This window comes from Cohnella sp. AR92 (genome assembly GCF_003990975.1).
In the GTDB taxonomy this organism is placed as follows: Bacteria; Bacillota; Bacilli; order Paenibacillales; family Paenibacillaceae; genus Cohnella.
The window spans coordinates 344553-401128 of the sequence record NZ_RZJR01000003.1 but is presented as its reverse complement, the minus strand read 5'-3'; the positions used below and the strand labels follow the sequence as shown (position 1 = coordinate 401128).

The 56576-nt window shown below is 56.8% G+C and carries 60 protein-coding genes and 1 pseudogene (1 of these 61 only partly in view); 2 read left to right on the top strand and 59 right to left on the bottom strand.

What is annotated here, in order from left to right:
• From ELR57_RS06765 to ELR57_RS06640, 26 genes are all read right to left on the bottom strand, one after another.
• Positions 1-570 carry the 5' portion of a dipicolinate synthase subunit B gene (locus tag ELR57_RS06765; RefSeq protein ID WP_126958255.1) on the bottom strand. 27 nt of this gene lie to the left of the window's left edge, so 570 of the gene's 597 nt are visible here — the first part of the coding sequence; the start codon lies at positions 568-570; its stop codon lies beyond the left edge, outside the window.
• Positions 567-1466 carry a dipicolinate synthase subunit DpsA gene (gene dpsA, locus ELR57_RS06760; protein ID WP_126958254.1) on the bottom strand — a complete coding sequence of 300 codons (900 nt, stop codon included), beginning with the start codon at positions 1464-1466 and terminating at the stop codon, positions 567-569. Before dpsA ends, ELR57_RS06765 begins: the two co-directional genes overlap by 4 nt.
• Positions 1467-1630: 164 nt before the next feature.
• Positions 1631-2338, bottom strand: a complete 708-nt coding sequence (locus ELR57_RS06755; protein ID WP_370452221.1) for a DnaD domain-containing protein — start codon at positions 2336-2338, stop codon at positions 1631-1633.
• A 39-nt stretch (positions 2339-2377) separates the two neighbouring features.
• Positions 2378-3586 (bottom strand): acetate kinase, encoded by a 1209-nt coding sequence (locus tag ELR57_RS06750; RefSeq protein ID WP_126958252.1) that lies wholly within the window; start codon positions 3584-3586, stop codon positions 2378-2380.
• Positions 3583-4455, bottom strand: coding sequence for a 3-hydroxyacyl-CoA dehydrogenase family protein (locus tag ELR57_RS06745; protein WP_126958251.1), 873 nt, complete (start codon positions 4453-4455; stop codon positions 3583-3585). Before ELR57_RS06745 ends, ELR57_RS06750 begins: the two co-directional genes overlap by 4 nt.
• A 111-nt stretch (positions 4456-4566) precedes the next feature.
• Positions 4567-5727 carry a histidinol-phosphate transaminase gene (gene hisC / locus ELR57_RS06740; protein WP_126958317.1) on the bottom strand — a complete coding sequence of 387 codons (1161 nt, stop codon included), beginning with the start codon at positions 5725-5727 and terminating at the stop codon, positions 4567-4569.
• A gap of 488 nt (positions 5728-6215) precedes the next feature.
• A complete protein-coding gene (locus ELR57_RS06735) occupies positions 6216-7445 on the bottom strand; it encodes a hypothetical protein (RefSeq protein WP_126958250.1) in 1230 nt (409 codons plus the stop codon).
• Between the two features lie 3 nt (positions 7446-7448).
• Positions 7449-7994, bottom strand: coding sequence for an RNA polymerase sigma factor (locus ELR57_RS06730; RefSeq protein ID WP_238162422.1), 546 nt, complete (start codon positions 7992-7994; stop codon positions 7449-7451).
• 265 nt (positions 7995-8259) lie between these two features.
• Positions 8260-9750, bottom strand: a complete 1491-nt coding sequence (locus ELR57_RS06725) for an AAA family ATPase (protein ID WP_126958249.1) — start codon at positions 9748-9750, stop codon at positions 8260-8262.
• Positions 9743-10276, bottom strand: a complete 534-nt coding sequence (locus ELR57_RS06720) for a hypothetical protein (protein ID WP_126958248.1) — start codon at positions 10274-10276, stop codon at positions 9743-9745. Before ELR57_RS06720 ends, ELR57_RS06725 begins: the two co-directional genes overlap by 8 nt.
• Before the next feature lie 205 nt (positions 10277-10481).
• A complete protein-coding gene (locus ELR57_RS06715) occupies positions 10482-11015 on the bottom strand; it encodes a cell wall elongation regulator TseB-like domain-containing protein (protein WP_126958247.1) in 534 nt (177 codons plus the stop codon).
• Entirely contained in the window at positions 11012-12316 is a 1305-nt protein-coding gene (locus ELR57_RS06710) for an amidohydrolase (RefSeq protein ID WP_126958246.1), read from the bottom strand. Before ELR57_RS06710 ends, ELR57_RS06715 begins: the two co-directional genes overlap by 4 nt.
• Before the next feature lie 28 nt (positions 12317-12344).
• Positions 12345-12989, bottom strand: coding sequence for a redox-sensing transcriptional repressor Rex (locus ELR57_RS06705; protein WP_126958245.1), 645 nt, complete (start codon positions 12987-12989; stop codon positions 12345-12347).
• Positions 12986-15904: an ATP-dependent DNA helicase DinG gene (gene dinG, locus ELR57_RS06700; protein WP_126958244.1), complete on the bottom strand. Its 2919-nt coding sequence runs from the start codon at positions 15902-15904 to the stop codon at positions 12986-12988. The genes ELR57_RS06705 and dinG overlap by 4 nt, the downstream gene beginning before the upstream one ends.
• A 66-nt stretch (positions 15905-15970) precedes the next feature.
• Positions 15971-16612, bottom strand: coding sequence for a hypothetical protein (locus tag ELR57_RS06695; protein WP_126958243.1), 642 nt, complete (start codon positions 16610-16612; stop codon positions 15971-15973).
• A 66-nt stretch (positions 16613-16678) separates the two neighbouring features.
• Complete coding sequence (gene panD / locus ELR57_RS06690) at positions 16679-17062, bottom strand: aspartate 1-decarboxylase (protein WP_126958242.1); 384 nt, start codon at positions 17060-17062, stop codon at positions 16679-16681.
• A gap of 15 nt (positions 17063-17077) precedes the next feature.
• On the bottom strand, positions 17078-17968 hold the full coding sequence (gene panC, locus ELR57_RS06685) for a pantoate--beta-alanine ligase (RefSeq protein ID WP_126958241.1): 891 nt from the start codon (positions 17966-17968) through the stop codon (positions 17078-17080).
• Positions 17965-18831 carry a 3-methyl-2-oxobutanoate hydroxymethyltransferase gene (panB, locus tag ELR57_RS06680; RefSeq protein ID WP_126958240.1) on the bottom strand — a complete coding sequence of 289 codons (867 nt, stop codon included), beginning with the start codon at positions 18829-18831 and terminating at the stop codon, positions 17965-17967. Before panB ends, panC begins: the two co-directional genes overlap by 4 nt.
• A gap of 359 nt (positions 18832-19190) precedes the next feature.
• Positions 19191-20192, bottom strand: coding sequence for a biotin--[acetyl-CoA-carboxylase] ligase (locus ELR57_RS06675; RefSeq protein WP_126958239.1), 1002 nt, complete (start codon positions 20190-20192; stop codon positions 19191-19193).
• A 46-nt stretch (positions 20193-20238) separates the two neighbouring features.
• Complete coding sequence (locus ELR57_RS06670) at positions 20239-21543, bottom strand: CCA tRNA nucleotidyltransferase (protein ID WP_126958238.1); 1305 nt, start codon at positions 21541-21543, stop codon at positions 20239-20241.
• A 27-nt stretch (positions 21544-21570) separates the two neighbouring features.
• Positions 21571-22734, bottom strand: a complete 1164-nt coding sequence (gene bshA, locus ELR57_RS06665; protein ID WP_126958237.1) for an N-acetyl-alpha-D-glucosaminyl L-malate synthase BshA — start codon at positions 22732-22734, stop codon at positions 21571-21573.
• Between the two features lie 70 nt (positions 22735-22804).
• Entirely contained in the window at positions 22805-23506 is a 702-nt protein-coding gene (gene bshB1 / locus ELR57_RS06660) for a bacillithiol biosynthesis deacetylase BshB1 (protein WP_126958236.1), read from the bottom strand.
• A complete protein-coding gene (locus ELR57_RS06655) occupies positions 23503-23925 on the bottom strand; it encodes a methylglyoxal synthase (protein ID WP_126958235.1) in 423 nt (140 codons plus the stop codon). The genes bshB1 and ELR57_RS06655 overlap by 4 nt, the downstream gene beginning before the upstream one ends.
• Before the next feature lie 29 nt (positions 23926-23954).
• Complete coding sequence (dapB, locus tag ELR57_RS06650; RefSeq protein WP_126958234.1) at positions 23955-24758, bottom strand: 4-hydroxy-tetrahydrodipicolinate reductase; 804 nt, start codon at positions 24756-24758, stop codon at positions 23955-23957.
• 5 nt (positions 24759-24763) lie between these two features.
• Entirely contained in the window at positions 24764-25312 is a 549-nt protein-coding gene (locus ELR57_RS06645; RefSeq protein WP_158629948.1) for a tetratricopeptide repeat protein, read from the bottom strand.
• A 46-nt stretch (positions 25313-25358) separates the two neighbouring features.
• Entirely contained in the window at positions 25359-25727 is a 369-nt protein-coding gene (locus ELR57_RS06640; RefSeq protein WP_126958232.1) for a nucleotide pyrophosphohydrolase, read from the bottom strand.
• 166 nt (positions 25728-25893) lie between these two features.
• Between ELR57_RS06640 and ELR57_RS06635 the strand changes: the two genes are divergently transcribed.
• Positions 25894-26763, top strand: a complete 870-nt coding sequence (locus ELR57_RS06635; RefSeq protein WP_126958231.1) for a YitT family protein — start codon at positions 25894-25896, stop codon at positions 26761-26763.
• Positions 26764-26781: 18 nt separating this feature from the next.
• Here the strand turns inward: ELR57_RS06635 and ELR57_RS06630 are convergent, their stop codons facing one another.
• The 13 genes and pseudogenes from ELR57_RS06630 to ELR57_RS06570 all read right to left on the bottom strand — a co-directional run bounded on the left by ELR57_RS06630 (position 26782) and on the right by ELR57_RS06570 (position 36097).
• The gene (locus ELR57_RS06630; RefSeq protein ID WP_126958230.1) at positions 26782-27702 is read right to left on the bottom strand and encodes a sporulation protein YpjB; all 921 of its coding nucleotides are present in this window, start codon (positions 27700-27702) and stop codon (positions 26782-26784) included.
• Positions 27703-27745: 43 nt separating this feature from the next.
• Positions 27746-28414, bottom strand: a complete 669-nt coding sequence (locus ELR57_RS06625; RefSeq protein WP_126958229.1) for a DUF1405 domain-containing protein — start codon at positions 28412-28414, stop codon at positions 27746-27748.
• A gap of 77 nt (positions 28415-28491) precedes the next feature.
• A complete protein-coding gene (locus ELR57_RS06620; RefSeq protein ID WP_126958228.1) occupies positions 28492-29364 on the bottom strand; it encodes a menaquinol-cytochrome c reductase cytochrome b/c subunit in 873 nt (290 codons plus the stop codon).
• 22 nt (positions 29365-29386) lie between these two features.
• Positions 29387-30058, bottom strand: coding sequence for a menaquinol-cytochrome c reductase cytochrome b subunit (gene qcrB, locus ELR57_RS06615; RefSeq protein WP_126958227.1), 672 nt, complete (start codon positions 30056-30058; stop codon positions 29387-29389).
• 20 nt (positions 30059-30078) lie between these two features.
• Positions 30079-30612 carry a Rieske (2Fe-2S) protein gene (locus ELR57_RS06610; RefSeq protein WP_126958226.1) on the bottom strand — a complete coding sequence of 178 codons (534 nt, stop codon included), beginning with the start codon at positions 30610-30612 and terminating at the stop codon, positions 30079-30081.
• 253 nt (positions 30613-30865) lie between these two features.
• Positions 30866-31297: a DUF2487 family protein gene (locus ELR57_RS06605; protein WP_158629947.1), complete on the bottom strand. Its 432-nt coding sequence runs from the start codon at positions 31295-31297 to the stop codon at positions 30866-30868.
• A gap of 253 nt (positions 31298-31550) precedes the next feature.
• Entirely contained in the window at positions 31551-31727 is a 177-nt protein-coding gene (locus ELR57_RS06600; protein WP_126958224.1) for an IDEAL domain-containing protein, read from the bottom strand.
• A pseudogene (locus tag ELR57_RS06595) lies at positions 31705-31932 on the bottom strand (hypothetical protein); the annotation flags it as partial. The gene ELR57_RS06600 and the pseudogene ELR57_RS06595, both read right to left, overlap by 23 nt.
• A gap of 9 nt (positions 31933-31941) precedes the next feature.
• The gene (locus tag ELR57_RS06590; protein WP_126958223.1) at positions 31942-33129 is read right to left on the bottom strand and encodes a hypothetical protein; all 1188 of its coding nucleotides are present in this window, start codon (positions 33127-33129) and stop codon (positions 31942-31944) included.
• 144 nt (positions 33130-33273) lie between these two features.
• Positions 33274-33867 carry a histidine phosphatase family protein gene (locus ELR57_RS06585; RefSeq protein ID WP_126958222.1) on the bottom strand — a complete coding sequence of 198 codons (594 nt, stop codon included), beginning with the start codon at positions 33865-33867 and terminating at the stop codon, positions 33274-33276.
• Positions 33864-34472 carry an anti-sigma factor family protein gene (locus tag ELR57_RS06580; protein ID WP_126958221.1) on the bottom strand — a complete coding sequence of 203 codons (609 nt, stop codon included), beginning with the start codon at positions 34470-34472 and terminating at the stop codon, positions 33864-33866. The genes ELR57_RS06585 and ELR57_RS06580 overlap by 4 nt, the downstream gene beginning before the upstream one ends.
• Complete coding sequence (locus ELR57_RS06575; RefSeq protein WP_126958220.1) at positions 34469-35065, bottom strand: RNA polymerase sigma factor; 597 nt, start codon at positions 35063-35065, stop codon at positions 34469-34471. Before ELR57_RS06575 ends, ELR57_RS06580 begins: the two co-directional genes overlap by 4 nt.
• A 324-nt stretch (positions 35066-35389) precedes the next feature.
• A complete protein-coding gene (locus tag ELR57_RS06570) occupies positions 35390-36097 on the bottom strand; it encodes a DNA alkylation repair protein (protein ID WP_126958219.1) in 708 nt (235 codons plus the stop codon).
• Between the two features lie 1131 nt (positions 36098-37228).
• Between ELR57_RS06570 and ELR57_RS06565 the strand changes: the two genes are divergently transcribed.
• Positions 37229-38068, top strand: a complete 840-nt coding sequence (locus ELR57_RS06565) for a PHP domain-containing protein (RefSeq protein ID WP_126958218.1) — start codon at positions 37229-37231, stop codon at positions 38066-38068.
• 197 nt (positions 38069-38265) lie between these two features.
• Here the strand turns inward: ELR57_RS06565 and ELR57_RS06560 are convergent, their stop codons facing one another.
• From ELR57_RS06560 to ELR57_RS06470, 20 genes are all read right to left on the bottom strand, one after another.
• Complete coding sequence (locus ELR57_RS06560; RefSeq protein ID WP_238162421.1) at positions 38266-39408, bottom strand: prephenate dehydrogenase; 1143 nt, start codon at positions 39406-39408, stop codon at positions 38266-38268.
• A 3-nt stretch (positions 39409-39411) separates the two neighbouring features.
• On the bottom strand, positions 39412-40509 hold the full coding sequence (gene hisC, locus ELR57_RS06555; RefSeq protein WP_126958217.1) for a histidinol-phosphate transaminase: 1098 nt from the start codon (positions 40507-40509) through the stop codon (positions 39412-39414).
• 150 nt (positions 40510-40659) lie between these two features.
• The gene (gene trpA, locus ELR57_RS06550; protein ID WP_126958216.1) at positions 40660-41502 is read right to left on the bottom strand and encodes a tryptophan synthase subunit alpha; all 843 of its coding nucleotides are present in this window, start codon (positions 41500-41502) and stop codon (positions 40660-40662) included.
• Entirely contained in the window at positions 41499-42701 is a 1203-nt protein-coding gene (gene trpB / locus ELR57_RS06545) for a tryptophan synthase subunit beta (RefSeq protein WP_126958215.1), read from the bottom strand. The genes trpA and trpB overlap by 4 nt, the downstream gene beginning before the upstream one ends.
• Entirely contained in the window at positions 42698-43378 is a 681-nt protein-coding gene (locus tag ELR57_RS06540; RefSeq protein WP_126958214.1) for a phosphoribosylanthranilate isomerase, read from the bottom strand. Before ELR57_RS06540 ends, trpB begins: the two co-directional genes overlap by 4 nt.
• Positions 43375-44193 carry an indole-3-glycerol phosphate synthase TrpC gene (gene trpC / locus ELR57_RS06535; protein WP_126958213.1) on the bottom strand — a complete coding sequence of 273 codons (819 nt, stop codon included), beginning with the start codon at positions 44191-44193 and terminating at the stop codon, positions 43375-43377. The genes ELR57_RS06540 and trpC overlap by 4 nt, the downstream gene beginning before the upstream one ends.
• A complete protein-coding gene (gene trpD / locus ELR57_RS06530; protein ID WP_126958314.1) occupies positions 44183-45211 on the bottom strand; it encodes an anthranilate phosphoribosyltransferase in 1029 nt (342 codons plus the stop codon). The genes trpC and trpD overlap by 11 nt, the downstream gene beginning before the upstream one ends.
• A gap of 40 nt (positions 45212-45251) precedes the next feature.
• On the bottom strand, positions 45252-46820 hold the full coding sequence (gene trpE / locus ELR57_RS06525) for an anthranilate synthase component I (RefSeq protein WP_126958212.1): 1569 nt from the start codon (positions 46818-46820) through the stop codon (positions 45252-45254).
• A 392-nt stretch (positions 46821-47212) separates the two neighbouring features.
• On the bottom strand, positions 47213-47584 hold the full coding sequence (gene aroH / locus ELR57_RS06520; protein WP_126958211.1) for a chorismate mutase: 372 nt from the start codon (positions 47582-47584) through the stop codon (positions 47213-47215).
• Complete coding sequence (gene aroB / locus ELR57_RS06515) at positions 47581-48702, bottom strand: 3-dehydroquinate synthase (protein WP_126958210.1); 1122 nt, start codon at positions 48700-48702, stop codon at positions 47581-47583. Before aroB ends, aroH begins: the two co-directional genes overlap by 4 nt.
• Positions 48702-49871, bottom strand: coding sequence for a chorismate synthase (aroC, locus tag ELR57_RS06510; protein ID WP_126958209.1), 1170 nt, complete (start codon positions 49869-49871; stop codon positions 48702-48704). Before aroC ends, aroB begins: the two co-directional genes overlap by 1 nt.
• 106 nt (positions 49872-49977) lie before the next feature.
• Entirely contained in the window at positions 49978-50139 is a 162-nt protein-coding gene (locus ELR57_RS28055; RefSeq protein ID WP_192896525.1) for a hypothetical protein, read from the bottom strand.
• A gap of 54 nt (positions 50140-50193) precedes the next feature.
• Positions 50194-51012, bottom strand: coding sequence for a CheR family methyltransferase (locus ELR57_RS06505; protein WP_126958208.1), 819 nt, complete (start codon positions 51010-51012; stop codon positions 50194-50196).
• Positions 51013-51051: 39 nt separating this feature from the next.
• The gene (gene ndk, locus ELR57_RS06500; RefSeq protein WP_126958207.1) at positions 51052-51495 is read right to left on the bottom strand and encodes a nucleoside-diphosphate kinase; all 444 of its coding nucleotides are present in this window, start codon (positions 51493-51495) and stop codon (positions 51052-51054) included.
• Between the two features lie 45 nt (positions 51496-51540).
• Complete coding sequence (locus ELR57_RS06495) at positions 51541-52518, bottom strand: polyprenyl synthetase family protein (protein ID WP_126958206.1); 978 nt, start codon at positions 52516-52518, stop codon at positions 51541-51543.
• Positions 52519-52550: 32 nt separating this feature from the next.
• Positions 52551-53405: a menaquinone biosynthesis protein gene (locus tag ELR57_RS06490; protein ID WP_126958205.1), complete on the bottom strand. Its 855-nt coding sequence runs from the start codon at positions 53403-53405 to the stop codon at positions 52551-52553.
• The gene (locus tag ELR57_RS06485) at positions 53402-54031 is read right to left on the bottom strand and encodes a UbiX family flavin prenyltransferase (RefSeq protein WP_126958204.1); all 630 of its coding nucleotides are present in this window, start codon (positions 54029-54031) and stop codon (positions 53402-53404) included. Before ELR57_RS06485 ends, ELR57_RS06490 begins: the two co-directional genes overlap by 4 nt.
• Positions 54022-54897: a UbiA-like polyprenyltransferase gene (locus ELR57_RS06480; protein ID WP_126958203.1), complete on the bottom strand. Its 876-nt coding sequence runs from the start codon at positions 54895-54897 to the stop codon at positions 54022-54024. The genes ELR57_RS06485 and ELR57_RS06480 overlap by 10 nt, the downstream gene beginning before the upstream one ends.
• Positions 54894-55616, bottom strand: coding sequence for a demethylmenaquinone methyltransferase (locus ELR57_RS06475; protein WP_370452220.1), 723 nt, complete (start codon positions 55614-55616; stop codon positions 54894-54896). The genes ELR57_RS06480 and ELR57_RS06475 overlap by 4 nt, the downstream gene beginning before the upstream one ends.
• A gap of 6 nt (positions 55617-55622) precedes the next feature.
• Complete coding sequence (locus ELR57_RS06470) at positions 55623-56501, bottom strand: heptaprenyl diphosphate synthase component 1 (protein WP_126958202.1); 879 nt, start codon at positions 56499-56501, stop codon at positions 55623-55625.
• Between the last annotated feature and the right edge of the window lie 75 nt (positions 56502-56576).

Here is a 56576-nt window from a genome sequence, read left to right as displayed (position 1 = left end):
CATGGGCTGAAGCTGCTTGCCCTGAAGGGCCGATTCGCAGGCTTCCATGACCAAGTCCATTCTAGCAACGAGCGAATTCGGCTTCGCTTGCGGATTGTCCTGGCCGAACGGCACAAAATAAATGTTCTTGGCCACGAGCAGCTTCGCGATGTTCGCCGCGTTAAGGCCAAGCCCGTCATTCGTGGAGATAGCGAGCACGATCGGACGTCCATTGCGCATCTGCGCCTTGGCCGCCATCAGGACCGGGCTGTCGGTGATCGCGTTCGCGAGGCGGCTCGTCGTGTTGCCGGTGCAAGGCGCGATGGCCAGCACATCCAGCTTCTTCGACGGCCCCAGCGGTTCCGCGTCGACGATCGTGGAGATCAGTTCGTTCCCCGTGATCCGTCGCAGCTCGGATTGCCAATGCTCTGAAGTTCCGAAGCGCGTGTCCGTCATCATGATCGTACTGCTGACGATCGGGACGACGTTCGCGCCTGCATCCGTGAATCTCTGAATCTGCGGCAGCACTTCCTCTAACGTGCAATGGGAGCCGGTGAGCGCATAGCCAACGGTGATTCCCTGCCAATTCATGGTTCATTCCCCCGTAGTCGCAGATCTTCCAGCAGAATCTGGATAAGACCGTTCGCGATAATGCGACCTGCCGTCTTCGGAGCGACGATTCCCGGTAGTCCGGGAGCGAGTATGGCCTTGATTCCGCGCTTCTCCGCGAAGCGAAAATCAGTGCCGCCCGGCTTCGAAGCCAGATCGATTATTACCGCGCGCAGGGGGAGTCCCGCGATCACTTGTGCTGTGACTATCATATTAGGTATCGTATTAAAAAGCAAGTCGATATTCCCCGCCTGACGCGCCAAATCAGCCATGTAGAAAGGCTCGAAGCCCATCTCGAACGCCCTTGCGTAAGACTCCGCCCGGCGCACTCCCGCCTTCACCCGAGCCCCCATTGCCTGAAGGGTTCTTGCCATCGTGAGCCCTGTTCTTCCGAGTCCTAGGACCATGCAGGTGGATCCGTGAATCGTAATATCGGTATGTTGAATGGCCATCATCAAAGCGCCTTCCGCCGTCGGGATCGAGTTGTAGATGGCCACGTCGTCCCGTTCGAACAGTTCGACCAGGCCGAGATGGTGGCCTGCGCACAGCTTCTTCAAGTACGTCTTGGCCATTCCGCAGTAGATCCGGCAGGTCGCGGGCAGCGCGCTGACGATATTCTCGGTCAGCTTCATCTCCTTGTCGGTGAATATAGCCGAGATCGTGCCGTCGTCCTCCGTCCCTACCGGCGGCAGCACTAGCGCATCCGCTTGACGAAGCGCGCTCTCCGTCCATTCGGCCTTCGTGACTCCCGGGAACGGAGTGTCCAAACGATCGAACCCGATGATCGTAACCGTCGCATCAAGCTCCGTCAGCCGGCGAATCACTTCCAACTGCCGGGCATCGCCTCCCGCGAGCACCACGTTCACTCCTGTAAGCATGACGTCCCCCCTTCCTCCAAGCAGCCTGTGTCGCAGCACATAGCTATCTTATGCGTGCGCCTATCGTCGGGTGCGAAGTGAGCAAGGTCCGCCTGCAAGAAGAACCGCATGCCGCTCCGGAAGGAGAAGCATGCGGTTCTATGGTTCGTCTCGTTGCGGCTTCCTCAGCGGCCGGTGCGGAACTTCTGCGCATGCGCCCTGGCGTCGTCAACGCTGTTGACGCGGTTGCGGCTCCATTCCAGCAGGATCCGGTCGATATAACGGAAGTGCAGCTTGCCCGCGAAGACCGATTCCTTCAGGGCGAACAGGATCAGCTCGTTCGGATAGCCGTCGTTGTCAAGCCAGCCGTTGATCGTCTCGCACTCCATCGGAGTAAGCGGCCTGCCGAATTCCTGTTCGAAGACGCCGAACAGATTCGGCTCGGCGGCTTGGGAAGCGGCCGAAGGGATCGACAGCCCCGAGGCTCTCTCGGCTTCCTCCTCGGACGAGCCTTGCCCGCCGAGAGGAACTTCGCCGGAAGCCAGCAGCGCCGCGATCTTCTGGAACAAGCCGTTCAGATTGTATTTCTCCGCGTGGACGCCGCTGCCGGGATCCACGACTTCGTCGATGGTGACGAAGCCGTTCTTGACCAGCTTCTGCATCGCTTGCCCGATCGCGTCCGGAGTCGCGCCGAGACGGACCTGCAATTGCTCCATCGTCGGGAATTCGTTCTGTTCGAGCTGACGGTAAGCCATTAGCTGAATGAGCATCATGCATTCGGTATCCGTCAGCTTTAAGGACCGATAGCTTCGGAGCAGCGCATAAGGGAGGCTGACGGCCCCGTCCGAATAAGCGGCCGCCAAGCCTTGCGCCAACGCGTTGCGATCGTTCAATAGGCTCATCTCCGTTCCATAGTCGATTGCGCAATCCTTCTATTGAGCAGGCTCTTGGATCAGCCGGAACGTATCCCGGGCAATGAGCAGCTCCTCGTTCGTCGGAACGACGAGAACGTCCACCATCGATCCGTCCTTCGTGATGAGGCGCGTCTCGCCGGAGCGAACCGCATTGCGTTCATCGTCCAGCTCGACGCCCAGGAACGTCAAGCCCTCGCACACGCGCTTGCGGAGCGGCGCGGAATTCTCCCCGACGCCCGCCGTGAACAGAATGGCATCGATGCCGTTCATGGCTGCCGCATAAGCTCCGATATACTTGCGGATCCGGTAGGTGTACATGTCGAACGCCAGCGCGGCCGATTCGTTGCCTTCCTCCATCGCCTGAACGATCTCGCGCATATCGCTGCTGATGCCCGAGATCGCCATTAGACCGCTGTGCTTGTTCAGCATGGAATTGACTTCGTTCAGGGTCAAGTCTTCTTTGTTGATCGTATACGGCACGATAGCCGGGTCCAGGTCGCCGCTGCGCGTGCCCATCATGAGGCCTTCGAGCGGAGTCATGCCCATGCTCGTGTCGAAGGACTTGCCGCCGAGGATCGCGGTGCAGCTCGCCCCGTTGCCGATATGGCAGCTGACGATCTTGAGCTCGGAGAGCGGCTTGTTCAGGAATTGCGCCGCCTTCTTGCTCACGTAATCGTGGGAAGTTCCGTGGAAGCCGTATCGGCGAATCTTGTGCTTCTTATACAGGACCATCGGAATGGCGTACAAATAAGATGACTTCGGCATCGTCTGATGGAAAGCCGTATCGAATACGACCGCCTGGGGAACGTCCGGAAGGTTCGCTTCCACGGCCAGAATCCCCATCATGTGAGCCGGATTGTGCAGCGGAGCCAGATCGAACAGCCGTTTGATCTCCAGCTTGACGTTCTCGTCGATCAGGACGGATTCATGGAACGACTCCCCGCCGTGCACGATGCGATGCCCGACCGCCTGGATCTCGTCAATGGCCTTCAGCACGCCGAACTTGCGATGCGTCAGCATATCCAGCACTTTGCGAACGGCGGTCGTGTGCTCGAGTATCTCGCTGACCTCGCGCACCTCGGGACGCCCTTCGACCTCGTGGGTCAGAATCGAGGAGTCCATGCCGATCCGCTCCACGCGGCCGCTGGCGAGTACCGATTCGTCATCCATGTCGTAGAGCTGATATTTGAGGGAGGAGCTTCCCGCATTGATGACCAGAATGTTCATGAGATGCGTCCCCCGTCCTTATCGTATTGGAAAAATCCCTCTCCCGTCTTCAGCCCCAAGTGACCCGCACGCACTTTCTTTTTGAGCAGAATCGACGGTCTATACTTAAGCTCCCCGTATTCCCGGAACATTCGCTCCAAGGCGGCCAGCACCGAATCGAGTCCGAAGCGGTCCGCCATCTCCAGCGGGCCGTTCTCGAATTGATAGCCGATGCGCATCGAAGCGTCGATATCGTCCGGAGATGCCACGCCTTCCTCCAGAAGATGAAGCGCCTCGTTGATGAGCAGGCAGATCAGCCGCGTCGTCACGAAGCCGGGCGATTCGTAGACCATGACGCCTTTCTTGTTCAGAATGTTCTCGACAAACTCCTTCGTCTGGCGGAATGTCTCATCGGACGTCTGCAGGCCGCGGATAATCTCCACCAGGTCGATGCGAATCGCCGGATAGACGAAGTGCATGCCGATCACCCGCTTCGGACGGCTCGTTACCGCAGCCAGCTCTGTCAAGCTGAGCGTCGACGTGTTGCTCGCCAGAATCGTGTCCTCCGGCAGGATCCCGTCAAGCTGGGCGAAAATCTGTTTCTTGCTGTCCAAATCTTCCGATATCGTCTCGATAACGAGCTCGCAGTTGGCCAGATGCTCAAGCGAGGGCTCGATATGTATTCGATTCAGAATCAGCTTCTTCTCGGCTTGCGTGATCGCCCAGCGCTCGATCTGCCGATCGAGGCTCGCTTCAATGGATTGCAGGGCTTGATTCAGCCGTTCATGCGTTTTCTCAGCGAGATGGACCTCGAGCCCCTTGGCGGCCAGCATCTCTGCGATGCTCTGCCCCATCGTTCCCGCGCCGACGACACCAATATCACGGAACATATGATTTCCTCCAACCGTACGTCTCATTTATCTCGTGTTGCGGTTCTCCTCACCTCATATCTTACCATATCCGACTATCTTCCTTAAATCGACGAAGCTTTGTCGAAATCGTTACAACCTTTTGAAATCTATGCCATTCGTGACCGCAATCACATCCAATTGCTCAAGGAACAGCTTATTCTCTTCTTCCGTCCCCACCGAGATGCGCAGGCAGTTCGGAAGTCCCCAGCCCCGGCCGGGCCGGGTAATGACCCCGCGCTTAAGAAGCTCTTCGTAGACGAACTCGGTTCGTTCGCCCAGGTCCGCAAGCACGAAGTTGCCCATGCTCTCGACATAAGGGATCGACAAACGTTCGAACCCTTCATAAAGCTGCTTGCGCCCTTGCGCGTTCAAAGCTCTGGTGCGTTCCACGAACTCCCGGTCGTCCAAGGCCGCCACGGCAGCCGCTTGCGCTAGCGCATTCACGTTAAAAGGCTCCTTCACGCGAAGGATCGCCTGAATAATTTCCTCCGATGCCGCTCCGAAACCGACTCGAATGCCTGCCAGGCCGTAGATCTTGGAGAACGTCTGCAGCACCACGACCGGATAACCGGCCTTGATAAATTCCATCCCGTTCGAGTAATCGTCAGCGGAAGCAAAATGGTGATAGGCCGCATCGAGAACCACGAGCACGTTGCGGGGAAGCCGATCGAGCAGCTCCTGCAGCTCGTTCCTCGGCAGGTAAGTTCCGGTCGGGTTATTCGGCGTGCACAGATATACGAGCTTCGTCCGTTCCCCTACTCGGGACAAGATATCTTCGATCGAATACCGATAGCCTTCGCGGAGAGGAACCTTTACGATCTCGGAATCCATCAACAGGGCTCCGAATTCGTACTCGCTGAACGTCGGGGACGGGACGATGACCTCGTCACCCTTCTCGAGATAAGCTTCGGACAGCAGCTTAATGAATTCATCCCCGCCGTTGGTGACGATAAAATTAGTCTCCTCAAGCTCGTAATGCCCGGCCAGGGCCTTGACCAGCCTGCGGGAACGGTCGTCGGGGTACCGGTTCAGCTCCGACAACTGCTCTCGGATTGCCTCCAAAGCTTTGGGCGACGCCCCGTATGGATTCTCGTTGGAAGCCAGCTTGACGATACGCTCCAATCCGTACTCGTCCTTCACTTCCCAGATTGGCTTGCCAGGGGTGTAGGGAATCATTCGCTCCAGCGCCGCTCGGGAGACGATCTCGCTCAGTGCGCTATTCGGGTTGTCGGGTTGGGTGGTAGGTTGCATGCTCATTCGGATTCAGATCCTTTCAGGAATGGATATCGCTTTCGTTTGACTTTAGTTCTGTGATTTAATATTACAGTAATGCGTTACCTTAGTAAAGTCGTAATGCGGGGAATAGTTATTATAGTTTGCAAAATAGTTAATTCGAGATGAAAAGTGATTATGACCTGTACATGCGATGCTAATGTCACTATCCCCCTTATATTGAGCCTACTCCAACAACGCTGGCCCCAATGACGGATTTTCCGTCATTCACGCGGTTGCGCTGCCAGCGGCGGACTCTAATGCTGAATAATTCGTTATTCACGCGGTTGCGCGGATTCCGTCGCCCCCCAATACCGAATATTTCGGTATTCGTACGGTTGAAAGGGCTGCGGCGGGTTGCCATATCACGCGGGCAGCCTGCTCCGGCGGGCCCGCTTCCATCTCCAAAGTAAAATCCCCGAAGCGTCTTCCGACGTCTTCGGGGATTTTACTCTTGTTCTTCCGATTTACCGCGCGGCGGCCGCTTGGAAAATCTCCTTTACCTTCGTTACCCATTGCTCGGTATACTTCTGCTCCACCGACCATTGCACCATGATGACGGACTCGCCGGGGTCGAGCTCGATCTTGACGGCATTCGACGCGGCGTTCTTCCGGCCGTACGGGTACACTTTGATCTCGCGGTCGAGGACGATGGCGAGCACTTCTCCGTTAGAGGAGGTGAAGGCGTCCAAAGCCGCCGGCTCCGCGCTCTTGATGGAGTCCCAGTCGACCGCGAGAGAATTATTCCTCGCGATTCGGCTGGACAACGGCTCGGCAAGCTCTTCCTCTGTCGTCACATCGACCGGATTCAACCCGGTGGCGCTCCGGTAGACGGTTCCGATCCAGCTTCCATTCTTGCGCGCCACCGACCATTGCTGATCGTTCCCAAACACGACCGAAACGGTGCCGTTCTCTCGGTCCAATCCTTCCTCCAGCGTCGTGTGCGGCTCCGTCTGCGGATCGAACGCGGTGCCGAGCGAATCGCTCAGCTGCTTAAGGCTCTGTACGAAACGATATTCCGCTCCCGCCTTCGAACTCGCGCTTAGACTGGTCGAATCTGCTTCCTGGGAGACGGCCACATACTCATGTCCGACATAGAGAAGCTTCTCCGATGCCAGGCCTTGGCGAGACGCCGTTAATTCCGGAACTTCCATCAGCTTCTTGCTGCTGTAGGCTTCATAAGCGGTAAGGCTCTGCTTGGACGAACCAGCGTCATCGCCGATGCCGTTCAGCATCCAGAACGATTGACTGTACGGCATGACGATGCCTTGTCCCTCTGCGGCCACCCCCAGCTTCTCGTCACCTTCCGGCGCGACCAGAAGGGTCCGATAAGTACTTACGCTGCCTCCATCCGGCGTATCGACATCCTTGCGAAGGCCGATCAGCATAGCCGTCTGCAGCGGCTCGTCAACCTTGCCCAACTCCGTCTGATCCGCCTGCGAAGCGGCCGACAGACCGGCCAACTGCTCGGAAGCAATCCCGGATGAGCCTATGTCAAGCCATTGCCATATTCCGATGAATAAGGCGGCCAGAAGAACGGCTGCCGCGCTCCCGAACGTCCAATATCGTCGCGGACGCGAGCGGGCGGGACGATCGAGATTCGCCTCGATGCGCTTTCGCAGGCGGTCGTCGAAGCCCGCCCCTGGAAAAGGGCCATCCGCCAGCTGCTCCCTCAGCTCTTTATCCGTTGGATCCATGGTTTACTCGCTCTCCTTCATCTTCGTTAATTTCTTGCGGGCATGGAACATGCGAGACTTGACCGTTCCTTCGGTTACTTTCAGCATATCCGCGATTTCTTTAAGAGATAACTGGTGGTGGGCGTAAAGAATGATAACTTCACGATATTTGGCCGGCAGCTTCATCACGAGCTTCCACATGTCGTTAACCGCCATGTTCTCCATGACTTCCTGCTCTACCGACTTGCGCTCGCCGGTCTCGCCTACCCAATCCGTCAGCGTCACCTTGCGGAAGAACGCCGAGCGCTGGAAGTCGATCGCGGTATTGCGGGTAATCGTAAGAAGCCAGGTCTTGACGGAGGCATCGCTCCGGAAGCCGTGCAGGTTCTTGAATACTTTGATGAATACCTCTTGGGTGATGTCATCGGCCGTCTCTCTCTTGCGGGTAATGCTATAAGCGTAATTCCATACTTCCCGGCCATATGCGGTCATTAGATCGCTAAGCAGCGCTTTCTTGTCCGCGTGGTCGGTCATGTATTTTAAATAATCAAAGTTTGCTTCGGAATTCAAAACCGTCCACCTCTTTGTTTGACGATACGATTGCTTATTGGGTTCACTAAATTCTTAAATTTTTATAAAATCAGCCTGGAAGTTTGCGCCATTCTCTATTTATGCTAACACAATTTTCCACCCTTAGGTTGCAGGTTCAGCTAAAAAACACAATAATAATTGACGATTCATATCGACATAAGGTTCCAAGATTCGTCGATATACAAGAATAAAAAACAAGGCGCCTCCGTCTCGGTGCGACCGGAAGCGCCAAAATCTATCATTATTATGCAGCGACAACTTGAAGCTGCTGCCGTAATTGTTCCCCGGATAGCGTCTCTTCGCGGATGAGGATGTCAAGCATCTTGCGGAAGGTATCCATGTGAACGCCAAGCAAGCTTCTCGTTCTCTCCGTCAGCTCTTCGAGAATGGCGGCATTCTCCTCCGCCCATTGCTCGGTCGTAATCGCTTGGGGATGAACGATGCCCAGGCTCGACATGCCCGATTCGATCAACGTACGAGCAATGTTCGTCGCTTGCTCGAAGTCGTTGCGCGAGCCCGTGCTTCGCCCGCCGTAATTCAATTCCTCCGCAACCGCGCCGCCAAGCGCGATCATGATCTGCTCCTCGAGGAATTTCTTCGTATAGAGGTAGCTCTCCTGCTGCGGATGATGGCGAACGTAACCGAGCGCCTGGCCGCGCGGCGTTAGCGACACTTGCGCGACGCTGCCGGGGCGAACCGTCTCGGCGACAATGGCATGGCCAAGCTCGTGGAGCGCCACCCGCTCCCGCTCTTCCTTGGTCGTCTCGCGATCCATTCTCTCGCCCATCATGACCTTGTCGATCGCTTTGCCCAGATGGGAAGCGTTCAGCTCCTCCTCGCCATCGCGCATCGCATAGATCGCCGCTTCGTTCATGACGCTCTCCAGTTGAGCTCCCGAGAAGCCGAACGTCTCGTCCGCTACTTTGGCGAGCGATACTCCTTCCGCCAAAGGCTTATTGCGCGCATGAAGCTTCAGAATGTGCTCGCGGCCCGTCTTGTCGGGCAGATCGACCTGAATATGCCGGTCGAATCGTCCGGGACGCACGAGCGCGGGATCCAGCAATTCCTTGCGGTTCGTTGCCGCGATGAGCAGAACGCGGGGAGATTCATTCCCCTGTATGCCGTCCATCTCGGTAAGGAGCTGATTCAGCGTCTGGTCATACTCCCGATGCTGGCCGCCGTCGCGTTTCCCGCCGATGCCGTCGATCTCATCGATAAACACGATGGCGCTGTCCAGCTTCTGCTTAAGCGCTTGCTTGCGGGCTTCCTGGAACAAATCGCGAATCCGCCCGGCGCCGACGCCGACGTACATCTCGACGAATTCGCTGCCCGAAGCGGCTACGAACGCCGAATGGGTATGCTGTGCAGCCGCTTTAGCCAGCAGCGTCTTGCCCGTTCCCGGCGGGCCGGTCAACAGAATGCCCTTAAGCGGCCGAATGCCGAGCTTCGAGATTTGATCCTGCTTCACGAGAAAATCCAAAGCCTCCGTCAGCTCCCGCTTCGCTTGCTCCTGCCCGCCGATATCCTCGAAGGACAGCGTCTGCGGGGCGCGGGCCGGCGCTTTCTTGGCGGCAGCACCCATCGCCAGCCCGCCTCGGGAACGAACGAGAAACAGAATGCCGGCAACCATCGCGATACCGAGCAACAGCGGTACCGCCGGCAATCCGGCGAAAATAAGAAAAACGAGAAGAATAGGGATAAAGCCGACCGCGATCTCTTTGCCGTATTTACGCATTCGGCCACACCCCTATCTGCTGGGCCTCGCGCGGAAGAATGACGTACTTCGCCGCGTCGCCGAGCTTCAGGCTGACATATACGTTCGTATCATCCATCTCGCTCTGGGCCGTCAAGCCCGGGTTTTGCTCCATCAACGAATTCATCGCTTCCCGGATTCCGGAATACTGACGATGATCCATTGCTTCGGCTACATCGAACAGAGCCGATCTCCACGCTTTCTCCAACTGCTCGTTCTCCGGCTCATTGACGACAAGCTCCAGCGTCTTGCCTCCGATAGCCTGTTTGCCGTCGACTTGCACTTTATGATAAATATCCGCAAGATCGGCATCCGAATTCAGCTCGACCTTCAGAACGACTTTATTCACCGAATTGCTTGTTTCCGCGGAGACGACGCCCGGCAGCGCGGACGCAACCTTCTCCAGCGGCTTCTCGACTCCGTAATGTCCGTATGCGTACCATCCGCCGAACAGCAGCGCCGCGGACAATACGGCTGTAATCGTAACCGGCAGGATTCTCAATTTCATACCGCAATGCCCTCCTAAATGGTTCTCTTGTTGGTCGTATATTCGTGTATCTACATCCATTGGCGATCGAATCGTACATCCAAAAGTATATCACGGTTTGATAGACTTAGCGTCCGCTAATGGTTGGCAGGACTGCCATTCCTCCGAGCAAACAAAATAACGCTAAAGCCATTGGCTCTAGCGTTACTGTTAATTGCATATCGTATTATTTGCCCGGGAGATCGTAGGTCTTCAGAAGCTCGCCCGATTTGAACTGATAGAAATCGATAGCCTGCCGCTTCGTTGAAGGATCGTTCACGTATCGAATCTCCCAAGCCGGCTGATTCTGGAACCATCCCGGAAGAACCCGAACGATTCGGTTATTGGGGTGGTCTTTCCGGAACAGGGACACGATCTGGTCTTCGTCATAGCCGCTGGACAGCTTCTCTTTGACGATTCCTTCTTCTCCCTGCCGCTCCCATACCATCCACTCTTCGCCTTGCGCATCGGTTCCGGCGACGACCCAGACGGTTTCTTCCCAGACATGCTTGTAGGTGCCGTCGATCTCTTTCAGCCCCGCATCCGTCTTCGCCAGCCGTATCGCCTTGCGCTCGTCGGAAGTATATTGCGAATCGGCGGATTGAACGTATAGGTAGAAAGCGACGCAGATAAACAGCAAGAAACCGACGATCAGCAGAACCCACCGCCATGGGGGAATAGCCTTCGACGAACGGCGATTCTCGAGACGGCTGAGGCTCATCCGCGAAGCCTATCGAAGCAGCGCTGCGCTTCGTAACGAATCTTCTCGATGTCCAGCGTCAGCAGTTCCCGGTTCCGAAGCAGCTGCTTGCCGTCTACCCACACGTGGGCGACATCGGCGCCGGAAGCCGCATAAACAAGATGAGAAATGTAATCCGTCGCCGGAACGAAGTGCGGCTTCCGGATCGAGACGCCGATCAGGTCGGCCTTCATGCCCGGTTTAAGTACGCCGGTCACTCCTTCCAGACCCAGCGCCTTGGCGCCGTATACGGTCCCCATCTTGAGCGCTTCCGCCGCGGGAACGGCCGTAGGGTCTCCGGATACGCCCTTATGCAGCAGCGCCGCGAGGCGGATCTCTTCGAACAGGTCCAGGTTGTTGTTGCTGGCCGCGCTGTCCGTGCCGAGGGAGACGGTTACTCCCGCGCGAAGCAGATCCGGAACGCGGGCGACTCCGCTGGCGAGCTTCAGGTTGCTGACCGGATTGTGGGAGACGGCCACTCCGCGCACCGCAAGCAGGGCAATCTCCTCGTCGGTCAGATGCACCGCGTGAGCGACGAGAGACGGTCTCGAGAACAAGCCCAGCTTGTCGAGATGCTCGACGGGACGCGCTCCGTAATCCTTCACGTTAGCGGCCACTTCCGCCGCCGTCTCGGACATGTGGGTATGCAGCGGCAGGTTCAATTCATGAGCGGCTGCAACGATTCGTTCAATATAATCCGGCGGACAGGTATAGGGAGCATGCGGCGACATCATGACTTTAATGCGGCCGTTCGCTCCTCCATGCCAACGCTTGGCGAAGCCGACCGCTTCGTTCAGCTTTGCCGTTTGAACGTCCGGAGGGCACAAGCCGATGACGCCGCGGGCCAGCGTCGCGCGCATGCCCGATTGCTCGACGACTTCGGCAACCCGATCCATATGGTCGTACATGTCCAGGAAAGTGGTCGTTCCGCTGAGAATCATCTCCGCCGCGGCCAGCGACGTTCCCCAGTAGACGTCGTCTCCGGTAAACTTCGCTTCCATCGGCCACATGTGATTTTCCAGCCAGTCTTGCAGCACAAGATCGTCCGCAAGCCCTCTCAGCAGAGACATCGCCGCATGGCCATGCGTATTGACGAGCCCAGGCAAGAAGATATGCCCGTCTCCATCAACGACCTCATTCGCTGCGGCCTTCACTTCAGCCGGTGCCTCTCCCTCGCCCATCGAAGCGATCGCTGCGTCTTCCACGGACAACCAGCCCTTCAAAATCGGCTGTTCCGGATTCATGGTTATGAATAATCCGTTCTCGATTAACCAACGCGTCATTTATGCACTCTTCCCTTTCCTCGGAGCCCTATTCGGCTTGGTTTTCGCCTTCGTGCTCGCTCTCCATGTAATAAGCCAAACTCAGCAAGTCCGCCGTAAAATCCGTATGGTGGATTCGAACCCCTTCCGGAGTGCGAAGGACGGTCGGCGCGAAATTCAGGATCCCGCGGATGCCGACGGCTACGAACAGGTCGGCGACTCTCTGCGCTTCGCTTGCCGGAACGGTAATGATCCCGATGCTGATGTCCTTCTCCTTCACTGTCTCGCCGAGCTCTTCGATCGGCTGGATCGTCAGGCTGTTCATCGCTTTGCCGATCTTGGCCGGATCGGAATCGAAGATCGCGACGATCTTGACGTTCTCTTTCATATTATAATTGCACAGGGCCCGTCCCAGGTTCCCCGTTCCGACAAGCGCGACATTCCGCGGCTGATCCAGCTGCAGGATCTGGCGGATCTTCTCGATCAGATAAGAAACGTTGTAACCGACGCCCTTGCGGCCGAAGTCGCCGAAGTAAGCCAGATCCTTGCGAATCTGCGCCGGATTCAGGTCCAGCTTCTTGCCCAGCTCCTGAGAAGAGACGGTCTGGACATCCGTTTGGTTCAATTCGATGAGGTAGCGAAGATAAACGGGCAATCTCCGCACCACGGCTTCGGATATTTTCTCCGCCTTCATTGCGCTTCTTCCTCCTGCGGCTGCGATTGGTCTGCCGGTACGGCCTTGTCCGCCATATCCAGCCATTCCTTCACTCTACGCGGCAAAATGGCATTAGGCAAGTGCTCCATCTTCGGTCCGGGGAGCGAGTATAGAAAATACTTGCCATAATTCGTATCGATAACGCGAGTGTCGTAAATAAGGACGATGCCTTTATCCGTAGCGGTACGCACCAATCGTCCGAAGCCCTGCTTAAAGCGGATAACCGCTTGCGGCAGCGACAGCTTCATGAACGGATTCTTCTTCTCCGCGGTCAGCCGTTCCGACTTCGCTTCGTTGACCGGATGATTCGGCGGTTGAAAAGGAAGCCTTACGATCGCCAGGCAAGTGAGCGCGTCTCCGGGCAGGTCGACTCCTTCCCAGAAGCTGCTCGTGCCGAGCAGAACCGAATTCGGCTGCTCCTGGAATTGCCGGGTGAGCCGGCTCCGGCTGCTGCCGTCGATCCCTTGGCCGAGCACCTCGATTCGGCTTGCCGACAGCAGCTCCTTAAGGGGAGCATACACGGTCTTAAGCATCCGATGCGAGGTGAACAGGACGAGCATGCGGCCGCCGGTCACGACCGCCACGTCGGCTAGCGATTGCGTCAGCGCCTGCAGGAATTTCGGGTCGCCGTCCCGGCCCCGGATCGTCGGGAAGTCGCGGGGGATCAGAACGAGAGCTTGTTCCCTGTATTTGAACGGAGAAGGAACTTGAGCCGTCTTGAGCCGGCCCTTCTTCTCGGCTTCGTCCAGCCCAAGCTGCTCCTTGACGTATTGGAACGTCTTGTCGACGGTCAGCGTGGCCGACGTCAGCACGACGCTCGCTTTGCGGTCGAACATTCCTTCCTTCAGCAAGCCGCTGACATCCGCCGGAACTCCGTACATCACGACGGAACGGCTGCGGTACTGCGTATGGCCTTCCAACCAATAGACGAAGTCCTTGTTGCCGAGAGTCACGAACGCTTGAAGATCCGCCCTTGTCTGAGAAAGCTCCTTCACGCTGCCGCTCATGTCCGTCATCAGGCTCTGGATCGTCAGCTCGTCCGTTCGCTCCCGGACGTCGACCATCAGCTTCTCCATCGGACGAATGATATCGCTTAGAAGCTGCACGACGTTGTTGCCGTCCACCTGCAGCGCCTCCCAGCCTTCCGGCAGCTGGTCCGGCTTGAACCGGTAAGTCAGATTGCCCGTTTCGTCCGAAGCGGATAGCGACGCTAACAGCGCGTAAAGTCGATCCATCCATAGCTCCCAGGCTTCCCGGACGGCATGAAGCTTAGTAGATGCTTCCTCCAGCTTCTCTATCCAGGCGGAGGCGAACTCGTCGCCCGAGCTGGACAGCAGGCTCATCAAGTGCGGAATCTGGCCGTTGCGAGCATCCTTCCATAGCCGCAGCAGAGGCGTAAGCAGCGATTGGTAATTCGTCCTCTGGCCCAGATGATGGCTCGCCACCTCTTCCAAGTGATGCGCCTCGTCGACGATCAGCCGATCGTAGGACGGGAGCAGTCGATTCTCGGCGCGCATATCCGTGAATACCATCGCATGATTGGTGATGACCAGATCGGCGCGATTCGCTTCCTGTCTGGCGCGATGGTAGAAGCACTTGCGGAACCACGGACATTGCCGGTTCAAGCAGGAGTCCGCGTCGCTAGCCACGGCGTTCCACTCGTCCTTGGAGCGGCCGCTCAAGTTAAGCTCCTCCGCTTCCCCGCGCTCGGTCTCGCTAAGCCAGACGGTCATCTGGCCGCGCGTGACGAGATCATCGTTGGATAGCGCATGCTCGGGGATCGACATCTGCTGTTCGAACTTACGCAGGCATAAGTAATTGGAGCGTCCCTTGAAGACGGATGCCTTGAAGGGAACCGGCAGCACCTCTTGCAGCAGAGGCAAGTCCCGCTGACGGAGCTGTTCCTGCAATTGTATCGTATGGGTGCTGACGACGATTTTTTTGTTTTCCTTTAATCCATAATAGAGAGACGGAAGAAGGTAGCCCAGAGACTTGCCCGTTCCCGTTCCTGCCTCGACGAGCAGATGGGCGTCTTGATCAAGCGCGCCGAATACTTCGTCGAACATCAAGTCTTGGCCTTCGCGAGATTCGTAGCCGGGAAAAAGCTCCTTCAGCCGAATCCGGACGGCGGACAGGAAATCCGGGAATTCCGTCTTCTCCAGCACTTGCGCCGTTTCCTGTTCTTGCTGAGCCGCCGCTTCCCGCGCTTCCTCGTCTTCGGTCCAATCGCTGACATTAAGCGCGAATTGCCGGTAGTATTGAAGATCGCCCTCCGGCATAAGCGGGTTCGCCTCTCTCCAAGCCAGAACCTCGGCGAGCAGCCATCCGAGATCGTTCCGATCCGAATCGAATAGCGCCGACAGCCGCTGGAGGGTCAGGAGCGGCAGCGTACGCAGCCGTTCCAACCCCCGGAGAAACAGCTCCGCGGTGGATACGGCATCGCTGTCCGCTTGATGGGGGCGGTCATGGCCGATGCCGAGGCTTTGAGTAAGCGATCCTAGCCGATACGAAGGCATGGACGGGAACATCAGCCGAGACAGCTCGACCGTGTCGAGCACCCGGCCGGCGAAAGGCAAATAGCCGCTCCTATCCAGGGCGGCTTGCAAGAACGAGACGTCGAATCCCGCATTATGGGCCACGATGACGGCGTCCTGCAGCAAAGGAACGAGCGCGGCCAGCATCTCGGCTTCTTCCGGCGCTTCTTTTACGGTCTCGTCGTCGATTCCGGTGAGCTTCGTGATCCACTCTGGAATCGGCTTTGACGGTTTGACGTAAGATACGAAAGGTTCTCCGATCATTCCGGATTCATCTATAAGAGCCAAGCCTACTTGGATAATTTCATCTTGTTCGGGAGAGGTTCCCGTCGTCTCAAAATCAAGAACGGCGTATATCATGCCTGCCTTCCTTTCCTGGCGGATCATCCGCGCAGAGGATCGGCGCAGCCGCTCTCACGGATGGCCTCAGGCCTTCACGAGCGTCTGCATCTCCAGGCTCCCGAATTGCAACTGCAATTGGCCAGAGCGATTCCTGCACGATTCCAGATTGCGGCGCGGATCCTCGAAGCTCGGATCGGCCTCAACCGCCTTCTGGAAGTAAGTCTGGGCTTGGTTCAGATTCGCATAGACGGCTTGCACGCAGCCAAGCGCGTTGAACGCGATCGCTTGAAGCTTGGGCTCTTCCGTCACGGCGGCTATCCATTGGAAATGCCGCTGGGCATCGGTGAACTCGCCCAAGTGCATGCGGCACATCGCAAGAAACAGCCGGGCAACGTGGAACTCGGGCTCCAGCTGCAGCGTATGCTCGAAGTGATAAGCGCCTTCGCGGAACATCTGCAATTGGAAATAGCCTTGGCCTCTGGTATAGGGGGCCCAGATCGGACTGTCGGCCATGACCGGCTTGGTTCCCGGCGCTTGCTTCATATTGCGGTATACGGACATCTTGTCCTCGAACTGAAGCCATGATTCAATAATATCATCACTTAGCGCCTTTAACACGTTCCATTGCTGTTCAAGCTCATTTTTTTCTTCGGTCGAGGCTTCCGGATAACGTCGAATCAGATCGTCCAGAGTTTCGTTCAGTGCGGCGAACCATTGCTGGATCATTCGTTATCTCCCCCAATCGCTTCGGCTACTGCTCATTCTGCGTTCCGAGCGGGGGTTTCATACGCGTTACATGACGGTCGAATGAGGCTCCTCCGCCAGCAATCTGGCCAATTTGTTGCCTTCGTCCATTATCGCGACCTTAGGGTGGTGGCGGCGGGCTTCTTCATCCGTCATGAGGCCATAGGCAATGATGATGACAATATCTCCGGGCTGTACTTGCCTTGCGGCGGCGCCGTTCAAGCAGATGACCCCGGAGCCTCTCGGTCCCGGGATGGCATACGTCTCGAAACGCGCGCCGTTGTTATTGTTGACGATCTGGACCTTCTCGTCCGGAAGAATGTCTACGGCTTCCATCAGATCCTGGTCGATCGTTACGCTTCCTACATAATTAAGGTTGGCTTCCGTCACGGTTGCGCGATGGATCTTGGACTTCATCATCTGGCGAAACATGGATTCGTTCCCCTCTCAAGCTTGTGGCAGCAGAATGTTATCGATAAGTCTGGTCTTGCCGAAACGAACCGCGAGCGCAACGAGCAATCGGCTGGAAGCGGAAAGCACGCCGTTCTCTTCTTGCGGAATCGTCAGCGAAGGGTATTCCAGCACTTCGGCGTATTCAATGTCGGCGAGAGGCTCCTTGGAAATCAATTGGCGAAGGCGTTCCGACAATTCCTTGGCGGAGATGCCCGTCTTCACCCATTCCGGCACTTGCTTCAAGGAGCGGGATAGCACGAGAGCTTGTTCCTTCTCTTCCGGGGACAGGTAGACGTTCCGGGAGCTAAGTGCCAAGCCGCTCGGTTCTCTCACGATAGGACAAGGAACCACTTCAACCGGAGTGTTCAGGTCCTCGGTCATCTGCGTGATCACGGCAAGCTGCTGGGCGTCCTTGAGACCGAAATACGCGCGATCCGGACGGACCAGGTTGAACAGCTTCGTCACGACGATAGCGACCCCGTCGAAATGACCGGGACGGGATGCTCCGCAGAGCGGTTCGGTTACTCCGGACAGCGAGATAGACGTCAGCGGACGCTTCGGGTACATCTCGGCGACGCTAGGCATAAAGATCAGGTCGACGCCGGCTTCCGCCGCGACCGCGCGGTCCCTCTCTTCATCTCTGGGATAGCGGTCAAGGTCCTCCGTCGGCCCGAATTGAAGCGGATTGACGAAGACGCTGAGAACGGTAAAGCCGTTCTCGCTGGCCGAGCGGCGCAGCAAGCTCGCATGCCCTTCGTGCAAATAGCCCATGGTCGGAACGAGGCCGACCTTCCCGTTCGGGGTATTCCGGCGATATTCGTCAAGGCGGGCGTGCAGCTCGGCGATCGTTCTAACGATGGTCGGTGCAGATAATGTAGCTCTCACTTGGATCCACCTCCATACAGCTTCTCGGCAATGATTCGGTTTGTATCTTCATCCAGAGGGAATGAATGCTTCTCCTCCGGGAATTGTTGATTCTTCACGTCTTGAACGTATTCGCCAATGGCGGTCCGTATCGTGTCTCCTACGTTGGCGTAAGTTTTAACGAACCGCTTGTCGCGTATATTCGAACCATATCGGATCAAGTCATGGTAGACGATGACCTGGCCGTCGCATCCGCGTCCCGCTCCGATTCCGATCGTCGGAATGGTCAAGGACCGGGTAACCGCTTCGGCGATCGGTTCCGTCACGAGCTCCAGCACGACCGCGCATGCCCCCGCTTCTTCCAATGCTTTCGCGTCTGCCAGAAGCCGTTCGATTTCTTTCTCCACTTTACCCTGGATTTTGTACCCGCCGATCTGCAGCACGGATTGCGGAGTCAGCCCCAGGTGGCCGACGACCGGAATGCCCGCCGACGTCAACCGGCCGATCTCCTCAGCCAGCTCGGCTCCTCCCTCCAGCTTTACGGCGTGCGCTCCGCCTTCCTGAAGAATTCGCGCGGCGTTGCGTAGAGTGTCCTGCGGGGTCAAACGATAGGTCGCGAACGGCATATCCGTGACGATCATCGTATTCGGAGCTCCGCGAACGACGGATTTCGTATGATAGATCATATCGTCCAAAGTAACCGGAACGGTCGTCTCGTAGCCCAATACGACGTTGCCCAGCGAGTCGCCGACGAGAATGATGTCGACTCCCGCTTCTTCGGACAGCTGGGCCGCCGGGTAGTCGTAGGCGGTCATCATGGCGATCTTCGTTCCTTGCTGCTTCATCGTCTTCAGACGAGGCGGAGTAAGTGGATGCTTGGTCATGTGTGATATCCTCCTTAAAAAACAGAAAAAACCTTGATATTCGCCCAAGAGCAAACAAAGGTTTCCATTCAGCAGGAGCGCTTCACGTCCTTCTGTCTCGGTCCCTTCGGCTCAGAGCAGAATCTGCCGCGAATCATCACGGTATTCACTTAAGTATGCGTGTTGTTGCTGCAGGCCTTACCGCCTGTCTTGCATGTATCGTATCCGCAAGTGCGATTCGTTAACCGATACCGCCTTGCGTCACTGATTATAGCAGATAATCCGATGTCCGTCCATGAGTCAACAGGGGAGCAAAAACGAAGAAAAGGACTGCGATGGGCATTCGTTCCCATGTCGCAGCCTTTTTTCAAGGCAGACGGTCAGCTCTGCTGCTTCTGTTCCTTCTGCTCCCACGGATTGATCTCCGCCGAATAGACGGTTTGCATCCGGCCGTCTTCCGTCTCCAGAAGCAGAGCTCCCGTCTCGCTGATTCCTCTCGGGATCCCTTCGATCTGGCCGGAGGCCGTGGTTAGAACCGTCGGCTTATGAAGATTGACGGATCTCGCCTCCCACAGCAGGCGGATCGGCTCGAAGCCCTGGCTGTTGTACACGTCGTAAAGCTCCTCGAACTCTTGAAGAATCTCGGCGATGAGCTCGACGCGATCCAACACCCGGCCGCTTGCCATACGCAGGGAGATCGCTTTGGCCGCGACCTCTTCGGGATAATCGGAAGCTTCCAGATTAACCGAGACGCCCATTCCGACGACGACATAGCGGATTCGCTCGTCTTCCGTCGCGGATTCCAGCAGAATCCCGGTAATCTTGCGTCCGTCGATCAACAGGTCGTTCGGCCACTTGATGCCGATGTCGAGCCCCGTGACTCGGCCGATCGCGCGATTCAGAGCCACGGCCGCCAGCAGCGTCAGCTGAGGGGTTTGAAGCAGCGGAACGTTCGGCCGGAGAAGCAGGCTCATCCAGATCCCCTTGCCCGGCGGCGATACCCAGTGCCTCCCCATGCGTCCTCTGCCTTGGTTCTGCTGCTCGGCGATGACCAGCGTCCCTTCGGGCGCCCCCTGCTCGGCGAGCAATCGCATCTCGTCCTGCGTGGAGGCGACGACCTCGTGCACGCGGACGTTGCGGCCGAAGGATCGCGTCCGCAGCTTCAGGTTCAGCTCGACCGGAGAGATTCGGGAAGGCCGCTCGACGATGCGGTAGCCCAGCCGCGTAACCGCTTCGATCTTGTATCCTTGCGTCTCGAGCTTGCGGATCTGCTTCCAGATCGCCGTACGGCTGACGTTCAGCTTCTGGCTCAGCTCTTCCCCGGATACGAACTCTCCCGGCTTCTCTTCCAAGAGAGATAATAACGTAAACGACTCTGCCATTAGACTCCTCCTTCCAGGCATCCGTCTATTCGATATAGCCTCGTTTCTATTCTCGTCCACCCTGCAGCGAACGAAACGCTTCGTTCTTGAGAGCAAGAGGATCGTTGCTCAGCTTCTCCAAAGCTACGAGCAGCAGAAGCCGCTTCAGCTCCTCGGCGACCCATGGGCCGGCTTCCCGATTCGATAGCCGAACCAGCTCGTCCCCTCGGATCGCGAGCTCATTCAAACGAGAGATCGGCATGGCGCGCAGCCATTCCGCCGCTTGTTCGATTCTTGACGGCCCTTCTTGCTCCTTCTGATCACCCCACAAGGCAGAATCAATAGAAGGAAAAGCCCGCACGACAGACAGATAGCTCTCCGCGGCCGGAACGCCGAAACGAAGCACGGCCTCCGTCCAGACCTCGCGATCCGGCGTCTCGTCATTGCGCCCGCTTGCCTGGCTTCGCAAATAACCGCTCACCGCGACGACGGTGCTCACCGCATCGCCTTTTCTCGCGCTGAACTTCAGCTTGCGCATCCAATCGGAGGCTTGCCGCTCATCGGCTCCGGCCAGCAAGAGCAAAGCGGCCCATCGGTCATTGGCGTCCGGTAGCTTCCGCCAGCCTAGCTCTCCCGTTTCCGGCTCGGATCGGGCCGGGAGTTCCGGGAGCGGCGGCAGCAAGCTCTCTTTCGCATGAACCAACAGGCCGCTTGTACGCAGCAGACGAATCGCCTTATCCGGATGGCTGCCCGCCAGCATCTTGTCCAGCTCGACGCCTACTCGTTCCATCGCGATTCTGCTCAGCTGCCTTCGCTGGCCTAGGATCGCTTCCCAAGCCTCCGCGTCGATCTCGAAATCGAACTCCGCCGCGAAACGAACCCCTCTAAGCATGCGAAGAGCATCCTCCGAGAAGCGTTCCGACGCCGCTCCAACGCAGCGAACAAAGCGACGGGCAAGATCCGCTCGGCCGCCGAAAGGGTCGATCATTCTTCCGTCCGTGCCGCAGGCGATTGCATTAATAGTGAAGTCTCGGCGAGCGAGATCCTCGTTCACGTCCCTGACGAACACGACTTCGTCCGGATGCCTCGCGTCGCTGTAAGTCGCCTCATGCCGGAACGTCGTCACCTCGAAGCCGACGTCTCCCAGAAGCACGGTTACCGTCCCATGCTGCAGGCCGGTCGGAATTACTTTGGGGAACAGAACCATAACCTGCTCCGGCAATGCGGACGTCGCGATATCGATATCGTTGATTCGCCGGCCCAGCAGCCGATCGCGAACGCATCCGCCAACCAGATAGGCCGCGTGCCCCGCCGCCTCCAGAATGGAGGCGAGACGAATCCCTTCGTTCCAACTCTCCTCTTGCTCCGGCATCGCAATCGCTCCTTCGCTCAAGCGAGATTAAGCCTCGCACACCGGAATCGGAATATCCGCTTCCAGACCGAGCACCCGGTAATAGATACGCTCGTATTCGGCGGTAATGCGGTCGTTGCAGAATTCCGTTCTCGCGCGGTGGAGGCAAGCCTCTCGGAAGTCCGCATATTGCTTCTCATTCGTCAGCAGCTGGAGGGCGTAATCCGCCATCAGGTCCGTACGGCCGATCGGAGCCAGGTAACCCGTCTTGCCATGTACGACAAGCTCGGGGATTCCCCCCGCCTCCGAGCCGATCGTCGGCACGCCGCAAGCCATCGCTTCCAGCGCGACAAGCCCGAAGCTCTCCTTCTCCGACGGGAGAATCATCAGATCCGCCAGCGAAACGACTTGCGCTACATCGTCCTGCTTCCCGAGAAAATGAACCCGGTGGGACAGTCCCATCGCTTCTATCTTCGACTGAATCTTAGGGAGATCGGGTCCTTCCCCGACTAACAGCAAACGGGCCGGAATCTTGGAAGCCACCCTCGCGAATATATCGACGACGTCCGCGGTTCGCTTCACGGGGCGGAAGTTCGAGATGTGCATCAGAATTTTCTCGCCGGCATCGGCGAATTCTGGCCTCAGCTCGGAGATGTCCCGAGGGTAATAAATCCGCTTGTCCACAAAGTTGTATGTCAGATCGATCGGCTCTTCGATATCGAGCAGCTCCCGCGTCTCGCGGATCAAGTCCTGGCTGACGGCCGTGACCGCGTCGCTGCTGCGAATTCCGAGCCGTATGATATCCTTCAGCGTCTCGTCTTGGGCGAGCACCGTAATGTCCGTCCCATGAAGCGTCGTGACGACCTTCAAGCGATCGCCCGACATCTGCTTGGCGAGCAGAGCGCAGATCGCGTGAGGCACGGCGTAATGGACATGCAGCAGGTCCAACTGCTGGAGCTCTGCGACCTGATGCATCTTGCTGGCCAGCGAAAGGTCGTACGGAGGATACCGGAACACGTAATAATCCGACACTTCCACTTCATGGTAGTAAATGTTGCGGTGGAATTTCCCGAGCCGGAACGGGATGCTATGCGTGATAAAATGAATCTCATGGCCCTTCTCCGCCAGCAGCTTGCCAAGCTCCGTAGCGACTACTCCGGAGCCGCCGAGCGACGGATAACAAGTAATGCCGATCTTGAGCGGTCGGTTCATTCACATTCCTCCTTCCTCCAATTTTATTCCCCGGAAACTCGCTTTATTTCTCTTCGGTTCGACAAGCCGGTTAGAACCGGTCGACGACGTAAGGACCTTTGGCGATAAAGCCTTCCGCGTAGGAGAATTTCTTAGGCTGCCCGAATAGGCGATCTCGGGCTTCAACGTTCTCCAAGTAGTCTTGCGTAAGCGGCGTAGCCACCCAGTCCTGCTCGCTGCCGGCGGGCTCGAATTGGGAACGGTATGCTCGCAAGGCGTCCATCTTCTTCGCCTGCACGTCGCTGATATCGACTACGAACCCGGGAGCATGAACGTCATTAATGAAATAATATAAGAACATATCGGGAGACCAAGCGGGCATCTCCGGCAGGTACCGACGCAGTTTAGCGTTAAATAACGCCTCCTCCGTCAGACGGCTGCAAGCGATATGATCCGGATGGCGGTCGATAAAGTAAGGAGCGAAGACGACCCTCGGGCGGAACTCTCGGATGGCGAAGACAAGCTTGTCCACCTGCTCACCCGTCACGGCAAGTCCGCGGTCCGGCAAGCCCAGGTTGCGCCTGACCGTAAGGCCAAGCACCTCGGATGCGGCCGCGGCTTCGCACTGCCTCGTCTCGACGTCGCCGTTCGAGGACATCTCTGCGTAAGTCAGATCGATAAGGCCTACCTTCTGTCCCGAGCGAATCGACTTGATGATCGTTCCGCCCATGCCGATCTCGGCATCGTCCGGGTGGGCGGCGAAGATAAGAAGATCCAAGCCGTACTCGCTCATTCTTCGATTCCCGGCTTGTATTTATGAACCAGCTCGCGCCAAGCGAAATCGCCGCGCTCGAGGCTCTTCACCAGCAGCTCCGCCGTCGCGATATTGGTAGCGACAGGAATCCCTTGCACGTCGCACAGACGCAGCAGCGCATTGATGTCCGGCTCGTGAGGCTGCGCCATCAGCGGGTCGCGAAGGAAGACGATCAGGTCCATCTCGTTGGTAGCGACCAGGGCGCCGATCTGTTGGTCCCCCCCCAGCGGCCCCGACATGAAGCGATGAATGTTCAGTTCCGTATTCTCCATAATTCGCGTGCCGGTCGTGCCGGTCGCATAAAGCTGATGAGGCTTAAACACATGCTCGTAGGCGATCGCGAAGTTTACCATCTCATCCTTCTTGCGGTCGTGAGCGATCAACGCTATTTTCAACATGAACTGCCTTCTCCCTTCTGCTTGTCGACTTAGTCAAGAAAATGCTCGAAGCCGTATACCATTCCTGTCGTGCTCATAACCTTCTTGACAGCCGTGTTAACGCCCGGCATATATCCGGCCCGCTCGTAGGAATCGTGCCTGATCTTAAGAGTCTGGCCGTGTCCCCCGAAGACAACCTCCTGCTGAGCGAATACGCCCGGCAGTCTTACGCTATGTATGCGGAAGCCGTTATAGTATCCGCCGCGTGCGCCCTCGATCACTTCTTCTTCGTTCGGATTGCCTTGCCGCAGCTCTCTTCTGGATTCCGAGATCAGCTCCGCCGTCTTGATCGAAGTGCCCGAAGGGGCATCCAGCTTCTGGTCGCCATGGTACTCGATAATCTCCACATGCGGTAAATATTTGGCGGCCGTTGCGGCAAACTTCATCATAAGGATGGCTCCGATGGAGAAGTTAGGAGCGATTAAGCCGCCGATCCCCTTCTCCTTGCAAAGCTTGTCCAACAAAGAAAATTGCTCCGGCGTGAAGCCTGTCGTGCCCATCACCGGGCGAACGCCGTATCGGATCGAGATCTCGGCATTCGGGTAGGCGGCTTGCGGAGTCGTAAAATCGACGAGAACGTCCGCTTGGCTGCTAGACAGCGCTTGTTCCAGATCAGAGGCGACGATGACGCCTGTCTCCGGCTTGCCGACAAGGGATCCGGCATCGACCGGACCGCAAGATCGGGCGACAGCCGCCGCCAATTCGAGTTCTGGATCTTCTAGCACCATGCGGACGACTTCGCGGCCCATACGGCCAGAAGCTCCTGCGACTGCTACTTTGATTCGTTGCGACATCTGGTTCACCAATCCTTCGTATGATTGTTGGAAGTGTATATCTGTTTAATGCTTAATCGTCTCTCTTGCCGGGTCTCTCTAAGAATCCGCTTGGCCTCTTCGTTCTGAGGCTGCAGCTCGACCAGCTCCCGGAGCGTGGCGAGGGCCAGTCGGTAGTCGCCCGCGTAACGGTAGGCTACTGCTAGGAGCAGCTTGACTTCGCCTGACAATGGATCCAAGCGAGCGGCTTCTCGGAGCATCGGGATCGCTTCCTCGGCTTCCGGCGGGACATGCAGCAGCAGCGACTTCGCGCCGGCAAGCAGCTTCTTGGATTCGAGCGTTCGCAGGTGAAGGACGAATGCCGGCTCTTCCGGCGCCAGTTCGACCGCGCGTCCGGCAAAGCTTAAAGCCTCGCCCAGCTTCCCGTTTCTGGCGAGTGTAATCGATGCCCGATATATATAAGATGGCTCGTCGGGATTCGTCTCCACCGCCTTGAGGAACCACTCCTCCGCCGCTTCGAAATCCCCGGCCAGGAGATACTGGTAAGCCTGCTCCAGACATTGCTCCCCGTTCATGCCGACCATCCTCCTTTCCGTTCGGGGATGGTACAGCATATGATTTCTACGGTTCGACGGTGTGCTTCTTTGTCCAACGATTCGCATCTCGGGTGTTGAATTTGTGCATCACCCTATTATGCGCTTCGGTGAGATCGATTCCGAGAGAATTCGCGAAGCAGAGAACGATAAAGAGGACATCGCCAAGCTCCATCTCAACGGAATTGTCCGCCTCGTCCGCCTTCTTGGGCTTCTCCCCGAAGGAATGGTTGACTTCCCGCGCCAGCTCTCCGACCTCTTCCGTCATTCGGGCGAGCAAGGCAAGCGGGGAGAAATACCCTTCTTTGAATTGGGATATGTAAGCGTCGACTTCGCGTTGAATGTCAGCGAGCGATTTCTCGGCAAGCTTCTTGCCGGCAATCTGCGAATCCGCCATGACCTTCTACCTTCCTTCTCCAATGCGCCACAGGGATGACAGATGACAGATTTTCTGACCTTGTGTCGCTTGGACCGTAATGAAATCGAATTGATCTTGTATCATTCCTATGTTAGCTTAAGATGCAGGCAAAGACAAATGATTTTCAGACGAGGTGACCGTGCGAATGGCAATGGGGAAACTGAACGAAGGGCTGCGCAGATGGGCGGGATTGATAGCGGGAAGCGCCTTGTATGCGTTCGGGATCGAGTATTTTATTCTGCCCAATACCTTAATGGAAGGCGGAGTTACCGGGATAACCGTTCTGCTCCAATACGCCTTCGGTTTCGCTCCGGCCATTACTTCCCTGGTCTTGAACATACCTCTGTTTATTTTTGGCTGGCGCCAGCTTGGACGCGAATCCATGCTTTATACGATCGCGGGAACCGTGCTTCTCTCGTGCTTCCTGTGGATATGGAGCTTCGCCGTCGAACAGTCGTGGATCGTTCCTTTTGTATCCGATAACGATTTTATGCTTGTCGTCCTGTATGCCGGGGTAACGCTGGGAGTCGGGCTCGGCTTGGTATTCTGGTCCGGTGGAACGACCGGAGGCGTCGATATTATCGCCCGTATCGTTCATCGCTGGCGCGGCTGGAGCATGGGCAAGATCATCCTGGCCATGGACGTTATCATACTGGGAGCGTCGTTGCTCGTTATTCCGAAAGACCGAGTCCTCTACACGCTTGTCAGCGTGTTTATCTCTTCGAAGGTGATCGACTTCATCCAAGAAGGAGCGTATGCGGCTAAGGCTTTCACGATCCTCTGCTCCGATCCGGAGAAGCTCGCTTCCGTTATAACGGTTCAGATGGAACGCGGGGTAACGCTGGTGCCCGCAGTCGGGGCATACTCCGGCCAGAATCGCATGATGATCTATTGCGTGGTGAGCCGTTTCGAGATCCGCAAACTAAAAAGCCTCGTCCGCCAGCATGACAGACAGGCTTTTATCGTAATCAATGACGTGAATGATGTTCTGGGAGAAGGCTTCAAAGAAGAATAACGGCATCGGGAGCCTCCCTCACCGGAACCAGCGTTTGGCCGCATCGGAACGATTGCGGCTTGCTTCGCTGCGCCGTCCGGGATGGTTCCGGTCGAACTGGAACCTCTTCCAGCCTGCCCAAGACAGAATCATTATAATGAAGGAACCGATCGTGGCCGTAATTCCCCACGTAGGAGGAGCCAACGGAATGACGCTTGTCGGAGCGTCCCCGGCAGGAGGGAATAACGCGGCGATCGCGTCTTTGATCTGTTGGCCGAGTCTGTTCATAAAGTCCTTCCGCGGCTCGCTTTCCGACAACAGCTTATTCGAATACCGCAGTACGGAATCCATCCGCTCGATGGCGGACGGTTCTACTTGCAGCGCGGCGGCCGTACGGATGATCCCGTAATGCTTGGTCAACGAATCGAGGGCGGACTTGGGCGATTGCTGATTCTCGATCGCTTGGGCCAAAGCATCCGCATCCTGGTTAAGCACCGATCGATATTGATGCCACATCGGCTTCGATGGATGAGCCAATGCGTCGGCAGCCATCCGCAGAGCGCCCGCCGCCCGTTCGATTCGATCCTCGTTAGGCGTAACGGCCGCCCAAGCCCTCTTCATCTCCGAGACGCTGGCCGCCAGAGATTCGATACCTTCCGACGTCGGAATTCGGCCTAACGGCAGCCGGCGGAAGATTTGCTCGGTTTCTTGGAGCGCTCTCGTCGCCTCCAATCGTTCGCCTTGGCGAATCGATTGATAAAGAGACTCCGTCGCTTTGCTGAATGCTAGAGCCTGCTTATCTGCAGCCGGAGCTGTCATTTCCAGCGAATCAGCTTTAACCTCCCCATTGCCCGAAGCCGCCGCTGCCGCCGGCATGCCTGCGAAGAAGAGCGACAGCGCCGCCGCAAGCAGGGTTAACCATCTAAAGAACGCTTGCTTGGAAGCACTCTGGCCAGACATGATAGATCCCCTCCTGCCTAAGTCTATGAGGGGTTGTCCGGCTCTAGAACCGCTTGTCCTCCGCTACGCGCAGCCGTCGGTTCCATTGCGGGTTAAACCTGACCAGAACGGCTATCAAGACGCTAAAGGCCGTCAGCATGAAGGTGAACCAAGCGATGCTCGCGACATTATCCTTCAGCTCATAGGGCAGATAAGGATAAACGCCATAGCCATAATCGATCGAATCGTTCAGGAACGTCCATATCGCCGCAACGGCCAGAGTGAGGATGCCGTAATGGAAAAACCTTCCGTACAGCACCGCGCAGACCGCCATGGCGCCATGAGAGAGCACCAGCATCCAGCTGGACGGCTCGATGGTGTCTCCTTGGGCAGCTGCCGCGAAGATGATGGCGCAAGCCCACACTCCGTACTTGACGCTTGTCACGACTGCCAGCGCTTCGATAATGCCGCGAATGCCCCGCACCCATGAACGCGCCGACGGGCCGGGCTGGATCCAGAGCCACAGAAGAGCTGCGGTAAAGAACAACGAGGCGGTCGGGCTATCCGGAACAAAAGGCAGATGCCACAGCGGATTGTTGCTAAAAGTATCCTTTAACTGATCGTCGTACCAATAGTACCCGAAGATCGTGCCCGGTATGTAGAACAGCATAAGCAGAAGCATCAGCCCTCGATAGGTGAGCACTTCCCTCGATAACAAAGCTCTCCAAGTCATAATCGGCATCCTCCATGAACCTTTAGTCGTTAGAAAGAGCCTGACCATATTGGCCAGGCTCTTCCATTATAACCGATTTATTCGGCTGGTGCCTTCTGCTCGGACAGCCAGGTTGCGATCTGCTCGATCTTCTCCGGCGACAAGTCTTTCTGGAACGATGGCATAGCCCCGTTATTCTTGCCGTTCGTGATCGTATCGACGATCTCTTCCTTGCTGATCTTATCGCCGATCCCGCGAAGCGAAGGGCCGTTGGCTCCTTCAAGCTCGGCTCCGTGACAAGCAACGCATTGCGCTTCCTTCATGATGGAGAATGCCGGATCGTCCGCTTTGACGAGCTCGACGACTTTCTCCTTGCCGTAAACGAATCGTCCCTTGCCCGCTTTGATCTGTTCCTCGGACTTGAGCTTGCGCTCGATGTGCTCCGGAATGACCCCGTTCTTCTCGAGCTCTCCCGTGTAATGGTGCCAGGAGACCCAAGTCAGGTAAACGGTTGCGACAAGCGAAACCAACATTAGCGACGACGCGATAGGACGACGATAGAAGCGGCGCTCCTTGCCCGTATCCAGGAACGGCGCAAGCAGCAAGGCTCCGAAGGCGATGCCCGGAATCCCGATCGTACCGAGTACGATATAGTCTCCGGATGCGAACGGATACTTCAGCAATTGGTAGATGAACAAGAAGTACCAGTCCGGCATCGGAATGAACGATCCGTTGAGCGGATCGGCCGGATAGCCAAGCGGCGCAGGCTCCGCGATCGTTAGAACGAGGAAGCCGACCAGAATGACAACGCCAGCCATCCATTCCTTCAGCAGGAAGTTCGGGATGAACGCTTCCGACTTGCCGGGGAACGAAGTGTAATCCGGCGGAATAGGCTTGTCTCCGCTCTTGCTGCGAATTCGCGAATCTCCGACATAGACGATCTTCTCGTCCGATTTATGTCCGTGTGCCATGAACTTGCCACTCCCCTCTCTGTTACAGCGGCCCGGAAATGCCCTGTTTACGAATCATGAAGAAGTGTGCGGCAAGCAGCGTCAGCAACGCGCATGGCAGGAAGAACACGTGAATCGCGAAGAATCGCGTCAGCGTCTGAGCTCCTACGATAGTGCCTCCCGCCAATAACTCCTTGATGTAACTGCCGATCCAAGGAACGGAACCGGCGATTTCCATGCCGACCTTCGTAGCGAAGTAAGCCTTGTTATCCCAAGGAAGCAGATAACCGGTGAAGCCCAGACCGAGCATGACGAAGAAAATCAGCATGCCGACGACCCAGTTCATCTCGCGCGGCGCCTTGTAAGAACCCGTGAAGAAGACGCGCAAGGTATGTAAGAACATCATAACGATTACCAAGCTTGCGCCCCAGTGGTGCATGCCTCGGACGATAACCCCGAAAGCGACTTGGTGCTGAAGATAGTCGACGCTGTAATATGCATTGGTAATGTCCGGTACGTAATACATCGTCAAGAACATCCCCGAGAGGATCTGAATGACGGTGATGAAGAACGTCAAGCCGCCGAAGCAATAGACGAATGCGGAGAAATGATGAGCGGGATTGACATGCTCAGGCACTTCGTGATCCGCGATGTCTCGCCACATCGGTGTGACATCCAGACGTTCGTCGATCCAGTTGTACATTGATTTGAACATAGGACGAGACGCCCTCCTTCTTAAACCCGAGTGTTCGCTTCCAACGGACCGAGGTATACCCAGCCGTTCTCAACCTTAACCTGATACTCGTCCAGCGGTTTCGGAGCTACCTTCAAGTTCTTGCCGTCTTTGGAATAACGCGCTCCGTGGCAAGGACAATGGTACAGGTTAGGCGCTTCTTCCCCGCTCCAGCCGATAGTGCAGCCCAGATGCTTGCAGACTGGCGACAAAGCGAACACTTTGCCGTCGTCGCCCTTGGCGATGTAAGCTTCCATCTTCGGATCGCTCTCGTACCAGCCGTCTACCTGGTGAACCTTGAACCCGATTTGCTGCGGTTCTTTGGTAACCTTTGACTCTTCAATTACTTTAACGAAGCCGGCTTCTTCCTTCTTTTCAAGAATGGGATCGACGGCGAATCGAATCATTGGCAACACGACTCCACCTGCCATGAAAGCCGTTGCACCGCCAAGCGTGTAAGACAGAAATTGCCTTCTGGACATCTCTTTGCGCTCGACAGGCTTGTGCGCGGAATCCTGCTGATCGTTGTGGCTCATTTTCTCAACCCCCTCTGCCCACCATGTCGCGTCCATTAAGGACTTCATTCACTTTTTGTTCACAAAGACATAAATAATAATAGCCCAGGCACTAAGGGCAGTCAAGAATTGCCATCGTCTATTCACTTGTTGACAGGAATCGCAACTCTAAATTGTTCTCAAATTGTCACATTTACCCTCTGTTGCCTCCCGCTTATTGTTTGCTGAACCTGCTTCCAATTATTCGCGGTCCTAAACATCTTGCCCAGGAAGGTTATCTCGCCTTCTCTCCCTGCTTCCATATTGAGGTAATAGACTGGCGCAGCGCTTCCGCGTTCGGGATATCGCCGACCTTCTCCGGCTTGACCAACAAATCCGCTTCCGATGGCGCCTTAGCCCAATCGGCTTGTCCGGAGACGACGACGACATACTTGAAGCCCAAGCCTCTCATGCGGATGCAGATGTCGTTCAAGCGGTCGACTTCCGCATGGGAAGCGGCGTCGAAGTAGTGGTAGGCCGGCATCGTGACGGTTCTGCCCCGGAAGGCCGTCTCCAGCGGCTGGAGCCAATTCCCGGTCTCCGCAATTCTCTCCGCCGATTCGTGCGGCGGCTCGTTCCCGCTCAAGCCTGACACGGGAAGAAAGCACGTATCCAGATAAGGCGACAGATCAAACCATTGATTGGAGCTTAACTCGCTGAATTTCAATTGAACAACTTCCTTTGCTGCTGATGTCAGGACTCGTCCAGAAGAGCCTGCAGGCGAATCCTGCCAAGAACGTCTTATAAATCCATCCTACTGCAAAACAGGATTGCGGAAAAGCGTTTTCTTTCTAGCGGAGTCAACATTTAGACCCGATTCGAAGCAAAAAAAACCGCGTGGCGATCGGCGGGCAGCACCTGCTCCATCCGGCCATACGGTCAGCTGTACTCGACGCGAGGACGGCAGCCCGCCCCCGCGATCATTGAATCGTCTTCAATTCGTCCGTAAGACGACGGAAGCTTTCCGCGTCCCCTTTCGCCAGCGCAACGTCGATAGCTTCGTAAATCTTTTCCGTCCGGTGTTTGCGCAGCGCGTCGTCGAGAACCATTTCGGCCGCCAAACCCAGCATTGTCTCATAGGCGACTTTCATGTCCATCCGTTGCACCTCCAATATCCGGCGTAAAGGGATCCTGGGGGTTGGCGTACCCGCAACCGGTTCGCTCCGATTCGCCATCTCTTGCCAATGGCGGCGCAGCCTGGCGACCGTTTGCCGGCGTGCCTGCTCCCACTAAAGCATATTCATCGATGTCGGCCCCGTTCAGGACAATGGCCCCCATGCCGATCAATGTATTTTTGCCTATCCGGCCTTCCTATTCAATCGCCAACCATGGCAGCCGATCCTCCGCCGTCACTTCGATCCCTGCGGCAAGCTGCCTTCCTTGAGGAGTCATTCGCACGACCGCTTCCCCTTCAGCCGTCTCTCCTACGCGAATCAAGCCCAGATGCACGAGATTGCCCAACACTCGCTTGCGCAACACATCCGACGCGCTGTCGTAATAGTACTCTTTGATAAAAGGCGACAGAATCCGTTCGATCGAATCGATCGTCGTCCATTCGACGGCCAGAACCGCAATCCATTGCACGAGAGTATACAGGTTGGGGATCGGATTCTTGTACAGCCGGAGCCAGAAGCGGTAAAGATCCGAGGGTTCAACCGCTTGCTGTCCCGAGGCGTAAGCAGCGCCGTCCAGGGTTAGCTCCATTCGATCCGAATGCTCTTGAAGCCAGCCTTTATAGCAAGCGTAATCGTACAGAAGAGAGAATCGGTCCGGATAATCTCGGAATCTTCTTCCGTAGCCGAAGCGCCAACCGCTTCGGCCGGGTATCGCTTCGGACACGGACATGAGCTCTAAAACTTGCTGAAGCTGTCTCTTGTACAGAACGCTATCCGTCGTGAGCGGGGTGTCGTTGTCTCTGACAAAACGCAGCAGTTGGACCGTGTCCGCCGCCGCCAGACCTCTCTCGTCCCGATAGACCGGCGGTTCCCCGCGCGTCTCCAGCTTTTCCCGGAATTGCCTGGCGAGCGCTTCCTTTAATCGGCTTTTAACGTCTTCAGGCACATGATAGAGGAAGCGAGTCTGATGCGAGAAGCCGTTGAACAACCAGCCGAACCGTTTAAACCGGGCGATCGCGCTTCTCGCTGCGGAATCGGGATCGGGAGGCGGCAGAGCGGCTTTCTTCGACTTCGAACGGCTCTTCGGCGGCGGAGGAGGATTCTCGACTGCCGGCGTCGCCGGTTCGGTCGAGCGAGCTCTTGCCGTCAACTCTTCCAGGCTATAAGAGGCCCGCTGCTCGAACAGCAGAGTGTTGAGGAACCGGATATCTTCCACGCTCATGTCTCCGACTCTAGACTCCAGGACTTCCCGCCGCTGAACGGTCGTCAAGATCGATTGAATCAAGTCGTTCTTTGAATGGCTGCTGCATTCGCAGCGATACGTATCGGCTATTCGGGTCAACTGTTCGATATCGGCGTAACAGAGCATCTCCGCCAGGTTCATCGGCATTCCCCGTTTCCAGACGATTTATTTGTCAGTATCGGTGCATATTGATTTGTTTAAACGTCTTGCCCGCCGATTGAACGCAAAAAAACGCCTGCAGGCTCTGCGGCGTTCCCTTAAAGACGATAGGTTGTAAAATAATAATCAAAGAGTTTGATCGAGATGTTCGGTGCAGTTATGCAGGATAGGAACCCAACGATCGCCTTCCCGATCCAGAATCGTGAGCGACAGGTTGGCGATATGATGATCGTCCACGCCAGTCTCCAGAGCTTGCAGCATCTGTCCGATGAAGCTGCCGTGCGTGACGACCAGCCAGTTCTCGCCCGCATGACGATTGGAGAAATGCTCGACGAAGTCCATTCCCCGCGCTCGAACCTGATCGTCCGACTCTTGGCCGGGAACCTTTCCTCGCCACTGGCTTCCCCACCTCGCGACTCGTTCCGCTTCGGTCGTTCCTTCCGCTTCTCCGAAGCCTCTCTCCCTCAGACGTTCATCCGTCAGTAGAGGAAGGTTCAGCCGTTCCGCGAGAATTCTTCCCGTCATCTCCGCGCGTTGAAGGTCGCTGCTCACGACGCCGTGCCAGACCCTGCTCTCGACCGACAACCGATGCGCCAGGCGATGCGCCTGCATTCTCCCCTCCGCGCTTAGAGGAATATCCGTCGTTCCTTGAATCTTGCCGGCTTTGTTCCAGGCGGTCAAGCCGTGCCTTACCCATCCCATTCTCATATGCATGCTCATGTGCGCACCCTCGCGAACCAGTTCATCGTCAGCAGCGCCATCAGGACTCCCAATAAAGCGAATGCGATCCAATACGGAGGAACGGCCGGATCAACATGCAGGATAATAGGATCGCTCAAGCTGGCCACCGGCACGTCGATGACCATGCCGCCGGACATGGAGTCGCCGCCGCCCATCGCGCTGGCTGTCTCCATAACGCCCGTATAAGGCGTGTCCGTACTCTGCATCTGCCGATAGATCGCATAGACCAGGCCGCCGAAAAAGATCGCAAGAACGCTAGCCAGCATCGCGGACACCCTTCTTCTGAAGCGGCCGTTGAACGCGTATTTGCGCTTCGCGGCGGGTATATGCCACTTCTCCTCGGCATAGATCCGGTTCATGACCTTGCGGTTCACTTCCTCCGCCGCATCCAGGTCCACCTCGAGCGCTTCATTGAACTGGACGTCGCGAATGAGCATCGCCGTCTCTTCCCACAAGCGGTACTCCCGCTTGCAGGAAGGGCAGGATGCCAGATGCTTCTCGAATTTTAAGCGTTCATGATCCGTCAGCGTGTCGTCCAGGTAATCGACGAACCGCTCCTGTTGAGGGCCGCAGTCGCTCTTCATCGATATTTCAACTCCTCGTAAGTCTGAATGGCAGCAGGTTCGCTGTAGTAGGATTCCATCTGCGTCTTCACGCTGGCTCGCGCCCGGAACAGGAGCGACTTCACGGCGCTGACCGTCTGTCCTAGAATGTTCGCAATCTCTTGATAATCCATTCCGTCATATTCGCGCAGAATCAAGGCGGATCGCTGTTTCTCCGGAAGATTGTTAATGGCGTCCCGAACCTTGCTGACCTTCTCGCTGCGGAGCAGGGCCTGCTCAGGAGCCGCCTCCGCCGGGGCTGCCGGTATGTAAGTCGTATCGTCCAGGGATAAATGCGCCGCTTTGTTCTTGCGCAGCTCGCTCAGCACCGTATTGCGGGCGATCGTATAGAGCCAAGTCGAGAAAGAAGCGTCGACCTCCCGGAAGGAATGCAAGCTTCGATACGCTTTATAGAACGTCTCCGAACAAAGATCCTCCGCCATGAGTTCCAGCTTGGCGCTTCGAAGCATTTGATATATGAATGAAAGAATTTTCTTCTGATATCTCGTCATTAAGGTTGAATATAATTCCACATTGCCATCTTTGATTTCCCGTATCAATTGGGAATCAGTCATCGGTTCCGCGATCCTCCCCCCTAACCAGGGTGATCGTTTGAGGCCGGATACTCATTATACCGACCATAAACGCAAAAGTTGCGCTTGTACGCGCATTCCTGTTTGATGTGCCCAGTATTTTACATAACTAAAGGTATTGTACCATAGTAAAGGGGCCCAATATCTTAAAAAATTTTAAATATTGCGTAGGCAATGATATCCATAGCGCCTATCTGACGTCCCCGCGAGGCTCCAAAGGACGCAAAGAGCTTCTAAACGGCCATGGACATGACTGTTTAGAAGCTCTTCGCTTAAGCGGTTCGATAACTTGCCGCCAACAAGCAGCTAACACCTGACATACTTGCGCTTGAATCCAATCTGACCTCTTGCGATCGCCTTCTGGATATTGTCCGAAGCGTTCAAGTATTTGCTAGCCTTCTTGTCCTTGTTGACCTCGACCGGGCCTACGGCTCGGGCGGTCTCGACCGCCTTGTCGTGCAGCGGCACATACGATACGGCCACGGTGGCGATAAACATGTTCATTGCGTATTTCGCCCGTTCGGGCGCATCGTGGATCGTCGCTCTAACCCGGTCAAGCATGCCAGCCAGCTTGTCCTCGTCAAACTCGCTGTCCTTGCGGTTGCCCAGAAGCCAGCAATAGCAGCTCCAGCCCGCCGACATTCTCAGCTCCTCGCCGCTTGCGATCCACTTATCGGCTACCTTCTGGGCGATATCCGTCTCGGCCAGCGTCACGGCCACTACGTAATCGGAGATCATATAGAAATAAGCCGAATCGATCCAACGTTCGAAATCCTCTTCGGTCATCGCCTTCGGATCCGCAATCACGCCTGCGAAGTACATGGCGTCGTAATTCCCCGTGGCGTAAAGTTCCTCGGCCAAAGCCTGATTCCGCTTGATTTTCTTGGCGATGGGCTTCATCTCGCCCGTCGCTACGCCGAACAGCGGTTCATGGGCGCCGTTGGACTGGTAGATTTTCTTGGTTCGTTCCTTGCCTAGGGCTTCAAGCTCCTGCATGACCGTCTCCAGGTTCATCCTGCGCACTCCCTTTCATGAACGATGCCCTCTTATTCTACCTTACCATTAGAAAAAGCTTCAAGCCGAAGCAGCTTTCCGGAGGTTATTCAGAAATGGATAAGCTTAAACATATAAATTCTGAATAACTAAAAAACATCGTAAACGCTATCATTTATTTTGTAAGCGCTTATTGACAACATGGAAGCGGATACATATAATAAAAGTACAGTATGGTTTCTCTCCACTCCTATCCAATACTTGCACTCTGTGCAGCCGCCCATCCGGGCGGTTTTTTTTTGCTTCATTCGAGTATTCCCATCGGCTGAGCCGACGGCTTGCATCCGCCCAGAAGGGCAAGTAATAAGCAAGCTCCGCTGAGGCTCACGGCAAGTATGCCGATCATGGCTCAGCGCACGCAATATCCGCGTAGTTATGCGTTCGGCAACTGAGGCAAGCTCATTGCCTCTTGATGCCCCTGACGGGAGGGGTTTGCTGGGCTTCTTGGTAATTGCCGGGCTTCTGGGCTATTGCTTGGGCTTTGCCGGGCTTCTGGGCTATTGCTTGGGCTTTGCCGGGCTTCTGGACTATTGCTGGGATTCGCTGGGATTCTAGTCTTTGTTGGACTTTGCTGGGCTTCTGCTCGCCCCTCTTCACCAAATCGTTCGTGAACGCGGCGTGTACTGCTCATTTTCAATTTGCTCGCCGGCTTACGTCTTACGGCTTACGGAAATTACAGACCCTTACATACTCGAAAAGAACTGATTTTAAACCTTACGGAAATAAGCGACGCTTAATTGGTATGTTAGCCTTGAAGAGAACGATTCTTGTTAAATAAGAGGCTGAAATTTCCTTTAGAATCCGGATGACGCCAATCGACGTCTGTAAGGGTCTCAAATTTCCGTTACGATTCGGAGTGCAGTTGCGCAACGTTAAACACTATACGCTATACGTTAAACTCTGACTGACTGAATTCCGGCCGAACTGGAACTGAACGCAAGCCACGCAAACGAGGCGAAAAAGCCAACTATCGTGGCATAAGCAAGGACCAAGTATGTGTCCTCGTTTATTGTTTTGGTTACATAAGAAGGGGTTATTAACCTCAATGGAGAATGTTGCTTCATATAAATTTGTTACGGAGCTGATATTATAATGAATCATAAAATGGCTGACTTGCATATTCACTCTTTTTATTCCGATGGAACATTGTCTCCCGAAGAAATAATAGCTATAGCAGTTGAGAAAGGGTTAGGTTTAATAGCGATTACTGACCACAATGCGCTAGAAGGTTCTAGAGAAATACAAAAGCTAAATGATAACAATGAACTATCGTTAATATCAGGTGTAGAACTGGACGCATCAGATAGGGGGAAAAATCTGCATATATTGGGTTATGGAATGGATCTATCTAATGAAAGGTTCATAGAATTTACTAAAAAAAACAGATTGCTTCTTGAGTCTGTAGATGAGCGACTCATTGTAAGGATGCAAAGGGAATACAAGAACATTTCTCTAGAGGAATACTTAAATTATAATTATGACCGTAAAAACGGCGGTTGGAAGGCATTGCATTATTTTGTGGAAAAGGGGATTACCGACAGCTTGACAGCAGGTTTTGCATTCTATTCAAAGTACGAACCATCATATAACTGTATTGAATTTCCTTCTGTCAGCACGGTATGCGATAATATTCATAGTGCTGGCGGGAAGGCAATTCTTGCTCATCCGGGAAGAGTTATAAAAGTTACTGAAAGGAACGATTTTAAAAGAGAACTAACTAGATTAATTAATTTAGGGATTGATGGGATTGAGTGTTATTATCCAAGTCATTCTCATGAAGTCACAGAAGATTGCCTGTCCATTTGCAAAGAACTTGGCTTGTTAATTACAGCAGGTTCTGATTGCCACGGTTCTTTTGAAAAAACCGAAATAGGAGAGATGGAAGTTCCTATTTCCTGGTTAAATCTTGGGGATATTTTAAGTCGCCATTAAATTATCTTATCGCCAATAATCAACATTAGAATTAAACATAGCCGTACGATAAGAAGCCGTCATAATCCTGCTCGCGAAGAAGAAGGAACCCGATCACCCATGTTCCTGAGCATATCCGCTAAGAAGAAGCGACAAAAAAAGCTTCCCGCCCCCTGGAACGCCGTACTTGGGGAGCGAGAAGCTTCTGTATTCTCGGTTTAGAAATAGACCTGATACTGCATTCGGCGAAGCAAATCGACCGCTTTCTCCAGATCTTCGGCTTCCTTGAAGGAGAGACGCAGAATGCCCGGAACGTCCTCCCGGCTCTCCACGATATGGAGATTGCTGAGATTGATCCGTTCCTGTCCGAGCTCGGTCGCAATGCGGCCGATGATGCCCGGATGATCGGGAACGTCCACGTAGCATTCGTGCAGAGATTGGATCATGCCCTTGCGGCGCTCCGGAAGCTGCTTCCGGAAGCCGTTCGCGAGGCGGAACTGCTCGGAGATGCCCTCTCCGTCTTCCTGCTTCAGCAGCTCGGCGAATCGGTCCATCTCCTTCTTCCAATCCTCCAGCAGCTGCAGCAGCACCGTCTTGTTATTGACCAGAATATCCCGCCATACCGTCGGATCGCTCGAAGCGATGCGCGTGATATCGCGGAAGCCGCCCGCCGCCAGACTGCGGTACAGATCGTTCGTCTCGTTGTAGCCGGCAATCTGATTGACCAAGCCGACCGCGATCATATGAGGCAGATGGCTGATGGCGCCGACGATGCTGTCATGCAGCACGGAATCGGTCAGCACCACGTTCGCCCTCGTCCATCTCAGCAGGTCTTTCATTCGCTCGACGGCTTCCGGCGGCGTGCCGTCCGTAGGCGTCAGCACGTAATAAGCGTTCTCGAACAGGTCGGTCGTAGCCGCTTCGACGCCGGAGCGCTCGGAGCCGGCCATCGGGTGCCCGCCGAGGAACACCGCCCCGTTCAAGTCGAGGCCGCTCGCATGCGCGACGACGGAAGCCTTCGTGCTGCCGACGTCCGTAATGATGCAGCCCGGCTTCAACGGCAGCCTCGCGAGCTCGTCGAGGTAATCGTTCAAGCGTCCGACCGGCACGCAGAGGAAAATAAAGTCGGCATCCAGAGCCGCATCCGCGAGCGAAGTCGTTCCTTCGTCTACGACGCCAAGCGACACGTATTTGCTGACGGAACCCGGATTCACCGAGTGGCCAACGATCCGGAAGCCCGGCTTGCCCTTCCAGCAGAGCGCGAGCGAGCCTCCGATCAGGCCTACGCCGAATATGGCGATTTTGACTTCCGCGGGACGCGCCATCGCGGAGGGTTTAAAGTCGCTGTTGTCTACGGTCATCCCTCACACCTGTACCGGAATCTCTTGAAGGACCGCTTCGAGAGCCGCAATGACCTTCGCGTTCTGTTCCGCGCTGCCTACCGTGATGCGAACGTGGGTCGGATAATGCTTATGTCCGGCGCGAACGATGATCCCCTTGCGAAGCAGCGCGTCGAACACTTCGCCAGCCGGTCTCTTCACGTCGACCATGATGAAGTTGCCGTAGGCCGGGAAGGCCGGAAGACCGAGACGGTCGAAGGCGTCGCGAAGCGTCTTTAGCCCTTCCGCGTTCGCCTTGCGGCAGAAATCGATGAACCCATGATCCTCCAGCGCGGCGAGAGCGGCCGCTTGGCCCATGCGCGACGTATTGAACGGCTCGCGCACCTGATTGATGGAACGAATCAGCTCCGGACGGCCGACGCCGTAGCCGATGCGCATCGAAGCAAGGCCGTAAATCTTCGAGAACGTGCGCAGAAGCACCAGGTTCGGGTACTTCTTAAGCAGCGCGAGACCATCCGGGAACGCCGGATCGTCGATATATTCGCAATACGCTTCGTCGAGCACGACCATGACGTTCGAAGGAACCTTCTCCAGGAAGCTTACGACTTCGTCGTGCGTGACGATCGTCCCGGTCGGATTGTTCGGGTTGCAGATCCAGACGATCTTCGTCTTCGGGCCGACCTTCGCCAGCATGCCGTCCAGGTCGTGGGTGCCGTCCTTCAGCGGAACTTCGATAACGACGCCGTTCTCGATCTCGATGTTATGGCGATATTGCGGGAACGTCTGATCGGCGGTGATGTTCTCGTCTCCAGGGAGCAAGAATGCGCGCGCAATCATCAGGATCACTTCGTCGGAGCCCGCTCCGAATATGATTTGATCCGGCTCGACGCCAAGCTGCTTCGCCAACGCGTTCGTCAAGTCGACGGCCGCTCCGTCCGGATAGATGCTGATGTTCACAAGTTCTTGCTTCGCCGCTTCGATCGCCTTCGGCGAGCAGCCGAACGGATTCTCGTTGGAAGCCAGCTTGATGACCTCGGTAAGTCCCAGCTCGCGCTTCACGTCGGAGACGGGCTTGCCCGGCTGATAAACAGGAAGATGAACAATATTCGGTTTCGGTTGCAATGGGATGACCTCCTATGTGGACGTGGAAGCTGTTTGTACTTCATCGAAAACAAACGGAGCGCCAGGTTCGCGCTCCGCTAGTACTGTTATGTTCTATTGTGACATAATGACAGGAACCTGTACAGTTTAAAATGCAGGTTATTGCAACGGTTATGCGCGAACGCTTCTGGGCTTCAGCGCGGCAATGAAGTCTTGTACCGCTGTCAGCCCCTTCTCGCGGCTGGTTTCTTCTGCGCTTTGAAGCAGCTGCAGCTCCTCTTCGACTTTGCGCACGATGGCGCTGCCGACGATAACGCCGTCGCACTTCTCCGACAGCTGCTCCGCCTGCTCCCTCGTGGAGACGCCGAAGCCGACGCAGATCGGCACGCTGGCCGCCTGGCGAACCGTCGCCAAGAACGAGTCCAGCCCGGCATGGAAGCTGCTGCGGACGCCGGTAACCCCAAGAGAAGAGACGCAATAGACGAAGCCTCGCGCCCTTGCCGCAATTTTCTCCACTCGTGCTTCCGATGTCGGCGCCACGAGCGGAATCAGGTGAATGCCGGACCTCTCCGCCAGCGCCCGAACCTGTTCGTCTTCCTCCATCGGCAGGTCGGGAATGATCGCTCCGCTGAAATCATGCTCTTGCATAAGGTTGAAGAAGTTCTCAAGGCCCAACTGCAGCACCGGATTAAAATAAGTAAACAGGATGAAGGGCATCTTCACGCCTTGGCGTCTCGATTCCGAGGCGATCTCCATGCAATCCAATAGGGAGATTCGGTTGCGGAGAGCTCGTTCGGAAGCCCGCTGAATGACGGGACCGTCCGCCAGCGGATCCGAGTAAGGAACCCCCAGCTCGATCATGCTTGCGCCTGCCGCTTCCGCCGCTTGAATGAGGCGGATGGAAGTGCCGAGATCCGGATCTCCCATCGTCATGAACGGAATCAGCGCCGTCTCGCCTTTTTCTTTCAGCTCCGCGAATACCGCGTCGATAAGGTTCGTTCCGATCTCGCTCATCTCGCATCTCCTTCGAAGTACGGCATGATCGCTTCGACGTCCTTGTCTCCGCGCCCGGACAAGCTGACGACCAGCAGCGCGTCCTTAGGCAGAGTCGGAGCCAGCTTGATCGCGTGGGCGATCGCATGGGACGATTCCAGCGCCGGAATAATGCCTTCCTGTACGGACAGAAGCTTAAGCGCGTCCAGCGCTTCCTTGTCCGTAGCCGGAACGTATTCCGCCCGCTTCGTATCCTTCAGATAAGCGTGCTCGGGCCCGATGCCCGGGTAATCAAGGCCGGCCGAGATCGAATGGGCTTCCAGCACCTGGCCGCCTTCGTCCTGCAGCACGTAGCTCATCGAGCCTTGGAAGACGCCGGGACGGCCCTTGGTCATCGTGGCGGCGTGCTTCTCCGTATCGACGCCGCGGCCCGCCGCCTCGACGCCGATCAAGCGAACCGAAGCATCGGGGATGAAGTCGTGGAAGATACCCATTGCGTTGCTTCCTCCGCCAACGGCGGCGACAATGACGTCCGGCAAGCGGCCTTCCGCTTCCAGGATCTGTTCCTTTGTCTCTACGCCGATCAATCTCTGGAAGTCGCGGACCATCATCGGGTAAGGGTGCGGTCCGGTAACCGATCCGTTAATGTAATACGTATCGTCCACATGGCTGACCCAGTAACGGAGCGTCTCGTTGCACGCGTCCTTAAGCGTTCGGGATCCGGATGTCACGGGAATGACCTCGGAGCCCAGAAGCTTCATCCGGAATACGTTCAGCTGCTGGCGCTTCGTGTCCTCTTCGCCCATGAACACCTTGCACTCCAGCCCGAGCAGGGCCGCGACCGTCGCGCTTGCGACGCCGTGCTGGCCGGCTCCGGTCTCGGCGATGACCTTCGTCTTGCCCATGCGCTTAGCCAGAACGGCCTGTCCGATCGCGTTGTTGATCTTGTGCGAGCCGGTATGGTTCAGGTCCTCGCGCTTTAAGTAAATTTTCGCCCCGCCGAGATGCTTCGTCAGCCGCTCCGCATAATAGAGAGGCGACGGGCGTCCCGCATACTGCTTCAACAGATAACGGATCTCCGCTTGGAAGTCCGGATCGTCCTTGTACCGGTTATAAGCTTCTTCAAGCTCCAATAGAGCGTTCATCAACGTCTCGGGAACATAACGTCCTCCGAAGGGACCGAATCGTCCGTACGAATCGGGTACCTGTGTCTGTGTCATCCTTTATTCCTCGCCTTCTTCGCGAATGCGGCGATCTTGGCCGTATCCTTCACGCCATCGGTCTCCACTCCGCTTGAGATATCCACGCCTTGCGGCGAATACCGTCCGACCAGCTCTTCTACGTTGTCGGGACTTAATCCGCCGGCTACGAACAGCTGAAGCCCGTTCGTGTCGGCCGCCTTCCGGTAGCTCGGGATGAGGTCCCAGCGGAACGTGCGTCCCGTGCCTCCTCCCGCCGTATCGATCAGAACCGCGTCCGCGATTCCCCGATAAGCGTCCAGCCTCGACGGTCCGCCGCCTTCCGATTCCTTGCAGTCTTCGTCCATGGGCAGCGCGCGCCACACTTTGACTCCGAAGCGTTCTTTGACTTTCTTGGCGAATTCGGGTGTCTCGCCGCCGTGCAGTTGAACGACATCCAGCTTCGCAATGGATAGGATGCCCTCCAGCTCTTCCATCGTCGGGTTAACGAATACGCCTACGGATAACGGCGCTGCTTCTCCCGCCATCGGGGTCTGCGCCGCTAGCGACAGCAACGCCGCCGCTCGTTCCGGGGATACCTGCCGCTTGCTCTTCGCGAACACGAATCCGATATAGTCTACCGGGAGACCCTTCATCCCGTCAATCGTCGATTCTTCCTTGATGCCGCAGATCTTGACTTTCGTTCCGTCCCTGCTCATCGGCCGGCGCCTTCTCTCCCCGCGAGAACGGGACCAAGCAGCGCCTCAACCGCTGCTCCGACGTCGCTCTGGCGCATGAACTGCTCCCCGACCAGCACGGCTTGCGCCCCTGCGCGGCGGACGAATTCGATATCCGCCGGCGTGGAGATCGCGCTCTCGCTGACCGTCGTCACGCCCGAAGGCATCAGGGAGATCAACTGTTCCGTTACGTTAAGGTCGGTCTCGAACGTATGCAGATTGCGGTTGTTCACTCCGATCAGCGTCGCCTTCCCGATCTCGAGCACCGTATCCAGCTCCTCGCGATCGTGAACCTCGACCAGAACGTCCAAGCCAAGGCTGCGGGCAAGATCATGGTAGCCGGACAGCTGCTCCTTCGTCAGGATGGCCGCGATCAGCAGTACCGCATCCGCCCCGATCAGGCGGGCTTCGTAAATCTGCGTCTCGTCGATGATGAAGTCTTTGCGCAGCAGAGGCACGTTCACGGCTGCTCGGACGTTCGTTAAGTATTCGTTGCTGCCCTGGAAGTAATCCTTATCGGTAAGCACCGAGATGCAGTCGGTGCCGGCGGCTTCGTAAGCCCGCGCTAGAGCGACAGGATCGAAGTCGGGACGGATCAGCCCCTTTGACGGGCTTGCCTTCTTCACTTCGGCGATGAGACCGACCGGGCGGCTGCGGCTGCCCTCTCGGAGCGCGTTCTCGAAGCCTCGGCACGCCGGAAGCGTCGATATCGTTCTCTCCGCATCCGCGATAACGAGCGTCTCCCTCAGGCGCTTCACTTCTTCCTTCTTGGTAACGACTATCCGATCAAGAAACATAGCTCACTTCTCCTGTCGTCGCAATCCATTGCTTCAGTTTATCCAATGCCTTGCCGGAATCGATCGTTCTGGCGGCCATTTCGACCCCTTCGCGAAGCGATTCGGTCCGATCCGCCACGTAGAGGCAGGCTCCCGCATTCGCAAGCACGATGTCGCGGTAAGCGCTTCGTTCGCCGCCAAGCACGCGTTGGATGATCGCCGCGTTCTCGGCCGCGCTGCCTCCTTGAACCTCGCCGAGCGGCAGCGTTCGAAGTCCGAGATCCTCCGGCGCGATGTCGTAGGTCGTCACCGCGCCGTTCTTCAGCTCCGACACCCGAGTCGGAGCGGAGATGCTGATCTCGTCCAAGCCGTCGTGGCTGCCGACGACCAGCGCGCGCTTCAATCCGAGACGGCCAAGCACGTTCGCGACCGTCTCCGTGCGGGAACGATCGTAGAGCCCCATCATCTGCCGGTCCGCATTCGCCGGGTTCGCCAGCGGCCCAAGCAAATTGAAGACCGTCCGAACCCCTAGCTCCTTGCGCGGTACAGCAGCATGCTTAAGAGCCGGGTGATAGAGCTGGGCGAACATGAAGCAGATGCCGGTGCGGTCGAGGCAGTCCGACGCTTGCTCCGCCGTGAGAGAAATATTCACTCCCAGCGCTTCCAGAACGTCCGCGCTGCCCGACTTGCCGGACATCGCGCGGTTGCCGTGCTTCGCGACCCGGGCTCCCGCCGCCGCCGCGATCACGGCCGACGTCGTGGAGATATTGAACTTGTGGATCCCCGAACCGCCCGTTCCGCACGTATCGAGCAAGTCGCGGTTCTCCGTCTTCACTTGGCCCGCGAACGAGCGCATCGCTTCCGCGAAGCCGGTAATCTCGTCCACCGTCTCTCCCTTCATCCGCAGGGCGATCAGCATGCCCGAGATCTGGGAAGGAGTCGCTTCGCCCGACATGATCAGCCGCATCACCGCTCTCGCCTGATCCACCGTCAGATGCTGCCCGGAAGCGACCGCGCCGATCGCCTGAGCCATCGTCATCTCCGCATTCGTTGCCGTCATCTCTATCACCTCTCTAAAATTAATAGTCCAGATTCGATCTTCTGTCGCCGGCCGCGGAATAGACCGGCTTCTTCGCCGGGAACACCGCTTCCGCCGCGCGAATCGCCTTCAGCAGCGCCTTCGCCTTGTTGACCGTCTCCTCGTATTCCATCTCCGGAACGGAATCGGCGACGATTCCCGCTCCGGCCTGCACATAAGCGCGGCCATTCTTGAAGATGATCGTGCGAATCGTGATGCACGTATCCAGGTTGCCCGAGAAGCCCAGGTAGCCGATCGCCCCCGCATACGCTCCGCGCGCTTCCTTTTCCAGCTCGGCAATGATCTCCATCGCTCTGAGCTTAGGAGCTCCGGATACCGTTCCAGCCGGCAGACAGGAGAGGAAGGCGTCGAAGAAATCCTTGTCCTCGCGAATCTTGCCCGATACGTTCGAGACGATGTGCATGACGTGCGAGTAACGCTCGACTTCCATGTACGAATCGCAGCGGACGGAGCCGAACTCCGACACGCGCCCAAGATCGTTGCGCCCAAGATCGACGAGCATGACGTGCTCCGCTCTCTCCTTCTTGTCGGCCAGCAGCTCTTCTTCGAGCCGCAGATCCTCTTCGGGCGTCTTGCCGCGGGGACGCGTACCTGCGATAGGCCTAGTCTGAACCCGCTCGCCGTTCACCTTGACCAGCAGCTCCGGAGAGGTGCCGACGATCATCTCCTCATCCAGCTTGAGCACGTACATGTACGGCGACGGATTCATCGTGCGAAGCACGCGGTACACTTGCAGCGGATCGACCTCCGTCTCGATGTGGAAGCGCTGGGACAGAACGACCTGGAAGATGTCTCCGGATCGGATATATTCCTTCGCTTGCTCCACGTTCGCGAGAAACTGCTCTTTGGTGACGTTCGATTCGACGCGGCCCAGGTCGGGATCCTGCGGCGGAGCGCCTTTGGCGACGGCCGCCGGCGGGTTGGCCGGCTGCTGCAGGCGGCGAATCAGCTTGTCGATCGAATGGCACGCTTCGGTATAAGCGAGCTCGATGTCCTTCTCGTCCGCCCCGTCCTTCACGTGAACGTTGCCGATCACTTGCACCTGCTGCTTCTGATGGTCGAAGACGATAACCTGATCGCAGAACATGAACTGCATATCGTCCATGACCAGGTCGTCTACCCGATGAGACGGAAGCTTGCGCTCGTAATATTGAAGCAGATCGTAGCCGAAGAAGCCGATCGCTCCCCCCGTGAACGGAGGCAGTCCCGGGAGCTGCGGGCTCCGGTACTGGCCCAGCTTCTCCCGCAGCAGCTTCAAGGGATCATTCGCTTGATACGAACGGGCGACTCCGCCTTCCTCGAGCGTCACTTTGTTTTTCTTAAGCTTCAGCATCAAGAAAGGATCGGTCCCGATGAACGAATATCTCGCCCATTGGATTCCGCCCTCCACGCTCTCCAGCAAGAATGCCCGGCGATCCTGGCTTAATTGCTGAAACACCCGAATCGGGGTCTCGGTGTCCGCCATCAGCTTGCGAACGACCGGGATCACGTTGTAGCTCCCCGCCAGACGAATGACTTCCTGAAGTTCCTGCGCACGATTCTGCTCCATTTTCCTCTTCTCGCTCCCCTCCGAACCGCATTTCCTGCGGCTCGCCGATCCGCTCCCCGCTTCGAGGCGGAGTTCGCGGTATTGCCCGTTCTCTGGTTGTTATGAGACAACAAAAAAAGCACCTCTGAACGATCAGAGATGCTTAAGTCGATAAAGGTTAGGTTTAGGCCGCCTTCGCATTGGAATCGTTGGGATACCGATCCCTGGATTCCGTCCGCACGGCCGTCCTGTCGCCGACTGCCCGCTCCGCACCCGTTAAGGGCTTCAGGGCTCGACGCCTCTACTCGTCTCATCTCGTCTACGCTCTCGACTCTAGCGTAAGTTGTCGTCCCTGTGGCCGACCGTTCCGCTCCAAGTCATATAGTCACTATAGCATCCTGAGGCGCGATCCGTCAACGGGCCGCAGCCAGATCCGGACGAAGCTTGACCGCTTCTCCCAGATACACGTGGCGCATATCCGCTTGCTTCAGGTCCGTATTAACGAGAACCATAAAGCGAATGCACCGCTCCAGGCTTCCTTCCACCGCGATCTCAAGCGAACACATCAGCGGCACGAACTCCCAGCCCTCCAGCTGGCGGATCGACTTCGCCGGGAAGGCGGCGTCGAGATCCTGCGTAACGGTAATCATAATGCCCGCGATGTCCTCCGGCTGAATGCCGTTGACTTCGACGATCGTGTTCAGAAGCGTAACCGATGCGTCTAGAATTTGTTTGCTCTCATTGGCCTCCACCGTAATGGCGCCGCGAATTCCCCTTACGCTCATGACTTTGCGCCCTCCTCTTTAAGCCCTTCGACGATGTCTCGTACCCACTCGACGGGAACGTCGCTGCGAATCTCGACTTCCCCGATCGCCTTCGGAACGACAAACACCATTTTGCCTTCTGCGAACTTCTTGTCGTGCATCATGGCATCCATGATGGAATCGGTAGAATAGTGCGCCGGAAAGCGAACCGGCAGGCCGAACTTGCGGAAGAGACGCTCCGTCTCCGCCGCGATGCCGGAATCGTAGCCGAACTTCTCCGCCAGGCGCGCGGATCCGACCATGCCGATCGAGATCGCTTCGCCGTGAAGCAGCTCGTTGTAGCCCGCGACCGCTTCAAGCGCGTGGCCGATCGTGTGGCCGAGATTCAGGATCGCTCGCAGGTCGTTCTCCCGCTCGTCCCGGGAGACGACGATCGATTTGACCTTGCAGCCTTCGTACAAGGCGTAGCCAAGCGAATCCGAGTCAAGCGCCAGCAGCTGCTCGGAATGGTCGTCGCACCACTTCACGAAGGCTTCGTTCCAGATCAGTCCGTGCTTGATGACTTCCGCGTAGCCTGCCCGCACCTCGCGCAACGGCAAGCTCTTCAGCGTGACCAGATCGTAGAGAACGAATTCCGGCTGGTGGAACGCGCCGATGATGTTCTTCGCGAGGCGGTGATTGACCGCCACCTTGCCGCCGACGCTGCTGTCGTGCGCCAGTATCGTCGTCGGGATCTGCACGAAGCGGATGCCTCGCATATAAGCGGCCGCCACGAAGCCGGCCAGGTCGCCGACGACTCCGCCGCCAAGGGCGATGACCGTCGACTTGCGATCGAGTCCGGCTTCCAGCGCAGCCGTGACGAGGTCGTCGAAGACGGCCAGCGACTTCGACTTCTCGCCGGAAGAGACGACCGCCCTCGTCACCTGATAGCCCGAAGCCCGCAGGGATTCCTCGACCTCCGACGCATAGAGATGCTCAACCGCCGAGTCGGTCACGAGCAGGATCGGCGCCTTGAGCGGGAAGCCGCGCTGTGCGAAGAGGCTTCCCGTCTGTTTAAGCAATCCCGTTCCGATTAGAATCGGGTAGGATCTCTCGCCGAGCTCGACCGTCAGCTCTCGCAATTCCGTCGAAGCTGCCATTAATATTCCGCCACCTGTCTCAGGTAGTTGTCGTAATTCGCGCGAATCTCTTCCATCGAGTCCCCGCCGAACTTCTCGAGGAACGCTTTCGCGACCTCCCAGGCGACGACGCTCTCCATGACGACGCTAGCGGCCGGAACGGCGCAGGCGTCGGAGCGTTCGACTTGAGCCGTGAACGCCTCCTTGGTGTCGATATCAACGCTGCGAAGAGGCTTATACAGCGTCGGGATCGGCTTCATGACGCCGCGGACGATAATCGGCTCGCCGTTCGTCATTCCGCCCTCGAAGCCGCCGAGACGGTTGCTTGCGCGATGGTAGCCTTTCTCCGGCGTATACAGAATTTCGTCGTGCACCTGGGAGCCTGGAAGGTCGGCCGCTTCGAATCCGATGCCGAATTCCACGCCCTTGAACGCGTTGATCGAGACGACCGCTTGCGCGATGCGACCGTCCAGCTTGCGGTCCCATTGCACGTGGCTGCCGAGGCCGACCGGCAAGCCGGTGACGATGCATTCCACCACGCCCCCGATCGAATCACCGTCGGCTTTGGTCTGGTCGATCAGGGCCGTCATCTTCGCTTCGGTCTCCGGATCGGTAACGCGAACCGGAGAGTCCTCGGTTCTGGCGATCAGCTCGTCGATCGGAAGATTAGGAGCCGGCGCCTTGATGCCGCCGATCTTGACGACGTGGCCCGCCACGCGGATCCCGAAGGCGGCGAGCAGCTGGCGAGCGACCGCGCCAACCGCTACGCGCGCCGCCGTCTCGCGAGCGCTGGAGCGTTCCAGCACGTTGCGCAGATCCTTCAATTCGTATTTAATGCCCCCGTTCAGATCCGCGTGGCCCGGACGAGGACGATGGATGCGGCGCTTGGCTTCGTCGCTTCCTTCGATCGGTTCGATGTTCATGACCGAAGTCCAATGCTTCCAGTCGTTGTTGGCGACAACCATCGCGACGGGAGCTCCCGTCGTGCGGCCGTGGCGCACGCCGCCGACGATCTGGGCGGTATCCTTCTCGATCTGCATGCGGCGTCCGCGTCCATGGCCCTTCTGGCGGCGCAGCAGTTGGAAGTTCAAAGCCTCGAAATCAAGCTCGAGGTTGCTAGGCAATCCTTCGATAATGGCGGTAAGCTGTGGTCCGTGAGTCTCTCCTGCGGTCAAATAACGTAAACTCAATTGAGGGTCCTCCCTTATCTAATTGCAGAACGCTTTATCGCTTCAACCCAATAACGTATGTCTCATTATAGTACAGCCTTAAAGGTTTTGACAAGAAAACAGCCCGTCAGCTTCTGACGGACTGTTTCGAGAGGGCCGGTTTGGAATCGGATGCCGTATCGCGTACGAAGCCTAGCAGATCGACGTTGTCGAGTCCAAGGATTTGCGCGCATTCGTGCGAGGAGATGAATCCGCGCCTGTAAGCGGCAATCACTTTGCGCTTGTCCATGGAGATCCTCCATAAGGGAATAGGTATCTCTAGTATCGCGCTCCATCGCTAATCTCATACCGTGCGGCGATAGAAAAACGTATCCGCCGTCTCGAGTCCGTACTGGCCAGGCGAGAAAATCTGTTCCGTGCTGCCGACGAACAGCAGGCCGCCCGGCTTAAGAGCGCGAGCGAACTTGCCATAGAGCAGCTGCTTCGCATCCTCCGTGAAGTAGATCATCACGTTCCGGCAAACAATCAAGTCGAACTGCTCGCCGAACGGATCGGTCAGCAGATTCTGCTTCTGGTAGCGGATCGCCCGCTTCAACTTATCGTCGACCAGAAACGCTCCGTCCGATTTGCGGAAATATTTCGTTTGAAAATCGGGAGGGACGTCGCGAAGCGACCTCTCCAGATAGGAGCCGATCTTCGCCTTCGCTATCACGCCCTCGTCCAGATCGGTAGCGAGAATCTTGGACGAGGAAAGCGCGCCGAGCTTGTCCAGAATCATCGCGATCGTATACGGCTCTTCTCCCGTCGAACAAGCCGCGCTCCAAACGTTGAGCGAAGGGGACTGCTTCAGCATCGCGGGGAAAAACTTATCCATGAGCAGCTGCCAGCGGTTCGGATTGCGCCAGAACTCGGATACGTTGATGGTCATGCGATCCAGGAATTCGTTCATCAGCTTCGTATTCGACGAGATCGCCTCGTAATACTTGGCGAAGCTCGGGAAACCGTGCTTCATGCGAAGCGTCGTCAGACGCCGGCGCATCTGCGTCTCCTTGTACTGGGACAGATCGATCGCCGTCGACCGTTTGATATTCGCGATGAATCTGGCGAAATCCTCGTCTTCCGCCGACAATCCCGTCACGCGGCTTGCTCCTTGCTCCGTCATGGCTTCTCCCTCTCCTCTACGCTGCCGAAATGCCTATGATTAAATCCAGACTTGAATGACTTTATCGTAGCTTACGAGCTCGGACTCTTGGAAGAAAATGCCGATCTCCCGTTCGGCGCTCTCCACCGAATCGGACCCATGGATCAGGTTATAGTTCGTATGCAGCGCATAATCGCCGCGAATCGTGCCCGGCGCGGCTTCCAGCCCATTCGTCTTGCCGATCAGCTGTCTTGCGGCCGAAACGGCCTGATCCCCTTGCCATACCATGGCGAATACGGGACCGGACGTGATGAAGGTCATCAACCGGTTATAGAAGTCCTTGCCCTCATGTTCCGCGTAGTGCCGCTTGGCCTGCTCGTCCGTAACCCGCATGAGCTTCGCGCCGACGAGCGTAAGGCCTTTGCGCTCCAGCCTGCCGACGATTTCTCCGATCAGCCCGCGCTGAACGCCGTCCGGCTTAACCATGAGATAGGTTCGTTCCATCCCAAGACCTCCTTCTGATTCCGTAATGTTCTTATTTTACCACAATCAGTAGCTTCTCTGCGCCACAAACTTGGCAATCTCGGCCAGATTCCGCTTGGCCGGAATATTCGGCAGATGATCGAGCTCTCCGAGCGCTTTGGCGATGTAGCGATCCGCCAGCTTCTCCGATTCGCGGATTCCGGCGCTCGATCGAACGAGCTTGACGGCCGCCGCCGAAGAGACCTCTCCGGCGTCCGCCGCCCGAATGATTGCGATCTCTTGGAGAAGCGGCTCCCTAAGCTTCTCCTCTTGCAGAGCGAAGAGAACGGGCAGCGTGATGTTGCCCTGGCGCAGGTCGCTTCCCGGCGGCTTGCCGATCGCTTTCTCGGTTCCGCACAGATCGAGCAGGTCGTCCGTAATCTGGAACGCCATGCCTACCTGGTAACCGAAGCGGTACAAAGCGTTGCTCACCCGATCCGGAGCCCCGGCGGCGATCGCGCCTAGCTGGCAGCTGATCGCGATCAGGAGGGCCGTCTTGCGGCGAATACGCAGCAGATAGTTGCGAGTGCTCTGCTCGGTGTTGAAGAAGTCGCGAATCTGCTCCATCTCCCCGATGCACATCTGAACGATGGCGCCGGACAAAATGCGGTGGATTCGAGCATCCTCCAATTGCCCTGCGACGACAAGCGCTTTGCCATGTATGTAATCCCCGGTGAACATCGCGATCCGATTGTCCCACTTCGCCTTGACCGTCGGCTGTCCGCGTCTCGTGTTCGCATCGTCGATGACATCATCGTGAACGAGCGAAGCCATATGGATCAATTCAAGAGGAACCGCGACTTTCTTCAAGCGATCCAGCGAGTAATCGCCGAACTTGCCGGCGAGCAGAACGAAGACGGGACGCAGTCGCTTGCCCCCTGCCTTCAGAAGATGCTTGGCCGATTCGTCCAGCAGCTCCAGCTCGGAGGAGACGCTGTCGGCCAGAGAGTCTTCAATCGATTGAAGTTCTGATTTAAGGGATGCGTACAGCTTTAATAAATTCATAGGTTCACCTTCGGTAACGAGGATAGCGTGCTCTATGCGTGAATGGAATCCGACCAGCGCTCCATAAGTACGGGGGCGTCCATCAAGCCCAGCTCGAGGGCATATTGGAAGTAAAGCGACAGCCCCGCTTGCTCCCGGGCGCCGAAGCCATGGCTCAAGCCATCGAAGTAGCCTTGCCAATACGATGGAGTTCCGCCGATGCGGCGCACGGCTTCGCGAATGATCGGCTCTCTGTCGGAGGCATTGCGCCGCTTGCAGACCGAGAGCTCCCGATAGATCGAAGCGATCGCTTCCGGCCGGAGCTTCGCGGCGTCTCTGCGCACCGCCCAGACGGCGAACGTCATGCCAAGGCCGGTCCATGCGTTCCATAGCTCTCCCAAGTCAAGCACGCGGTAGCCGTGATCCTCCCACGAGGCGCGAATCGCATGATCCCCGATCAGCAGCGCGGCATCGGCCTTCTCCAGCATCGCTTCCAGGTTCGGCTCCGCCACTTCGTATTCCGGTTGACCGCCGAAGAACTTCTCCATGACGATCTTCAGCAGATTGACCGTCGTCGCGGAAGTCGAAGCCAGCATGATCTTGCCGAATCGGACTTTCTCAAGCGGCGACTTCAGAAAGAGCAGCAGCGATTGAACGGTGCCTGACGCGCTGACGGACAAGTCCGGCAGCAGCAGGTATTGATCGCTGTTCAATCCATAAGCGAACGAAGAGACGGCGGCGACGTCGATCTCTCCGTCTCTCAGCTTGCGGTTGAGCTCGGCCGGCATCCCATAGACGATCTCGGCCTCGCAATCCAAGCGGGTCTCGTCAAAACCGTGGAAGATCGGCCATACGTTCGTGTAATCGATTCTCCCGATCCGAAGCGGACGGGATTCTAATGTTGTCATTGGCTTTCTCCCCACCTTCTGAATAATCGGTGCGGAACGTTCATTCCATCCATAATCTTGCCGACGACGAAATCGACGGCGTCCTCCAGCGTCTGAGGACCGTAATAGAAGGCCGGCATTGCCGGGATGATCCTGACGCCAAGCCGAGCGAGCTTGAGCAGATTCTCCAGATGGATCGCGCTCAGAGGCGTCTCGCGCGGCACCAACAAGAGCGGTCGGCCTTCCTTCAATGCCACATCCGCCGCGCGCGTCAGCAGATTATCCGCCGTGCCGTGGGCGATCGCGGACAGCGAGCCCATCGAGCATGGAACGACGACCATTCCCTCGCACCGGAAGGAGCCGCTCGCAATGGCGGCCCCGATATCGCCATTCGGGTAATAGCGCAGGAGCGATTCCTCTCCCAAACCCAAGCCCAACCCCGTCTTCAACGCTTCCTGCCGTCTAGCGGCGTCCCATCCCAGCTCTTCCTTCAGGACGCGCCAGCCGGCATCGCTTACGACCAGATGAACCTCGACTCCGGCGGCCAGAAGCTCCTTGCACAGCTTGACTCCGTAGATAGCCCCGCTAGCCCCCGTCCAGCCGACGACCCACCTCCGAGGCTCTTTGCCTTGTTCCGTTACCACGATCTCACCAGCACAAGATCGATAAAGGTAAAGACGAAGACGACCGAGCTGAGAACCCCGTTCATCGTGAAGAACGCGGCCTGCAGCTTGCTCAAGTCTTCGGGGGTCACCAGCCGGTGTTCATAGAACAGGAGCCCTGCGGAGATCACGGTTCCGATCAGATACCACCAGCTCAGATCGGTAAGCGCAAGCAGCGCGACGAACCCGATGATGGTCAGGAAGTGGAAGGCGCGGGCGATCCGAAGAGCCCCGGCGACTCCGAAGCGGGCGGGAATCGAGTTGAGCCCTTCCTTGCGGTCAACGTCGATATCCTGGCAAGAATAGATCACATCGAAGCCGGCCGTCCACAAGGCGACGGTGGCAAACAGCACGAGCGCCGGAAGCGAGATCGTTCCGGTCACGGCAACCCAGCCCCCCAGAGGAGCAAGGCCTAACGTAATCCCGAGAAACACGTGGCACAGCCAGGTGAAGCGCTTGGTATAAGAATAGAAGACCGTGAAGAATACCGCGATCGGAAGCAGCTTCATCGCTAAGCTGTTGAGCTGCGAAGCCGCCCAGAATAAGAGGACGAACGAAACAACAATGAAGAGAACGACCTCTCCCGCCTTCAGCAGTCCGGCGGGAATCGCTCTCTTCTCCGTGCGGGGATTGCGGGCGTCGATCGCCCGGTCAATGACGCGATTGAGGCCCATTGCGGCGCTGCGCGCGCCGACCATCGCCATGAGAATCCAGCCGCACTGCGCCCAGCTCGGCAGCTGGTGGTTCTCGGTAACCGCCCCTAAGATCGTCCCGACGTAAGCGAAGGGCAAAGCAAAGATCGTATGTTCGAACTTAATCATTTCGAGAAAGATTTTGATTTTGCGAATCATGATTCCATTGTCCCTTTCGTTCCGACGTGCAGCGCCGCCACGCCGCCTGTCAGCGGATAAGCGCGAACGTTGCGCAGGCCCGCCTCCCGGAACATCTCCGCAAGCTGCTGAAGATCAGGGAAGTTCACGAGAGATTCCGGTAGCCATCGGTACTGCTCATAGCTTTTTACGAACCATTTGCCCAAGAGGGGCATGATCTTCGAGAAGTACAAGTTAAAGAAGAACTTGAACGGCTGCCAGCTCGGCTTCGAGCATTCGAGGCAGACGACCTTGCCGCCCGGCTTCACGACGCGCTCCATCTCTCTCAACACCTGGCGAATGTCCGGAACGTTGCGCAGGCCGAAACCGATCGTCACGTAATCGAAAGTGTTGTCCGGAAACGGCAGCTCCATCGCGTTGCCTTGCACGAGCTCGATCTTCTTGTCGAGGTCAAGCTTCTTCAGCTTGTTTCTGCCGATCTCCAGCATGTTATGGCTGAAATCGAGACCGACAACCTGCCCGCTGTCGCTGGCCTTGGCCAGGTCGATCGTCCAGTCGCAAGTGCCGCAGCACAAGTCGAGCGCGCTTTCGCCCGGCTTCAAATCCATCTTGCGCATCGTAAATCGGCGCCACGCCTTATGCCTGCGGAAGCTGATAATGTCGTTCATCATGTCATACTTCGGCGCAATGCTCTCGAATACGGAATGCACGTGGCTCTTATCGGAGTTGGAACTCATCATCTACCGTCACCCCAGCTCTTTAATTCCTGCAGCGGGAACGGGTCCCAGCCATGTCATGAAAGGCTCCATCAGCTGCTGCAGCTCCTTCGCCAACTTGTCCGAGGGCAGCTTCTGAATCGTCTGCAGCAGCTGGTTAACCGCTTGCTGCAGAAGATCTCCCAGCTTCTCCGCAACGGAATACTTCGCGAGGAGCTGCGCCTTAACGCTCGGATCCGCGTGTTCATCCACGATCGTGCGCTTATCCTCTTCATTGCCCTCTTGAAGAATGTGCCAGATTCCCCAGCCGCGCGTCGAAGCGCTCGGCTTATCCGCGCTAGCCAGCTCCTGAACGAGCAGCTCGCATCGCGTGAAGCGCTCGATCATCTCCGGCCACATTCTTTGGTACAATCCGCTCATCAGATGAGTAAAAGACAGGAACAGGCCGGATTTGATCTCCGAGCCATGGCGCAGGTATTCCTCCGCGTTCAGCTTCATCTGCTTCATCTTGGAATAGAAAAGTACCTTCACCCGGTTCAGGTCGCAGATCGCCTCTCCCATTCGCCTTACCATATCGATCTGTCCGGCTTGGGACAGAAGATGATAGAAGCGTCCGCTGAAATAGTCTCCGGCAAGCACTTTCATCTGACGGGATCGCATGACTTTCATACCGCCGCTGGAACCGCCGGTCTCATTGTCGACTTGATCGTGAATGTCCAGCCCCATCTGGACGAGAGAGGTGACTACCGCGAGGAGATCCTTGTGCGTGACTGCCGCGGGCTGGTGAGCGAGCATCGCGTGAAGCAGCCGGATCCTTCCTTCCGGCATCTCCGGAACGTCCGTATGAAGGGTTATCATATCATAGTCCATGTACTTCTGGGCCATTTGTGCCAAATGGTTACGTGTCATTATTCAGCCTCCGAGCAATAAACGAGCGCACCGGTCCGTTTGCATGGCAACAATTATACCATATCCGTACGTTGT

Excerpts from the sequence above, each read along its gene's own strand:
- dpsA (WP_126958254.1), bottom strand. The coding sequence starts at position 1,466 with ATGCTTACAGGAGTGAACGTGGTGCTCGCGGGAGGCGATGCCCGGCAG.
- ELR57_RS06750 (WP_126958252.1), bottom strand. The coding sequence starts at position 3,586 with ATGAACATTCTGGTCATCAATGCGGGAAGCTCCTCCCTCAAATATCAG.
- ELR57_RS06745 (WP_126958251.1), bottom strand. The coding sequence starts at position 4,455 with ATGTTCCGTGATATTGGTGTCGTCGGCGCGGGAACGATGGGGCAGAGC.
- hisC (WP_126958317.1), bottom strand. The coding sequence starts at position 5,727 with ATGCAACCTACCACCCAACCCGACAACCCGAATAGCGCACTGAGCGAG.
- ELR57_RS06735 (WP_126958250.1), bottom strand. The coding sequence starts at position 7,445 with ATGGATCCAACGGATAAAGAGCTGAGGGAGCAGCTGGCGGATGGCCCT.
- ELR57_RS06725 (WP_126958249.1), bottom strand. The coding sequence starts at position 9,750 with ATGCGTAAATACGGCAAAGAGATCGCGGTCGGCTTTATCCCTATTCTT.
- ELR57_RS06720 (WP_126958248.1), bottom strand. The coding sequence starts at position 10,276 with ATGAAATTGAGAATCCTGCCGGTTACGATTACAGCCGTATTGTCCGCG.
- ELR57_RS06715 (WP_126958247.1), bottom strand. The coding sequence starts at position 11,015 with ATGAGCCTCAGCCGTCTCGAGAATCGCCGTTCGTCGAAGGCTATTCCC.
- ELR57_RS06710 (WP_126958246.1), bottom strand. The coding sequence starts at position 12,316 with ATGACGCGTTGGTTAATCGAGAACGGATTATTCATAACCATGAATCCG.
- ELR57_RS06705 (WP_126958245.1), bottom strand. The coding sequence starts at position 12,989 with ATGAAGGCGGAGAAAATATCCGAAGCCGTGGTGCGGAGATTGCCCGTT.
- dinG (WP_126958244.1), bottom strand. The coding sequence starts at position 15,904 with ATGATATACGCCGTTCTTGATTTTGAGACGACGGGAACCTCTCCCGAA.
- ELR57_RS06695 (WP_126958243.1), bottom strand. The coding sequence starts at position 16,612 with ATGATCCAGCAATGGTTCGCCGCACTGAACGAAACTCTGGACGATCTG.
- panD (WP_126958242.1), bottom strand. The coding sequence starts at position 17,062 with ATGTTTCGCCAGATGATGAAGTCCAAGATCCATCGCGCAACCGTGACG.
- panB (WP_126958240.1), bottom strand. The coding sequence starts at position 18,831 with ATGACCAAGCATCCACTTACTCCGCCTCGTCTGAAGACGATGAAGCAG.
- ELR57_RS06675 (WP_126958239.1), bottom strand. The coding sequence starts at position 20,192 with ATGGCAGAGTCGTTTACGTTATTATCTCTCTTGGAAGAGAAGCCGGGA.
- ELR57_RS06670 (WP_126958238.1), bottom strand. The coding sequence starts at position 21,543 with ATGCCGGAGCAAGAGGAGAGTTGGAACGAAGGGATTCGTCTCGCCTCC.
- bshA (WP_126958237.1), bottom strand. The coding sequence starts at position 22,734 with ATGAACCGACCGCTCAAGATCGGCATTACTTGTTATCCGTCGCTCGGC.
- bshB1 (WP_126958236.1), bottom strand. The coding sequence starts at position 23,506 with ATGAGCGAGTACGGCTTGGATCTTCTTATCTTCGCCGCCCACCCGGAC.
- ELR57_RS06655 (WP_126958235.1), bottom strand. The coding sequence starts at position 23,925 with ATGTTGAAAATAGCGTTGATCGCTCACGACCGCAAGAAGGATGAGATG.
- dapB (WP_126958234.1), bottom strand. The coding sequence starts at position 24,758 with ATGTCGCAACGAATCAAAGTAGCAGTCGCAGGAGCTTCTGGCCGTATG.
- ELR57_RS06645 (WP_158629948.1), bottom strand. The coding sequence starts at position 25,312 with ATGAACGGGGAGCAATGTCTGGAGCAGGCTTACCAGTATCTCCTGGCC.
- ELR57_RS06640 (WP_126958232.1), bottom strand. The coding sequence starts at position 25,727 with ATGGCGGATTCGCAGATTGCCGGCAAGAAGCTTGCCGAGAAATCGCTC.
- ELR57_RS06635 (WP_126958231.1), top strand. The coding sequence starts at position 25,894 with ATGGCAATGGGGAAACTGAACGAAGGGCTGCGCAGATGGGCGGGATTG.
- ELR57_RS06630 (WP_126958230.1), bottom strand. The coding sequence starts at position 27,702 with ATGTCTGGCCAGAGTGCTTCCAAGCAAGCGTTCTTTAGATGGTTAACC.
- ELR57_RS06625 (WP_126958229.1), bottom strand. The coding sequence starts at position 28,414 with ATGACTTGGAGAGCTTTGTTATCGAGGGAAGTGCTCACCTATCGAGGG.
- ELR57_RS06620 (WP_126958228.1), bottom strand. The coding sequence starts at position 29,364 with ATGGCACACGGACATAAATCGGACGAGAAGATCGTCTATGTCGGAGAT.
- qcrB (WP_126958227.1), bottom strand. The coding sequence starts at position 30,058 with ATGTTCAAATCAATGTACAACTGGATCGACGAACGTCTGGATGTCACA.
- ELR57_RS06610 (WP_126958226.1), bottom strand. The coding sequence starts at position 30,612 with ATGAGCCACAACGATCAGCAGGATTCCGCGCACAAGCCTGTCGAGCGC.
- ELR57_RS06600 (WP_126958224.1), bottom strand. The coding sequence starts at position 31,727 with ATGGACATGAAAGTCGCCTATGAGACAATGCTGGGTTTGGCGGCCGAA.
- ELR57_RS06590 (WP_126958223.1), bottom strand. The coding sequence starts at position 33,129 with ATGAACCTGGCGGAGATGCTCTGTTACGCCGATATCGAACAGTTGACC.
- ELR57_RS06585 (WP_126958222.1), bottom strand. The coding sequence starts at position 33,867 with ATGAGCATGCATATGAGAATGGGATGGGTAAGGCACGGCTTGACCGCC.
- ELR57_RS06580 (WP_126958221.1), bottom strand. The coding sequence starts at position 34,472 with ATGAAGAGCGACTGCGGCCCTCAACAGGAGCGGTTCGTCGATTACCTG.
- ELR57_RS06575 (WP_126958220.1), bottom strand. The coding sequence starts at position 35,065 with ATGACTGATTCCCAATTGATACGGGAAATCAAAGATGGCAATGTGGAA.
- ELR57_RS06570 (WP_126958219.1), bottom strand. The coding sequence starts at position 36,097 with ATGAACCTGGAGACGGTCATGCAGGAGCTTGAAGCCCTAGGCAAGGAA.
- ELR57_RS06565 (WP_126958218.1), top strand. The coding sequence starts at position 37,229 with ATGAATCATAAAATGGCTGACTTGCATATTCACTCTTTTTATTCCGAT.
- ELR57_RS06560 (WP_238162421.1), bottom strand. The coding sequence starts at position 39,408 with ATGACCGTAGACAACAGCGACTTTAAACCCTCCGCGATGGCGCGTCCC.
- trpA (WP_126958216.1), bottom strand. The coding sequence starts at position 41,502 with ATGAGCGAGATCGGAACGAACCTTATCGACGCGGTATTCGCGGAGCTG.
- trpB (WP_126958215.1), bottom strand. The coding sequence starts at position 42,701 with ATGACACAGACACAGGTACCCGATTCGTACGGACGATTCGGTCCCTTC.
- ELR57_RS06540 (WP_126958214.1), bottom strand. The coding sequence starts at position 43,378 with ATGAGCAGGGACGGAACGAAAGTCAAGATCTGCGGCATCAAGGAAGAA.
- trpC (WP_126958213.1), bottom strand. The coding sequence starts at position 44,193 with ATGTTTCTTGATCGGATAGTCGTTACCAAGAAGGAAGAAGTGAAGCGC.
- trpD (WP_126958314.1), bottom strand. The coding sequence starts at position 45,211 with ATGACGATGGCTCAGGCGATCGGCGCGGTCGCTTCCGGGCAGCATCTG.
- trpE (WP_126958212.1), bottom strand. The coding sequence starts at position 46,820 with ATGGAGCAGAATCGTGCGCAGGAACTTCAGGAAGTCATTCGTCTGGCG.
- aroH (WP_126958211.1), bottom strand. The coding sequence starts at position 47,584 with ATGAGCGTAAGGGGAATTCGCGGCGCCATTACGGTGGAGGCCAATGAG.
- aroB (WP_126958210.1), bottom strand. The coding sequence starts at position 48,702 with ATGGCAGCTTCGACGGAATTGCGAGAGCTGACGGTCGAGCTCGGCGAG.
- ELR57_RS28055 (WP_192896525.1), bottom strand. The coding sequence starts at position 50,139 with ATGGACAAGCGCAAAGTGATTGCCGCTTACAGGCGCGGATTCATCTCC.
- ELR57_RS06505 (WP_126958208.1), bottom strand. The coding sequence starts at position 51,012 with ATGACGGAGCAAGGAGCAAGCCGCGTGACGGGATTGTCGGCGGAAGAC.
- ndk (WP_126958207.1), bottom strand. The coding sequence starts at position 51,495 with ATGGAACGAACCTATCTCATGGTTAAGCCGGACGGCGTTCAGCGCGGG.
- ELR57_RS06495 (WP_126958206.1), bottom strand. The coding sequence starts at position 52,518 with ATGAATTTATTAAAGCTGTACGCATCCCTTAAATCAGAACTTCAATCG.
- ELR57_RS06490 (WP_126958205.1), bottom strand. The coding sequence starts at position 53,405 with ATGACAACATTAGAATCCCGTCCGCTTCGGATCGGGAGAATCGATTAC.
- ELR57_RS06480 (WP_126958203.1), bottom strand. The coding sequence starts at position 54,897 with ATGATTCGCAAAATCAAAATCTTTCTCGAAATGATTAAGTTCGAACAT.
- ELR57_RS06475 (WP_370452220.1), bottom strand. The coding sequence starts at position 55,616 with ATGATGAGTTCCAACTCCGATAAGAGCCACGTGCATTCCGTATTCGAG.
- ELR57_RS06470 (WP_126958202.1), bottom strand. The coding sequence starts at position 56,501 with ATGACACGTAACCATTTGGCACAAATGGCCCAGAAGTACATGGACTAT.